This window comes from Deinococcus sp. AB2017081 (assembly GCF_034440735.1).
In the GTDB taxonomy this organism is placed as follows: domain Bacteria; phylum Deinococcota; class Deinococci; order Deinococcales; family Deinococcaceae; genus Deinococcus; species Deinococcus rufus.
This window is the reverse complement of record NZ_CP140098.1, coordinates 1,887,489-1,942,777: the sequence shown is the minus strand read 5'-3', so window position 1 is coordinate 1,942,777 and position 55,289 is coordinate 1,887,489. Positions and strand designations below refer to the sequence as shown.

Sequence of the window (55,289 nt, the reverse complement as noted above, 5' to 3'; positions counted from 1 at the left end):
GGTCGAGAGACGCACTCCGGCGACGTCGCCCGCGTACAGGTCTGGCCCGTCCTGGTAGGTGACATGGTGCGAGGCGTGGCCGGGCGTGTATGTCACCTGCACCGCACGCGAGCCCAGGGCCAGCGTCTCGCCGCCCGCCAGCACCGTCAGCCGGGCCGGATCGATGGGCCGCATCTCGCCCCACAGGCGCTCCATGTGCTCGCCGTAGATCTGCCGGGCGCTGGCGTACAGACGCTCCGGACTGGCCAGATGCGGTGCGCCGCGTTCGTGGACATACGCACGGGCCGCCGGCACCCGCGCCAGCAGCGTCCCGGCCGCCCCCGCGTGGTCGAAGTGGATGTGGGTCAGCAGGACATGCCGGACGTCGTCCACGCTGGCCCCCATACCACCCAGGCCGGTGTCGAGCGCTGCCAGGGTACTCGTCGGGCCGGGATCGACGACCGTGAGGCCATCCCCGGTGTCGAACACGTAGGACGCGATCACACCCGGTGTCTGCTCGAAGTGCAGATCGATCAGCTGCGGGCCGCCGCGGCCGGCACTCACGCCGCGCCCGTCAGACGGGCCCCGGCCAGGACGATGGCGCAGGCGTACTGGACGGCCGCCACGATCCGCAGCGGTCGGACACTCGGGGTCGCACGCAGCGGCCCCCGGGTGAGCAGCAGGATGGACGTCGCGCTGAGCACGATAAAACCGAAGAGCACCCACAGAGCCATGTGGGCAGGATACCGCCCCCGCTTCCCCGGTCAGCCGGCGGCGTTCAGATGGGTGGCCGGGCACTCACGGCGACCAGCGCGTCCCAGTCGTCGGGCTGCGCGGGGTCGTCCAGGGCAGCGCGGTTGCGGCCCACATGACCGCAGCGGGCGCAGCGGTGCACCAGCACCCAGCCCTTCTTGCCGCTCTGCTCGACCGCGACCGGCACCAGCAGCCCGTGGCACGTGCTGGCGCGGTCGCCGGGCAGCACATCCACGTGCAGGCTGTGCAGGCAGTGTGGGCAGTGGTTGCGGACACTGCCGTTGCGCAGGGGAGCGACCTCGGCGCCGCAGTGGGCACACGTGAAGGCACTGTTCGTGCCCTGCACCGTGAAGCGGCGGCCAGCAGTCACGACCGTCGACCCCGCCGCGCCGACCAGCGGCTGTCCAGAAATGCGCGGATCACGGGCGTGCCGACCAGGGCGGTGCCCAGGAGCAGGTACGACAGGCCCGCGCCGCTGACCACCCACCCGGCGGGGCCAGCCGTGGCGGCCAGCATCCCCACCACGAACACCAGCAGGCCCGCGACCATGCTGAGACCCACCGTGAAGCGCCATGCCCACACGTGCCCGCGCCACACCAGCCCCAGCAGCAGCGCCGAGGCGCACGCGGTCAGCACGCTGCTTCCCACGTTCGTGGCCTGCCCGCGCAGCAGGCTGCCCACGAAAGGCGTGATGCTCACGGCATACAGGGCGACCAGGACGGCCAGGGTGGGCCAGCGCCCGGCAGCGGCCGGAACACCCCAGCGGTCGTCCTCCGGGGTCGACGGTGCGTCGGGCGAGCGGGCAGCGTTCATGCCCCTATTTCAGCATGACCGGGACAACCGGGCCGGGGCGGACGTCACGGTGCCGGAGCAGCCCATGGGGCCGGCGGCGCGTCGGTCACGCGCAGCCAGTACGGCAGCACCACCGGCGCAGCGCGCGCCCACTCGAACCCGAACAGCGTCCGCGCCCGGGCGGTTGCGTCCGGGTCGCTGGTCGCGAGCGCGTACTCGCTCATGCCACCCGGCCCGAACGACGCGAACTGCAGGTTCGGGCTGCCCACCACCAGCATCTGGCCGTCGACCACGATCATCTTCGTGTGCTGCCCCTCGGCGGGGCCGAACCAGCGGGCCTGCACGTGATCCGCGAGGCCCAGCGGGGCCAGCCGGGCACGCAGGCCGCCCAGCAGCGCCAGGGTCTCCAGCTGCAGCACCGGATCGTGGTCGAGCACCATCCGCACGCGCACGCCGCGTTCCTGCACGGCCGTCAGGATCGCCTGCCACACCGGCAGCATGGCCTGCGGAGCGGGGCAGCCGCCGGGGGCCAGGGCGCTCAGGGTACACGCGGGGGTGCCGCTCACCTGCGACTGCAGCAGATCGATCTCGGAGGTGGCGGCCGAGAGCAGCCGCACCAGGGCTCCGTCGGCGTCCTCCTCACCGGGGCGGCGGTACAGGCCGAACACGCGGGCCGTGCCCGCGACCGGGGGCGGCCCGGCCCACAGCAGCGGAACCGGGGGTGTCGAGGCAGCCAGCGCGCAGTCGCGGACGGATGCGCCGGCCACGGACACATCCGGACAGGTCAGGAGCCGCGAGGCGTGCCACGCGTCCCGGAAGGCGGCGACCGCGTGGCGGGCGACCGGGCCACGCACCCGCAGCGCCAGATCGCGCAGGCCCAGCCCACCCGGCGTCCTCGCCGGCACGTGGAACCAGCTCACGTTGTTGCCGCCCGCGAGCACCTCCTGGCGATCCACGACCAGCAGTTTCATGTGGTTGTGCGGATACGTGTACCGGTAGTTCGCAAGTTCGAGGCGCCAGCCCGGCACGTCATCGCTGCCCAGCGGCACCCCCGCCGCGAGCAGATGCTGCGCCGCCGAGAACGCCGAGGCGGTCGGATCGGTCAGGCGATCCATGCGGATGGAATTGCCCAGCAGGAGCCGCACCGTGACCCCGTGCGGGTGCCGCTCCGGATGCTGCTGCAGGTCGCGGCGCAGGTCGGCGATCGCGCCCGCCAGCAGCGCGCCCGGCGAGCCCACGCCGTCATCCCAGATCATGGTGGCAAGCAGCACCTCGTCTCTCGCCGCGCGGATCGTCTCGGCCACGGCCTCGAATCCGCCCAGCGCCGAGGTCGGCTGCGGCGAGACCCCGGCCTCGTCCTGGGGGAAGCTGAGCAGGCCGGCGAACGAGTTGCCGCAGCTCAGGGCTGCGCCGCGACCGGCCAGGCTGTCGTACAGCACGCGGTCCAGTGGCGCAGTCGGCGGCGGGCACGGCACGGCCGAGCCCAGGCCGTCGAGTTCCAGCGCCGGCATCGGCGGCAGCGGCGAGCGCAGGAAGGTCAGTGCCCCGACCTCCAGCGTCCGCACGATCCCCGTCTCGGATGGCCCCGTGAGCGCCGGGGCCGGCTCCTCTCCCGGTGCCACGGATCCCGCCATGAGCAGGAGCAGCAGCAGGACGGAACGGAGCACCCACTGAGCCTAGTGACGCAGCCCGTCGGGCGTGTACGCCACTCTTTAGGCTTTCGCCACGTGGATGGCCTGCTAGCCTCGTGGCATGAACGGGTCACGTCCGGTGCGGGTTCACTCGGTGCTCGTCGCGCAATCAACCCCGCTTACGGTGGGCAGACGGATCATCACCACCGGCATCCGCAAGCAGCCGCAGCCAGGGCGCGTGACCGTCACGGCCGGCGGTCTGGACAACGACCACGTCCTGAACGTGAAACACCACGGCGGCCCCGATCAGGCGGTGTACGTGTACACCACGCCGGATCTGGACGCGTGGACGGAGGCCCTGGGTGAGCCTCCCGAACCCGGCGCCTTCGGGGAAAACGTGGTGCTGGACGGCCTGGAATCGGCGGCACTCGGGATCGGGGATCGCCTGGAGTTCCACGCGCCCGGCGGCGGAACCGGCCTCCTGCTGGAGGTCACGGCTCCGCGCATCCCCTGCGCGACCCTGGCGGCGAACATGGGCGATCCTCAGTTCGTGAAGCGCTTTGCCCGCATGCGGCGTCCGGGAGCGTACACCCGCGTGCTGCGCGGCGGCAGCATCGGAGCCGGCGACATGGTCACGTACCACCCGGCGGCCGGTGCTCCCACCGTGGGCGACACCTTCGACCTGTGGTACGACCGCGCCCCCTCCCGCGAGTTCCTGACCCTGCTGCTGGAACACCCGCTGGGCATCCGCCTGCGCCAGGAGGTCGAGGAGCGGCTCGCAGAGCTGAACTAGGCCTGCCGAACCAACGAAGAGGGACGCCCTACCGCGCCCCTCTCCTGTCCTGCACGGAGCCTATGCCCGCAGCTTGTCGCCGTAGTACTTGCGGAGCTTGGCGACCTTCGGCGCGATGACCGCCATGCAGTAGCCCTGGCCCGGATTGCGGGCGTAGTAGTCCTGATGGTAGGCCTCCGCGACATGGAAGGTCGTGGCCGGCTCGATGGACGTGACGATGGGCCGGTCGAACACGGTCTCCTTCTCCAGATCCGCGATGACCTCGCGGGTCTCGCGCTCCTGCTCGGCGCTCAGCGGGAAGACCGCGCTGCGGTACTGGGTACCGGTGTCGGCCCCCTGGCGGTTCAGGGTCGTGGGATCGTGGGTGGCGAAGAACAGCCCCAGCAGGTCACGGAAACTGACCTGCGCGGGGTCGAAGGTCACCCGCACCGCCTCGGCGTGGCCGGTGGTGCCGCTGCACACGCTGCGGTAGTCGGGCGTCTCGGTGTGGCCGCCGATGTAGCCGCTCTCCACGCGGGTCACGCCGCGCACGTCCTTCATCACGGCCTCGGTACACCAGAAGCAGCCCCCCGCCAGGATGGCCTGCTGCGTGCTGGAGGTGGTGGAATCGCTCGCCGGGCTGGTGGTCTGGGTCATGCCTCCATTGTCGGCGTTCGGCAGATGGGCGGCCAGGAACGGCGTGACTTTTGGAAAGGTTCATGCCCCTACGCCAGCAGCAGCCGCGCCGCGACGAGCACGACGATCCCGCCGTACATCCACTTCACGAAGGCGCTGCCGCGCAGCATCGCCATGCGGGCACCTACGGCGGCGCCCAGGGCGTTCGCCACGCCCATCGGGAGGCCGATCCACCACACCATCTGCCCGCCGATCAGGAAGAAGACGAAGGCGCCCAGGTTGGTGGCGAAGTTGATCGCGCGGGCGTTGCCACTGGCCCGCACGAGGTTGAAGCCCGCCAGCGCGAACAGGAACATCAGGAAGGTGCCCGTGCCCGGCCCCAGGAAGCCGTCGTACATCCCGATGACCAGCGCACCGGGCAGGGTCAGCGCGAGCACGCGCGCGGTCAGGCCGGGGTAGCGGTCGTCCAGCCCGAGGCGTTTGTTGAGCAGCACCAGGATACCCACGCCCAGGATCACCACGGCGACCAGCGTGCGGAACGAGTCCGGGTCGATGAAGTTCACCAGATACGCGCCCAGGGCGCTGCCCGCCAGCGCCAGCGGCACCAGCCGGCCGACCAGCGGCCACTCGATATGCCCCTTCCGGGCGTACTGCACCGTGGCACTGCCCGAGCCGAAGATCGCCAGCAGCTTGTTGGTAGCGACGACCTGGGGCGGGGTCAGGCCCATCAGGAACAGGGTGGGCAGCGTGATGGTGCCGCCGCCCCCCGCGACGGCATCAATGAATCCGGCCAGGAACGCGAGGGGCACACCGTACAGCAGGACGTCAGGGCCGGGCACGACAGGGACTCTAGCAGGGTGGGCCGCGCCGCCGTCCCGGCTGGCCGTGCCGGATGGACAGCCCCCGGGGAGCGGTTCGCGGCACGTGTCTGACCTGCGAGAAAGTGAGAAGAAATGCCGTGGTAGCCTCGCGGTCATGACCGCCGACGCCACCCCCGTGACGCCCGCCCCGCTGTTCGGAACCGCCGTGGTGGCCGGCGTGGGACTGATCGGCGGGAGCGTGGCGCTGGGCCTGCGCCAGCGCTTCCTGGCCCGGCGCGTGATCGGGCTGGACGCCAGCATGGACGTGCTGCGCGAGGCCGAGGCGCTGGGCGTGATCGACGAGGTGCGGGCCGCCCCCGGCGAGTGGCTGCGCGAGGTGGATCTGGTCATCCTGGCCGCGCCGATGCGGGCGCTCGCGCCGCTGGCCCGCGACCTCGCCCCGTTCCTGAACCCGGCCGCACTGGTCATGGACGTGGGCAGCGTGAAGAGCGGCATCGCGGCCGAGATGGAGCGGCTGGGCGTGCGGTCGTTCGTGGCCGGGCACCCCATGGCGGGCAGCGAGCGGGGCGGCGTGGCCCACGCCAGTGCGTCGCTGCTGGAAAATGCCGTGTGGGTGCTGACCCCCACCGAGTCCACGCCCCTGACCGCCCTGAGCCGCGCCCGGCTGTTGGTCGAGCACCTGGGGGCCGCGCCGGTCGTCATGCCGCCCGACGCGCACGACGCGCTGGTCGCCACGATCAGCCACCTGCCCTACCTGGCCAGTCTGGCCCTGACGCATCTGGTCGCGCGGGACGAGCGCCTGAGCCTGCTGGCCGCCGGGGGCTTCCGCGACCTGACCCGCGTGGCGAGCGGCGATCCGCGCATGAGCCGCGACATGGTCGTCGAGAACAGAGATGCCCTGAAGAGTGCCCTGACCCGCTTCCGCAAGCAGCTCGAGCGCCTGGAAGCCGATCTGGACGACCCCGAGGAACTGCTGGCCGCCGCGCACGAGGGCAAACGCACCCGCGACAGCCTGCCGGTCGTGCGGCGCAGCCTGCTGCCCGCCAAATACGATCTGGTCGTGGCGGTGCCGGACCGGCCCAACCAGATCGGCGCGGTCACGCAGCTGCTCGGCGCCGAGGGCGTGAACATCAAGGACATCGAGGTGCTCGCCATCCGCGAGGAGGGCGGGGCCCTGCGTCTGGGCCTGGAGAGCCCCGAGGAGGTGCAGCGGGCCGCTACCCTGCTGCGCGACCGGGGGTTCGAGGTCCGCGGGAGGGGCTGACGTGACGGTTCACCCACTGGGCCGCCCGCTGAGCGCTCCGACCCCCGAGCCGACCACGGTGCCGGCCCGTCCACCCCGCCGGAGGCCATCGGCGCGGGCCAGCGTGGACACTTTCCGGGGGATCACGATCCTCGAGGTCATCATCCACCACTCGACGGGGGTGGCGCTGCGGCACCTCGATCCCGGCAGCGGGCCGTATGTCGCTGCAGAGATCCTGAACCGCACGCTGCACTTCGCGGTGCCGGCCTTCGTGTTCCTGTCGGCACTGGTGTTGACCCGCAGCCTGCTGCGCCGCTACAACCTGCGGCGCTACGCCCTGCGCCGCACGATGCGGGCGGCGTGGCCCTATGTGCTGTGGACCGTGCTGTATGCGCTGTGGTACGTGTGGACGGAGCAGCGCAGTCCACAGTCCATCACGGATCCGGAACAGTGGCGGTCGTGGCTGCTGTACGGCAAGGCCAGTTTCCACCTGTACTTCCTGCTGATCGCGCTGGAGGTCTACGCGGTGTTGCCGCTGCTGGTGCTGGTCGCCCGGCGACGGCCCCGCATCGTGGATACGCTGATGGTCGGCATTCCCCTGCAGATCGGGATCTACTTCCTGAACCGGGAGGTGCTGCAGCTGCAGTACCCGACCAGCAGCGTCCTGTGGTACGTCCTGCCGCTGCTGCTGGGGGTGGCGGTGGGGGCGCGGCTGCGGGAATTCCCGCAGTGGTGGCGTGATCACCGCTGGGCGCTGATCGCCCTGATGCTCTCGGTGTTCGCCATCTATCTGCCCGAGGCCCTGAAATACCTGCGCACCGGCCGCGCGACCCCGGTGCTGTTCGACGCGCTGTCGTGGGCGTATACCACGCTGGTCGCCCTCAATCTGCTGGGGCTGGTATGGCGCATGCAACTGCGGCCCGGCCCGGGACAGCGGGCGCTCGCCAGCCTGGGGATCGTGAGCCTGCAGGTCTACCTGCTGCATCCGGCCGTGCTGCAGTTCCTGGAACGCTGGCAGCCGCCAAGCGGCTCCGACGCGCAGGTGATCGCCACCCTGCTCGCGTATCTGGTGGTGGCGATCGTCGTGCCGGCGCTGCTGGCCCACGCACTGCGGCGGACGCCGGTCAGTCTGCTGCTGTTCGGGAGGTGATGCGGTGCCCCACCGACCACTCCGGATCACGACGCCCCCTGGTGGGCAGACTTCACCACGCCCTGGTTCACTGCAGCGCCCATCCACAGCCGTGCGAGTCCGCCGATGCCGGGCGCGGTGGGCTGCGCTGCTGATCGGAAGCGTGTTCATGGGCAGCGTGGGCCCGGGGGATGCCGGCGCCGCACCGCTCACGGTCGACCGCTGGATCCGCCAGAACACGGCTGGGGGCGCCTCGTACCTGCGGGTGCCGGCAGCGTGTGCCGCGCGGCCGTGCCCGCTGGTCATCGTGTCGCACCCACGCGCCCAGACTGCCGAACGCCTGCGAGACAGCCCCCAGGTGAATGTCCTGCTCAGTGCCCTGCTGAATGCGAACTTCGCGGTGCTGCTGAGCGGCGACGGCGGCCCGAACAGCTGGGGCAGCGCCAGCGCCCTGTACACGTCGGCCGCCGCTCACCTCGCGGCCGTCCGCACGTATCCATGGAACGGCCGCACGTATGCCCTGGGCCTGAGCATGGGTGGCCTGCTGGCCCTGCGCAGTGCCCTGCCCGGAGCCCCCTACGAGGTGCGCGGCGTCGCGCTGATCGACGCGTGGGTGAGCCTGAGCGGCGCGTGGGCCTCCGCGCCGTCGCGCCGATCTGAGATCAGGGCGGCGTACAACGTCGATCACTCGCGGGTCGCCCAGTACGATCCGCTGCACCTGACCGCCCTGGTGCCGCCCCTGCCGCTGTTCATCGTGAGCAGCCCGGACGACAAGGTCGTGCCGGCCGCCATCAATGCCCAGCGCCTGAGCAGCTACGCCCAGCCCGGCGTGAGCGACGTGGTGACCCTCAGCGGAGCACACATGGGCGGCAACCGCTTCTCGCCGGCGGTGGCCAGCCGGCTGGTGGCCTTCCTGCAACGCCTCGAACGCCTCGCCGGGACGCGGAGTTCCTGAGCCTCGGCGGTGAGGCGCTCCCTTCTGACCCCTCCAGAGCGGCACCGGATGTTTCTCCATCCCGCGCGACACGGCTCCGCTACTCCTCGCTCCGCCCGGGCTGAACCGCTCCAATGTGAGCGGTTCAGCCGCACTCGATATCAGCTCAGCTTGGCCCGGAATTCCTCGTAGCCGAAGGTCTTCACGCGCTCGTACGCGCCGTCCGGATGCAGGATCCCGATGTCCGGGTGCTTCACGCCGTTGAAGAACGTCGTCTTGACCATCGTGTAATGGATCATGTCGTCAAAGACCACGCGGTCACCCACGTCCAGCGGGCGGTCGAACACGTATTCCCCCACGACGTCGCCTGCCAGGCAGGTGGTGCCGCCGATCAGGTACGGGTGGCCGCCCACGCCCGAGTCCGTCTCGCGGTGGTGATCCAGCTCCGGCGGATCGCCCGCCCCCAGGATGCGCGGCCGGTACGGCATCTCCAGCACGTCGGGCATGTGGGCCGAGACCGACACGTCGAGCAGCGCGGCGTCCTTGACGTTGTGCACCACGTCCAGCACGCTGCTGACCAGCCAGCCGGTCTGCCACCCGAAGGCGCTGCCGGGTTCCAGGATCACGTGTACCCCCCACTTCTCGCGGAAGGCCCTCACCACGCGGATCAGGCGCGGGAGGTCGTAGCCCTCTCGGGTCATCAGGTGCCCGCCGCCGAAGTTGACCCATTGCATGCGCGGCAGGAACTCTCCGAAGTTCCGCTCGAGCACCTCCAGCGTGCGCTCCAGCGTGTCGCTGTCCTTCTCGCACAGGGTGTGGAAGTGCAGGCCGTCCACACCGTCCAGAAGGTCGTCCCGGAACTCGCGGCGGGTCACGCCCAGGCGCGAATACGGCCCGGCCGGGTTGTACAGATCCGTCTCGACCTCGGCGTACTCGGGATTCACGCGGATGCCCACGTGGACGGTCTTCCCGGCGGCCCGCGCGGCCTCGACCTGCGGGCGGAAGCGGGCCCACTGCGAGAAGGAATTGAAGACCAGATGGTCGGCCAGTTCCAGGATGCGCGGGAAGTCCTCGGCGCTGTAGGCCGGCGCGTACACGTGCACCTCGCCCTGCATCTCCTCTTTTGCCAGGATCGCCTCGTTCAGGCTGCTGGCCGTCGCGCCCGTGATGCCATACTCGCGCAGCACCGGGAAGGCCGACCACATCGAGAAGCCCTTGAAGGCCACGATGATCTGGGCCCCGCTCTCGCGCTGCACGTGCTGGATCAGGGCCAGGTTGCGGCGCAGTCGCGACTCGTCCAGCACGAAGGCCGGACTGGGAATGGCCGCGAAGTCGATGGACTCGACGGGCGTGACTTCAGGCAGGACGAGGTCGGACACGGTCATACGGAACAGGGTAGCGGGTGCGGGGAGGTGCAAGGGTCAGCGCCGATGCGGTTCACAGACAGGCGGCCGCCCGGTTCCCCTCATCGCCCGGGTGATCCGGGCGACACCGGGCCGAAGATCCGCTCCGCGACCTCCTGATCGAGCGCCGGCGGTTGAGCGGATGCAGCCGGGGTCGCCATCTGGCTGCATCCCCTGAAGATGCCGAAGGCCAGCACGGCCAGGACGACCCAGGGAATACGGAGGTTCCGATCAGGCGGCGTGCTGACGGTCGACGAGCTGGCCGCCACCGGCTTCACTTTCGGACGCCGGGCCGTCCTGGCCTGCCAGTCCCGGTCGTTCATCCTGCCGATCAGGGCCCTGGCCGGCGTGTGGCCGCTCCCCGCCGCACGTTCGAGGAGGTGTTTCGCGTAGTCCAGGCTGTCCTGGAGCGGGGCGGTGTCGACGGGCCTCAGAACGCCGTCATCGCCCAGTTCGACGTGTCCCGCCCGGAGCTGCTGGGACAGTTCATAGCGGGCATCGTTCTCGCCGGCGTCTGCAGCCCGGTGCAGGTACAGGAACCGCTGGCGGGGCTCCAGGCTGAACTGCTGTTCGTAGTCAGCGAAGTGCCGGTAGACCTCCCAGCTCATCTGGGCGCTCAGCAGGTTCGCGGCCTTGAGGATGTCGTCGCGCTTCTGGGCGGTGTCCGATGCCGTCGGGTTGGGAATGAGGCCGCGAAGATGCACGATGGTCTCGGCGGCCTCGGTGTGGCCCCGGTCACGCGCCATCTTAAGCAGCGGCAGCGCGTCCGGTAGCCGCCAGTTGGCGTGAGTCACCTGCAGCCTTCCGAGCATCACAGCCGAGTCGGGATCGCCGGCGTTCGCGGCACGGGTCAGCAATGCCCCGATACGCGGCACCTCGCTCTGCGCCCAGTCGCCGCTGTAGTGCAGGGCCCACGCGAAATTGCCGTGTGGCGTGATGGCACGATCCTGTTCGGCGGCCGTCAGGTAGCGCCTGAGGGCGTCCAGTCGGTCGGACGTGGGAGCGTCTGCACCGGTCAGGGCGATGAACAGCTGCTCCGCCTCGGCCGGATCCAGGTCGGCGGCCATCCGGGCGCGTTCCACGGCCTTCGCCGGGTCGCCGGCAAAGTGCATCGCGTGGTGTGAGACGCGCGAGTGGAACTCGGCCCACAGCCGCTGGACATCCGTGTCGGACAGCAGCCGGGCGTCCTGCTGCTGGCGCACGAAGGTCAGCATGTGCTCCTCGCTGCCGCCCCACTCGGTGCGCAGGTGCAGGAGCATCAACCGCCGCAGGTGCAGGCTGGTCGGATTGGCCCCGGTTCCCTGCAGGAACCAGTCTGGATACGCCTGCCGCTGCACGTCGTCCAGCGTCAGCTGACAGCCCTGCGTGTTGCTGGCCTGCCCCACCACGCTCCACGCCGCCAGCGGATTGTCCGTCAGGGTGGTGGCGTGCCGGGCACAGCCGTCGGCCTGGGTCAGGAACTGCACCAGCGCCCGCCGGCCCTGGTCACTGACCAGATTCGACGTGGCCTGCCCCCGGGCCTCCCACCCACGGCCCAGGAACCACGCCGCCATCGACACATGGGCCGCGTAGTCGCCGGGAAACTCGTCCATCCACTGCCGGAAGCCCTCGGCCAGGGTGAGGTCAGAGGAGAAGAAGGGCTGGACGGCGGCCAGCAGATCACGTTCATGGAGCTGCCCGGCCTCGAACCGCGCCTGGACATCGGTCAGATGCTCGTGGACGGCGCGCACGTCACGGTTCCGCAACAGGCTCGGCAGGTCAGGCTGGGTGGCGTTCATCGCTTCTTCATGCTACCCACCACCGCTCGGCGCGGCGGCGCACATGCCGCCCTCCCCTACCGGGTGATCTTCAGGCTGGAGGCAAACGCGCGGGTCGTCTGGGCCATGGTGCCCTGCTGTCCCAGGACGGTCGTGCCGGTCACGATGTACGCCCGCGTGCCCTTGACCGCGTACACCGCAATGAAATACAGGCTGAACTCGCCCTGCCGCCCGGTGTAGACGACCTCGTTCGCGGGCCGGCCGCCCAGCGTGACCGCGCGGGACTGGATGACCTTGCCACCGGTGACGTACTTCCGGATCTGGGCGAGGCTGCTGGCGTGGAACTGCGCCTGCGTGAGTCCCGCCGGCACCGTCTGCACGATGACGTTGATGTTCGGGCCGAAGCCCGCCACGCGCCGGGGGCTCATGTACACGACGGCGGTGCCGGCGTACGGTACCTGCTCCCACCCGGCCGGGGCCGTGACGGTGAAGCCGTTCTTCGTGTCTGTGAACGTGGCGGCGTGGGCGCTGCCCGCGAGCAGCGTCAGGATGGCCAGACCGGTGCGGATCATGCCCCAGTGTAGGGAGCGGCCATGTGAGCCGGGGCTCAGCCCGCCAGGAAGCGCAGGGTTCCGGTGGGCACGTCGTCGCCGGGCACCAGGGTGGGCACCAGGGTGCTGGTGCTCAGGCCCGCCGCCGCCCGGACGTCCTCGCCCAGGCCCAGGCGGGCCAGGTGCTGGCCGTGACCGCTGCTGCCCAGCGCCTCCAGCGGATTGCCGCCGTTGCGCCGCACGGTCAGGGCGATGCGCGCGCCGTCGTCGATGCTGAATTCCCCCATGGCGAGGAGATACTCGGCCAGCACCCCGGCGGCATACACGTCCTCCAGACCCACACGCTCATCGGTGCCGGCACACACGATGGCGATCTCCTCGGTGGCGGTGGCACGGGCCCGGCGGGCGGCGGCATGTGCGTTCGTGAGGGCCGCCAGAAAGACGTGCTTGCCGGTCTGCGCGGCCGTGTGCGCGGCCCCGGTTCCGTTGGTGGTGTTCATCACGACCATACGCCCGGTGAAATTCTGTGCCGACGCCTCGACCGGGCTGTTGCCGAAGTCGAAGCCGGGGATGGGCAGGCCGCCCCGTTCCCCACCCAGGACATACCTGCCGCCGCCCTCCAGCCTGAGGTGCAGCGCCACGTCCGGGGTCGCGGTCAGCAGCAGCGCGTCCGCGCCACGTTCCAGATACGTGATCGCGGTCGTGGTGGCCCGCAGCACGTCGATGACCATGACGACGTCCGGGTACGTCCCGTGTGGGAGCAGATCGACGCGGAGTCTCAAGGGTGCCTCATTTCAGGGCCTCACGCAGGCGTTCCAGGCCCGCCGCCGCCCCGTCCGAGCCGAACACGGCGCTGCCGGCGACCAGGCAGGTGGCTCCGGCATTCACCACCGCGCGGGCATTCGTGGGGCTGACCCCACCGTCCACCTGAAGTTCTGCCGGGCTGCCCAGCTCGTCGAGCCAGCGGCGCAGCGTACGGATGCGGTCGAGGCTCTGTGGGATGAACTTCTGGCCGCCGAAGCCGGGGTTCACGCTCATGACCAGTACCAGATCGACGTCGGCCAGCACGGGACGCACGGCCTCCAGCGGCGTGCCAGGATTCAGAGTGACGCCTGCCTTCTTGCCCAGCTCGCGGATCTGCTGCACGGCGCGGTGGATGTGGGGCGTGGCCTCGACATGCACGGTCAGGCCGTCGGCCCCGGCATCTGCGAAGTCGCGCAGGTAGCGCTCGGGCCGGTCGATCATCAGGTGGACGTCCAGGAACAGGGTCGTGGCGCGCCGCGCCGCCGCCAGGATCGGGAGCCCGAAGGAGATGTTCGGCACGAACTGGCCGTCCATGACGTCCACATGCGCCCAGTCGGCGCTCTGGATGGTGCGGAGTTCCTCGCCCAGACGCGTGAAATCACACGACAGCAGGCTGGGCGCGAGGTGCACGCGGCGCGGCACGGTGGCATCGGCAGTCACGCCCGCCAGTCTAACATTGCTTACATTGATCGTGAACAGAACACATCACGGCCATTCTGCTGTGAACTTCATCACGCCACCACCGGAGCACATGACGGCGCGCCCCACGCCGAGGGAGGCATGGAGCGCGTCAGACCGGGGTCACCGCCGGACGGTGTCAGGGGGGCTCAGCGGCCGTAGTACGCCGTGATGCTGGTCTTGGCCAGCACCTGGCCATTCAGCATGAAGCCCAGCACGGCGGGGGTCGTGCCGGCCGGCAGTTCCAGGGTGCCGCTCAGGGCGTAGAGCGTGAACACGTAGCGGTGGGCCCGGTCGCCGACGGGCGGGCACGCGCCCACGAAGCCCGGCTGGCCGCCCTCGTTGTTCAGCTGCCGCGCGCCGGCCGGCAGGGTACCGCCGGGATTGCCGGCCCCCTGGGCGAGGCCCGTGGCGGTGGCGGGAATGTTGTACACGCTCCAGTGCCAGAACCCGCTGCCGGTGGGCGCGTCCGGGTCGTACGTGGTGAGCACCAGCGACTGGGTGCCGGCGGGCACGCCGGTCCAGTTCAGGGCGGGGCTGATGTTCGGGCCGCTGCAGCCGAAGCCGCTGGCGACCTGGGCGGCCGGGTACGCGCCGCCGTTGGCGAAGGTCGGGCTGGTCAGCGTGAGGCCCCGGGCGGTGGCGGCCGGGGCGGGCTGCGCGACGGTCAGGCGCTGCGCGGGGTTCAGGCCGGCGTTGCCGGGGTTCGCGCCGCCGATCATGGTGGACGCGCTGGGAGCGCAGGCGGCGAGGCTCGCACCGACGGCGAGAAGGCCAAGGGCGGTGAGGGAACGGGTCATGGGTGTACCTCCAGGGGTGGATCCCTGCACGGCACGCGGTCGACGGCGTGCCACACAGAATCGTTTCAACGTTAAACGGCGTGGGGCGGGCGTGGGTGGGGCCGGCTTCATGGAACCGAGACGCTCGGCGGGCAGGGCGTGTTCCTGCGGGTGTGACGGCGCGCGCCGCCCCAAACGCCCGTTTGGCCGCGCGTGGCATGATGCACTCACACGGAGGTTCCCATGACCGACCCCACCCCCGCCGACCTGACCGCGTGGACGACCCTGGCCCGCAAGGATCTCAGGGGAGCCGACCCGGCCACCCTGAACCGCGACACGCCCGAGGGCGTGACCGTCAAGGCCCTGTACACCGCCGCCGACGTGCAGGGCCTCGACACCGACAGCGTGCCGGGCCTGCCGCCGTTCACGCGCGGGCCCCGCGCCACCATGTACGCCGCGCGCCCGTGGACGATCCGGCAGTACGCCGGATTCTCGACCGCCGAGGCGAGCAACGCCTTCTACCGCCGCAACCTCGCCGCCGGACAGAAGGGCCTGTCGGTGGCCTTCGACCTCGCCACGCACCGCGGGTACGACTCCGACCACCCGCGCGTGGTCGGCGACGTGGGCAAGGCCGGGGTCGCCATCGACTCCGTCGAGGACATGAAGGTGCTGTTCGACGGCATCCCGCTCTCGGAGATGTCGGTGTCCATGACCATGAACGGTGCGGTGCTGCCGATCCTGGCGGGGTACATCGTGGCGGGCCTGGAGCAGGGGGCCACGCTGGAGCAGCTGTCCGGCACCATCCAGAACGACATCCTCAAAGAGTTCATGGTGCGCAACACGTACATCTACCCGCCCGCGCCCAGCATGCGGATCATCGCGGACATCATCGGGTACACGGCGCGGAACATGCCGCGCTTTAACTCCATTTCCATCTCCGGGTACCACATCCAGGAGGCGGGCGCGAACGCCGCGCTGGAACTCGCGTACACCCTGGCGGACGGCTTGGAGTACGTTCGGGCGGCGCTGGCGGCGGGGCTGGACATCGACGACTTCGCGCCGCGCCTGAGCTTCTTCTTCGGGATCGGCATGAACTTCTACACCGAGGTCGCCAAACTGCGCGCCGCCCGGCTGCTGTGGAGCGAGCTGATCGCCCCGTTCGGCCCGAAGAACCCCATGAGCCGCGCCCTGCGCACCCACTGCCAGACGAGCGGGTGGAGCCTGACCGAGCAGGATCCGTACAACAACGTCGTCCGCACGACCATCGAGGCGATGGCGGCCGTGTTCGGCGGCACGCAGAGCCTGCACACCAACGCCTTCGACGAGGCGATCGGCCTGCCCACCGAGTTCTCGGCCCGCATCGCGCGGAACACGCAGCTCGTCCTGCAGGAGGAGACCGGCATTCCCGACGTGATCGACCCGTGGGGCGGCAGCTACCTCATGGAACGCCTCACGCACGACCTCGCCGACCGGGCCCGCGAACTGATGCGCGAGGTGGAGGAGCTGGGCGGCATGGCGAAGGCCATCGAGAGCGGCGTGCCGAAACTGCGGATCGAGGAGTCCGCGGCGCGCAAGCAGGCGCGCATCGACCGCGGCGAGGACGTGATCGTGGGCGTGAACAAGTACCGCCCCGACGGCGCGACGAGCGTAGACGTGCTCGACATCGACAACGCCGCCGTGCGCGACTCGCAGATCGCCCGGCTGGAGCGCGTGCGCGCCTCGCGCGACGCGGCCGCCGTGACGGCCGCGCTGGAGGCCCTGGAGCACGCCGCCCGCTCCGGCGAGGGCAACCTGCTGGCCCTCTCCGTGACCGCCATGGCCGCCCGCTGCACCGTGGGCGAGGTCAGTGACGCCCTGGAGCGCGCGTGGGGCCGGCACTCGGCCGAGATCCGCACCCTGTCCGGCGTGTACGCCGCCGGCTACGACGGCGACCAGGGATTCGCGGCCCTGCAGGGCGAGATCGACGCCTTCGCGGAGGCCGAGGGCCGCCGCCCCCGGATTCTGGTGGTGAAGATGGGCCAGGACGGGCACGACCGCGGCGCGAAGGTCATCGCGACGGGCTTCGCCGACCTGGGCTTCGACGTGGACGTGGGCCCCCTGTTCCAGACACCGGAGGAAGCGGCGCGGCAGGCCGTGGAGAACGACGTGCACGTGGTCGGCGTGAGCTCGCAGGCGGCCGGGCACAAGACCCTGGTGCCGCAGCTGATCGCGGCGCTGCGCGAGCAGGGGGCCGGCGACATCCTGGTCGTCGTGGGCGGCGTGATCCCGCAACAGGACTACGCGGCGCTGCGCGCGGCGGGCGCGGCCGGCATCTTCGGGCCGGGCACGCCGATCCTCCAGTCCGCGCGCGAGGTGCTGCGCCTGCTGCGCGACCGCCCCGCGGAACCGGCGTAGGCGGGAGGACATCCCCGCAAACATGGCTGTCCGACTCGTCGCCCCCCTCCTGCTGACCGCGCTCGCGCTGGCCGGCGCGCAGGGCCTGCCGCCCGTGCCGTACCGGGACACGCCCGACCCGACCGCAGTGACCGCCGGCGGCCTGCGGTCGTGCCGTGCCGGCGAGACCACGTACGTGCTCGACGCGTCGGGGCGGGTGCGCGGCCTCGTGTACGCCCGGCTGATCCCGGACAACACCCTGCGCGTGCGCCAGAGCTACGACCGGGCCGGCACCCTCACGGGCGTGGCCGTGCAGTGGACGGGCTTCGCCGGCCGCCTCCTCGACGTGCGCGGGGCCTTCGACGCGCGGGGCCGGCTGGTGAAGGAGACCGGCTACCGGGCCCGGGGCATCACCGCCCCGCTGCGCGCGTACCTGCGGCCCGTGCCCCGGCGTGCCCCGTGCTGAGGGGCCCATGTTGAGGATCGCGCGATACTGCCCTCAGGAGGCCCACCCATGACCGAACCCGCCCCCGGACAGATCGAGACGGTGCAGCGTGAGCCAGACGGCCGCGCGGTGTACACCCACGGCCACCGCTACCCGGACAACGTGCAGGTCGTCGAGCAGCACCACGACGCCGACGGCACCCTCCGCAGCGCGCACGTCACGTGGTCGGGCCTCGCGGGGGCCGCGCTGGACGTGACCGCCACCTTCGACGCGCAGGGGAAGCTCGTGAAGGAGGAGGGCCACCGCGCCCCGGACATGACGACGCCCGTGGCCGAGCTGATCCGGCCGCTGCCGCCGGGCCGCACAACGCCGGCCCCGTCCGCCCCCCTTGCCGCCCGCCTGCGCGCCATCGTCACCGACGGGGGCGACGCCTGAGTCCGTCCCGGCCATGCAGGAGGCCAGTTCCGTGCCGCACCCGCTGACGGCTCCCCTGCTCGCGGGAAACCGGCGGGCGCTGGCGCGGGCGATCACGCTGGTGGAATCCACCCGCCCCGAACACGAGTTGGAGGCCCAGGCCCTGCTGGCCGAGGTGCTGCCCCACACCGGGCAGTCTGTCCGGGTGGGCCTGACCGGCGTGCCGGGGGTGGGCAAGAGCACGTTCGTCGAGGCGCTGGGCGTGCGGCTGGCCGACGCGGGGGGGCGGGTGGCGGTGCTGGCGGTCGATCCCACGTCGGCGCGCACGGGCGGGTCGATCATGGGCGACAAGACGCGCATGCCGCGCCTGACGGTGCACGAGCGGGCGTTCATCCGGCCCAGCCCCAGCGGCGGCACGCTGGGCGGCGTGGCGCGGCGCACCCGCGAGACCCTGCTGCTGTGCGAGGCGGCCGGGTACGACGTGCTGCTCGTGGAGACCGTGGGCGTGGGCCAGTCCGAGACGCAGGTGGCCGCCATGACCGACGTGTTCGTGCTGCTGACCCTCCCGAACGCCGGCGACGAACTCCAGGGCATCAAGCGCGGGATCATGGAGCTCGCCGACGTGTGCGTGGTGAACAAGGCCGACACCGCGCCCGCCGCAGCGATCCGCGCCCAGACGGAACTCCGCACGGCCCTGACGCTGCTCACCCCGCACGACGCCCCGTGGCGGCCCGTGGCCCTGCGCGCCTCCGCACAGACGGGCGAGGGGCTGGACGACGTGTGGGCCGCCGTGCAGCGCTGCGCCCACGACACCGACGTGCCCGCGAAACGCCGCGCCCAGGCCGCGCGCTGGTTCGACGACCTGCTGCGCGAGGCCGCGTGGCGGGCCTTCCGGACGGGACTGGACACGGCTCGGCTCAAGTCACTCCGGGCCGACGTGGAGGCGGGGAGGCTCACCGCCGTGCAGGGAGTGGCGGCGCTGCTGGACGACCGGGCAGGTGGACGATGATCCGCCGGTATCTGGAGCGGGTGCTGGAGTCGATCAACCAGGCGCTGGAGGCCGACCGCAAGGCGACCCAGCACGCGCAGCACATGGCCCTCCACGCCGAGCGGGCTCGGGCGGAATTCCTGGTCGAGCGTGAAGCGTGGATGACCCACCGTCGGTGGACGAACGCGGCTCCCATCCTGACCGCACCGGGCGGCACCGTCACGACGCCGCCGCTGCTCACCGACGGGGCGGATCAGGTGACCTTCATCCCGCCGGAATGGGTGCAGGGGCATGTGGGCGGGGTGTCGTTCGCGCACCTGACCGTGGAGGGCGACGAGGCGGCCAGACCCGTGCGGTGGCTTCCCCACGGGCAACTGGCCCTGCATGGTGTGGTCGTCACGCACGCCCATGGCTGGTCATCCACGATGCCGGCGCTGTTCGGGGTGCTGCCGGGCCGCATGCAGCCCCCGCTGCCGGTCATCCAGGAGGTCGAGGCCGCGCTGAACGCCGGTCTGGACGGCATGGATCCTCAGGTGATCACGCACCTGGGTGCCCTGCTGCCGCCCGGCCGGTATCTGGTGAGCCTGACATACCTCCGGCCTCGACCGGTGAGCTCCGGTGACCCCGGCGATTACCTCTCGCATGAACTCGTCACCGTATGTGGACTAAGACCGGGCGTGCACTCGACGGAACCGTACTACGCCGGTTCCAGCCGGGAGACGAGTTGGCCGGGCAGCGGCGGCGTCGTCTTCAGGTGGCTCGACCGAACCGTGATCCTTCCCACGCAGGCGGCCTCACGCCTGAATCCGGCGCGGCTGGAGCACTACCGGCAGGTGTTGCGGGCCGGGGGAAGGCCCACGGCGGTCACCCTGCTGACCACCCACACGCAGAACGGCATGGGCATCCCCGTCCAGACCCCGCCGCTGGGCGGAATCCATCTGGACATGCATCACCTGCTGGACGGTCATCACAAGATGCAGGCCGCCTCCGAGTGCGGCATGCCCCTGCAGACGCTGGTCTTCCTGCGCCTGGGTGGCATGTTCGTGGGCGGTGAGGAATGGGGTTGGAACGACATCCGGGGCCGTCAGAGGATGATCGCCAGCATGGACGAGCTGGCGCGGAACGAGGTGCCGGGCGACTCCACAGCCGGACGGCCGGGAGATTGACGGCCCACCCTCACTCCCCGGCCGGCGTGACCGAGGGCTTCCCCGCCGACACCCACGGGTTGCCGGTGATCAGGAACCGCCACGGCAGCTCCGCCCCGCGCTTCAGGCCCACGCGGGCGGTGGTGGTCACCCCGTCGTCCGGCACGGGGTCGCCGGGCACGATGTAGAACGCGGGGCCGTCAATGGGCGCGCCGCGGAACTCGGGGCCCAGGTGCAGGGCGGTGACGAGCTTGGCGGGGCCGTTGCTGAGCTCCACGCGGCGTTTCACGCTCCGGCGCTCGCGCATCCTGGCTTCGCCCTGCAAGGGTTCGGCGGCGCGGATCAGGATGGACGCCTGCACCCCCTCGGGGCGGCAGATGACGTTCAGGAGCGGCTGGTCGTACGCGACGTGGTAGTACACGCGGCCCGGCGGGCCGGCCATCATGGCGGCCGCGCCGGGCAGGCGGGCGATGACATGGCAGCTCGGGTCGCGCGGGCAGTCGTAGCCCTCGGTCTCGACGATGCGCGCGGCGAGCACGTCGCCATCCGCGAGCACGCGCACGAGCACGGCCCCCAGCAGGTCGCGGGCCACCCGCACCGGGTCGCCGGCGAAGGACGCGGGCGGCAGGGCGCGGTCGTGGCCAAGGTGCATGCGGCCTACGCTATGGGCGGCCCCGGCACGTGACCGCGTGAAGCCTTACAGCAGAGGTCAGAGCCATCGAGGGCACCCGTCCATGCCCCTGAAACGAGTGAAGTCGCAGAGCTACAGAGCAGAGCGAGTCCGTGACAGGACAGCGGTTGGAAGCGGAGCCCTGGGGCATCTCCTCAGCCCCCTGGGCGGAACTGAACACCGCTGTTACGACCCGGCGGGCATGGGGATGATCGCCAGCGTGCAGCGCGACGTGCACACGGCGCGGCCCTGTTCATCGGCGATATCGATCTGCCACACCTGCGTGGTGCGACCCTGGTGGATGGGCGTGGCGGTGGCGGTCACGGTGCCGGCGCGCACGCCGCGTAGGTGGTTGGCGTTGATCTCCAGGCCCACGGCGGTCAGGCCCTGGTCGGCCACGGACAGGTACGCGCCGATGCTGGCGACCGACTCGGCCAGGGCGACGCTGGCCCCGCCGTGCAGCAGGCCCATGGGCTGGTGCGTGCGCGCGTCGACGGGCATGGTGGCGACCACGCGGGTGCCGCTCGCCTCCACGATCTCGATGCCCAGGTGGGCGAGCAGGGTGTGTTCGGACGAGAGGCTGTCAGCGCGGTTCGTCATGGGCGGTTCCTCCAGGGAGTGGAGTCAGCGAGACGGCCGCATGGGTGCAGGTCACAGACGACTCCACGTCGCGGCACGGCAGGGCCGCGCTGCTGAGTATCATGGGATGCCACGGATGACCGATGTGCCGAAGTTCACACGCGACCTGCGTTTCGTAAGCGTCCGGTGAGGCCAGGACGGCGACACTCGGCACATCCAGGTCAGACCCTGGCGCGACCGCTCTGCCGCGTTCCACTGCCGGCGACGACCGCCGCCCCACCCGGTCATCGGGGCGACGCGAGCCACTGTCCAGACCCTCCGAGGTGCACCCATGAACCATGTTCTTCCCGCGACCCTGCTGGCCCTCACCCTTCCCCTGCTGGCCGGATGCGGCAGCATCGTCGGCGCGGCGATCCCACCCCAGACGCTCAGCAATCCCGCGAACCTGAACGGCGCGACCCTCACCAGCACCAGCCCGCTGGTTGTGCAGCGCGTGGGCACCTCCGTGCAGTACGACACCAGCGCCACCGTGCCCGCCGGCTCCTTCGACGACCTCGACCTGTCCGAGATTCCCCTGGGCATCCGTCCCTACGCCGCCGAGATCAAGGCTAGCCTGAAGTCCGTGATGGTTGCCGGCGCGTGCGTCATGCCCGAGTCGTTCACGCTGACCCTGGACACGCTGGCCATCTCCGTGTGGAACTCCGGTGACAAGGCCGGCGCGGCCACCCTGTCGGCCACGCCCAACGTGAACGTGGTCGCCACCCGCACCGGCGGGGGCGTCGGCACCGGCACGTACTCGCTCGCGGCGAACAGCGCCTCGGTCGGGAAGGGCGACGTGAACGTCCCCAAAGCCCTGAGCATCCTGACCAGCGGCGGCAAGAACGACGTCAGTGTCAGCGCGAAGATCAGTGCCGACAACGACGGTCTGGCCGGCTGCAACCTGACCTTCACGCTGGGCGACTCCAGCGTCACCCTGAGCAACTTCAAGTAACCCAAGGTTCCTGACGGTGCCGGCCCCCGTGGGCCGGCACCGTTCTACTCTTCCGCCAGCTCCAGCAGATCCAGGCTGGGCTGGGCGGGTGAGATCCACGGACTGCCGCGCAGCGTGAACCGCCACGGCAGGTGCCGGCCCTCCCTGATCCCGATCCGCGCGGTCACCGCCACCAGCCCGTCCGGAAGCGGCTCCGGAGGCGGCAGCACGTGCAGCGCGGGGCTGTCCACGGACGTGCCGGTCACGGCGGCCGGATCGAGGCCCAGGGCGGAGACCAGTTTGGCCGGGCCGTTGGTCAGGTCGCGTTCTCGCGTGACCGGACGGTGCGTGAGCATGTGGCCCACGCCCTCCAGCGGCTCGATGGCGCGGAGCAGCACACTGGCGGCCACACCCGCCGGGCGGCACGACACCTGGAGCAGCGGGTGGCCGTGGGCCATCCAGAACAGCCACCGGCCAGGGGGCACGGCCATGTCTGCGCTGCGGGCCGCGTGGAAGCGCCCGGCGGTGCAGGCGGGGTCGCGCGGGCAGTCGTAGGCCTCGACCTCCACGATCCGCCCGGTCAGCCGGGCACCGGAGGTCGTGACCCGGACGAGGGTGCTCCCCAGCAGGCCGCGCGCGGTGTGCACCGGATCACCGGCAAAGTGCGCAGGCCGCAGGGAACGCGTGTCCGGCATGCGTCAGGGTAGCGCACCGCCGGATCCTCGGCCCGGGGGCTCACCCCCGGCCGGGCGTGTTCCGGCTGGAGGTACCCCCGGAACAGGGTACGCTGGGCGGCACATCACCACAGGAGGCAGCAGCCATGATGGACATCTTCAACATGCTCGGCGGAATGGGACAGACGCAGCAGACCGTGGGACAGCAGCTCGGCACGACCCCGACCCAGACGGCATCGGCGCTGGAGGCGGCCCTGCCGCTGCTGCTGGGGGCCATGACCCGCAACGCCACGCAGCCCGGCGGCCTGGACGCCCTGGCGAACGCCGTGAACCAGCATGACGGGAGCGCCATCGACGCCTTCGGGCAGGGACAGGCTCCGGACATGCAGGACGGCCAGAAGATCCTGGGGCACGTGTTCGGCGGCCAGCAGTCCGCCGCCGCGAACGCCGTGAGCCAGCGTGCCGGGATCAGCCCGCAGCTCGCCATTCAGGTGCTGAGCATGCTGGCCCCGCTGGTCATGGCGTACCTGAGCCGTCAGAAGCAGGGCCAGGGGGGGGCGGCCGGCAGCATGGGCGGCGGCATGGGCGACCTGGGGAGCATCCTGGGCAGCGTCCTCGGCGGCGGCGCGGCGGCCGGAGGCCTGGGATCGGTGCTGGGCGGCCTGCTCGGCGGCGGGCAGCAGCCCCAGGCCCAGTACCAGCAGGCGCCGTACCAGCAGCCCCAGGGCAGCGTCCTGGGCGGCGGACAGGTCATCCCCGGTTTCCCATCGCAGGGTGGCAGCGCCGGCGGCGACCTGGGCGGCCTGATGGGCACGCTGAACTCGGCGCTGGACAGCAACGGGAACGGCAACGCGCTCGACGACCTGATCGGCATGTTCGGCGGCGCACGGCGCGGCTGAGCGCGGCAGGACGAAGGAGGCGGCCCGGACTGGGCCGCCTCCTGTCGTCTCTGTTGCCGGTTCAATTCGGCAGTCTGGGTGCCGGGCGGGGCCGCACGTTCTCGGTGTACGTGGCGATGAAGGCCCCCAGCCCCGCGCCCAGCACCGGCCCGACCCAATAGATCCAGTGGTTCGCCCACTGTCCGGAGACCACAGCGGATCCCAGGGCGCGGGCGGGGTTCAGCGCAGCGCCCGTCTCGGGGCCGACGGCGAGCACACCGACCACCACGGTCAGGCCCACGACGAGGCCGCCCAGGACGCTGCGCTGGTAGATCGCCACCTTGACCACGACCAGCACCAGAAACGCGGTGGCGATGATCTCGGCCAGCAGCCCGGCTCCGGCCCCGACGCCACTGGCCAGCGCCGGATTGGCGTAGCCGACCGTACTCAGCGCACCCTGTCCGGCAACCACCAGTGCCGCCGCCGCCCCCAGCACCGCGCCGACCAGCTGCGCGGGGATGTACGCGGCGGTCGTGCGCCAGTCCTGATGCCCGGTCAGGCTCAGGCCGATGCTCACGGCCGGGTTGAACTGGCCGCCACTGACGGTGCCCAGCGCCATGGCCATGACCGCGATGGCCAGCCCGTGCGCGAAGGCGATCCCCAGCAGCGAGGCGTCGTTCGTGATGGCGAGCATGCCGGCGAACAGCAGGGCAAAGGTGCCGATGGCCTCGGCCAGTAAGGTTCTGGGTTCCATGCTCCGAGTGTAATCTTTGTCACACCGGAGCCGACGCACCGATCAGGGAGTAGACACCAGCTTCTCGCGGGAGTATGGGCGGTAGCCGGCAGGCGTGGCCGGCTCGTCCGAGAACAGGGTCGTGGTCAGGTAGCGCGCCCCCGTGTCGCAGGCGATGGTCGCCACGCGCTTGCCGCTGCCCAGGCGGCGGGCGACCTCCAGCGCGGCCCACGCCATGGCCCCGCTGCTCATGCCGACGAAGATCCCCTCCTCCTGTGCGAGGCGGCGGGCCAGCGGGTAGGCGTCTTCCTCCCACACGTCGATCACGTCGTCGATGACCGAGCGGTCGAGGTTCGCGGGGATGAAGCCCGGCCCCATGCCCTGGAAGCCGTGCGTGCCCATCTCGCCGCCGGTCAGCACGTTGCTGCGGGCCGGTTCGCAGGCGATGACCTGCACCTGCGGGTTCATGCGCTTGAGGTAGCGCCCCACCCCGCTGATCGTGCCGCCCGTGCCGCTGCCGTACACGAAGGCATCGATGCGGCCGTCCATCTGCTCCCACAGTTCGGGGCCGGTCGTGGCCTCGTGCACCGCCGGGTTGGCGGGATTCGTGAACTGGCCCATCATGACCGCGCCACGTTCCTGCGCGATCTTCTCGGCCTCCTCGATGGCCGCGAGCATCCGGCGCCCGGGGTCGGTCAGCACCAGTTCTGCGCCGTAGGCGACCAGGGTGCGCTTGCGCTCCTCGCTCATGCTGGCGGGCATGCACAGGATCAGCCGGTAGCCCTTGGCCGCCGCGACCTGAGCCAGCCCGATGCCGGTGTTGCCGCTGGTGGGTTCCACGATGGTGCCGCCCGGCTTCAGCACGCCCCGGCGCTCGGCGTCCTCGATCAGGCCCAGCGCAGTGCGGTCTTTGATGCTCCCACCGGGGTTCTGGCCCTCCAGTTTCACGAAGACGTCGGCCATGCCGGGTTCGGTGACGCGCATGAGCTGCACGAGGGGCGTGTGGCCGATCAGGGACGAGATCATCCGCCCAGCATAGGCGGCCCCGCGCGGCAGACTGTGGCGCTGGATAGGGGTCGCGGTAGGAGCCGCGCGGCCTGGCTCAGCGGATGAACCAGATCACCAGTCGGGCGTCCTGACCGCTGGCCTCCAGGGCCACGGCGAAGGCGTGCCACGCCTGCAGGCGCAGCTGCGTGGCGTCGTCCACGTGGGGCAGCAGCGCCGGGATCTCGGGCGGGTGCACGATGGTCTGCCCGGTGATATCGCCGTCCTCGAACAGGATGTCGGTACTGACCTGCACGCCAAGATCCGTGGGATGGCCCCGGTCCGCCAGGCCGGCGGCCTCCAGTCCCTCGGCAAAGGCCGTGGGCGTGGGCAGCAGGAAGCGGGCCTCGGCCTCCCACTCGCCCGCAGGATCACGGGGGCGGCGTTCGCACAGGATGTACGCCAGGGCCAGCATGGTCGTCCGCGACGCGCCGCTGTCCAGGCCCTTATCCGGAAGCACCGACGGCACGCTCACGCTCCGGGTTCGAGTCACTCTGGCGAAGGGCCGCGCTGGCATCAGGCCAGTCGATGATCTCGAAGCGGCTGTTGCGGATGGCGGGCCGGAACCCGGCGTCCACGGCGATGCGGATCAGTTCGCGCACGGTGGCGTGGTGCCGCCCGTGCCCCCCGGCCGCCGAGACGACGTTTTCCTCCAGCATGGTGCTTCCCAGGTCGTTCGCGCCGTAGTACAGCGCGGCCTGCGCGACCTTGAATCCCTGCGCCGGCCACGATGCCTGGATGTTGGCGATGTTGTCGAGCGCGATCCGGGCGATGGCGAGCTGCTGCAGGTACTCGTGCGCGGTCGCGCCAGGCGCCTTGCCGTGCAGACGGGTGTGCTCGGTCTGGAGCGTCCACATGGCGAAGCCGGAGAAGCCGTTGCCGCCGTACTCGCGGTTCGCCCGATCCTGCTGGTCGCGGATCTTGACGAGATGCGCGGCCCGCTGGGCATACGTCTCCCCGAAGCCGATGACCATCGTGGCGATCGTGTACAGCCCCTTGCGCTGAGCGGCGTCGATGATCCGGAACCAGTCGTCGCTGCGGATGCGGGCTGGAGCCGCCTTGGCCCGGACGTCGTCTTCCAGGATCTCGCCCCCCGCGCCGGGCAGTCCGTCCAGACCGGCCTCGATCAGGGTATCGAGCAGGGCGTCCAGGGTCAGTCCGAAGGTCTTCTCCATGAACAGCACCTCTTCCGGGGAAAAGGCGTCGATCCGGATGGTGGGGTGGTTCGCCTTGACGTGCCGCAGCAGACCCGTGTAGTACTCCAGGCCCAGCTCCGGGTTCACGCCGCCCTGCAGCAGGATGCGCGTGCCGTTCACGGCCTCGAGTTCACGGATCTTGGCACTGATCTGCTCGTAGTCCAGCGTGTAAATGTCCTTCTGGCGCTTCGTGCGGTAGAACGCACAGAAGTTGCAGCCGACGTTGCAGACGTTGGTGTAGTTGATGTTGCGGTCGATCAGGAAGGTCACGACGTCCGGGTCGCGGCGCTCCGCCCGCAGGGCGGTGGCGACCGACGCGACGTCCGGGAGGGGCAGGGTGTACAGGGCCTCGATCTCACCGGGGCTCAGCCGCGCACCGGTCGCGGCCCGGTCGAGCGGGCCGGCATTCAGGGCAGGGGCGGGGACGCTCATGGGATCACGGTAGCACCTGCCTACACCTGCATTGGTCCTGTTGGACACGTCCCTGAACCGCCATCCTTACGATTCCTTCAGCTGCGTTGCCGTGGCGGTATCGGTGACCGCGCGTATCATGCCGACGAGGGCGGGTGACTGCTGGAAGCGGTACCGAACGCCAGGAGGAGAGGACATGAAGATCGGCATGATCGGCCTGGGCAAGATGGGCGGGAATATGGTGCTGCGGCTGCAGCAGGGCAACCATCACGTGGTCGGCTACGACCGCAGCGAGGACGCCCTGAGGAACATCGAGGCGCACGGGGCCCAGGGCGCCCGCAGCATGGACGAGTTCATCGCCGCGCTGGGGGAGCCCGGCCACCGCGCCGTGTGGGTCATGGTGCCCGCCGGCAAGATCACCCAGGCCGTGATCGACGACCTCGCCGCCCGGCTGAGTCCTGGCGACATCATCATCGACGGCGGGAACAGCAATTTCCACGACACGCAGCGCCGGGGCGAGGCGCTGGCGGCCCAGGGTCTGCACTTCGTGGACGTCGGGACGTCCGGCGGCGTGTGGGGCCTGGCCGAGGGCTACGCCATGATGATCGGCGGACCCGAGGAAGCCGTGGAGCGCCTGCGCCCGGTGTTCGAGACGCTGGCCCCCGCCGCCGACCGGGGCTGGGGCCGCATGGGGCCGTCGGGCAGCGGCCACTACGTCAAGATGGTTCACAACGGCATCGAGTACGGCATGATGCAGTCCTACGCCGAGGGCTTCGAGCTGATGAAGGCCCACCGTGACTTCGATCTGGACATGGCGCAGATCGCGGAGCTGTGGCGGCACGGCTCGGTCGTGCGCTCGTGGCTGCTCGACCTGACCGCCGAGGCCCTGAAGAACTCTGCCGACTTCGATGCCCTGTCGGACTACGTGGCCGACAGTGGCGAGGGCCGCTGGACGATCATCGACTCGATCGAGCTGGGCGTGCCCACGCCGGTGATCACGCTGGCGACCCAGATGCGTTTCCGCAGCCAGCAGGAGGTCAGCTACGCCGGGCAGATGCTCTCGGCGATGCGCCGGGCCTTCGGCGGTCACGCCGTCAAGACGCTGGAATCGCCCAAGCAGGAGGGCATGGTGCCCGAGGTCAAGGCCGGAGATCACCCCAAGGTGGCCGCGCCGGAGAACATCCCGGCGGCCACGTCCGGCGGCACCGGCTCCCAGGCCGAACAGCTCGGTGAGACCGGCAACCAGCGCACACAGGACTCCGAATGACGAAGAAGGCGACATCCGGTGCGGCGAAGCGTGGGGCGGCCACACCCAGTACGAAGAAGGCCGCTCCTGCAGCCACGACTCCTGCCAGGAAGACGGCGGGCACCGAGAAACCCGCCAGCGCACGCTCCGTGCGCGCCGCCGTGGATCAGAAGGAGGCCGCCCAGGACGTCGGCGTGGCCCAGCCGGGCGCGGGCACCCGCAAGTCCCGCAAGCGCGTGCCGCCGGCCGTGCCCGGTGGCGACGGCCACAACCCCTTCCGGGCGCACATGCGCCGCAACCGTGCGCCGGAGCCCGCCACGCTCGTGATCTTCGGCGCGACCGGCGATCTGGCGCGGCGCAAGCTGCTGCCGGCCGTGTTCGGGCTGTGGCAGGACGGGCTGCTGGGGAGTGCCTTCAACATCGTCGGCGTGGGCCGCCAGGCCATGACCGACGAGGAATTCAAGGACTACGCCCTGACCGCCCTGAAGGAGAGCAAGGAGACCGACGCCATCCTGCCGGGCAACCTGGAGAAGTTCCGCGAGCTGCTGTACTACGAGTACGGGGATTTCTCCGGGGACGAGGTGTACGACCTGGTCGGCCGGGAACTCGACCGCGCCGAGGAGGCGCACGGCGGACGCAAGAACGCCCTGTTCTACCTGTCCACGCCCCCCAGCCTGTTCGAGCCGATCTCGAGCGGCCTGGGCCGCCTGGGACTGGCCGACGAGTCCGAGGGCTGGCGGCGGCTCGTGATCGAGAAGCCCTTCGGGCGGGATCTCGCGTCGGCCCGCGCGTTGAACGACGCCATCCATACCGTCTGGGATGAGTCGCAGGTGTACCGCATCGACCACTACCTGGGTAAGGAGACGGTGCAGAACCTCATGGCGATCCGGTTTGGCAACGCCATCTTCGAGCCGCTGTGGAACCGGGGCTACGTGGATCACGTGCAGATCACCGCGTCGGAGGATCTGGGCCTGGAAGGCCGCGCCGGGTACTACGAGGAGGCCGGGGTGGTGCGCGACATGCTGCAGAACCACCTGATGCAGCTCTTCGCCCTGACCGCCATGGAGGCCCCGGCAGCCTTCGACGCCGACGCGATCCGCGACGAGAAGGTCAAGGTGCTGCGGGCGGTCAAGGAGATCCCGCGCGGGCGGGTGAAGTCGGTCGCCGTGCGCGGCCAGTACGGCCCCGGCACCATGGACGGCGAGAAGGTGCCGGGCTACCGGCAGGAACCCAACGTCAAGCCGAACAGTCCCACGCCGACCTACGTGGCCGTCAAGCTGGAAGTCGACAACTGGCGCTGGCAGGGCGTGCCCTTCTTCCTGCGCACCGGCAAGCGGCTGCCCAAGAAGGTCACGGAGATCGCTGTGGTGTTCAAGCGCCCGCCGCTGGGCATCTTCCCCGGCGGCCTGGAGCGCAACGTGCTCGCGTTCCGCATCCAGCCGGACGAGGGCGTGAGCCTGAAGTTCAGCTCCAAGACCCCGGGGCAGGAGATGGTGCTGCGCGAGGTCGTCATGGACTTCCGCTACGACGCCTTCGGGGCGCAGCTCGAAAGCCCGTACTCGCGCCTGCTGCTCGACGCCATGCTGGGCGACGCGACCCTGTTCCCCCGCGAGGACGAGGTCGACCACGCGTGGCAGCTCGTGAGCGGCATCCTGGAGGCCTGGGACGGCGTGAACGCGCCCGAGTTCCCGAACTACACCTCCGGCACGTGGGGCCCCGAGGCCGCCGACGAGCTCATCGGCCCGGATCGGCGCTGGAGACGGCTGTGACTGCGGTGCGTGCAGCGGGCCACGCGCCCACCGCCAGGAGCACGTCATGACGTACGCTGCTGACCTGAAACGCCTGGGGCCGGTGGACACCAGTGTCCGCAAGGCGCAGGCGACGCTGGACGAACTGTGGGCCCAGACGGCCGTGGAGACGCGGGCGTACACCGGGAACATCGTGGCCCTGACCGTCCACGCCCACGTGAAGCGGGTCGAGGAAGCGCTCGCCGGACTGGAGGGGCGCTTCGCGGGCCGGCAGATCATCGGCGTGATGGACGGCAGCGACGACCTGAAGGTGCATGCCAGTCTGGTGCCGCAGGCGGGCGGGCTGTACGTGGAACGCCTGACCCTGGACGCCAACTCGCAGCAGCTCCAGGGCGCCATCCTGCCGCTGCTGCGCCCGGCGACCGTGAACCACGTGTGGTGGGGCGCCGACACCCGCCCCGGCGGCGTCCTGATGCACGAGCTGACCGACGTGGCCGACCAGATCATCTGCGACTCGCTGACGCTGGACATCCCCCCGGCGCGGCACTATGCGCTGGCCGACCTGGGCTGGAGCCGCAGCGCTCCGTGGCGCGAGGCGCTGGCACAGGTGTTCGATTCGCCCGACGCCGCGCGGCAGCTCCCGCGCATCACGCACCTGACCGTGCGGTACTCGGGCCGCAAGGACCTGCCGGCCCGCCTGTTCGCAGGCTTCGTGGCCGACACCCTGAAGTGGCCGGATCTGCGCCATGTGACCTTCAAGTCTGCCCGCTGCGGCCGCGAGAACGGCGATCTGTGCGGCATGGAGCTCTCGGGTGACGGTGTGCGCTTCACCCTGTCTGCGCAGGGCGGCGACACTGCCACTTGCGAGGCCGTGTGGGAGGGCGTGAGCCGCACCACCGAGGTGAACGTGCCCTCCATGACCCTGGCCGAGGGCCTGGGCCGCGTGATGGCCCGCCCGGAACGCGGCGAGAGCTTCGAACACGCGTGGACGCTCGCCAAGGCCAGCCTGTAGAGAAGCTGGAGGATGGGTGATGGAGGATGGAACGGCCCCGGCCACCATCCTCCATTCGTCTTGCCGCCATACTCCGGTGCGTGGATGCCCGTGAGACGCTGGCCGACCTCGCCCAGAACCTGGGGGCGGACGCGGTCGGGTGGGCTCCGGCGGCGGTGCCTGCGCCGGCCGTGGAGGACTACGCCCGCTGGCTGGAGGCCGGCCGTCACGCCGGGATGGACTACCTGGTGCGGCAGTTCCCGGCCCGCCGTGATCCCTCCACCCGGCTGGAGGGCGTGGGCAGCGTGCTCGTGCTGGGCGTGTCGCACGCCTTCCCGGAGCCGCCGAAGCCGCTGGGCGGCATCCGGGTCGGTCGCGTGGCCCGCTATGCCTGGACCTCCGACTACCACGACCAGCTCCAGCCCCTCCTGACGCGCCTGGAAACGGAGGCGGCCGCGCTGGGCGTCCGGGCACGCGGATACGTGGATCACGGCCCGGTCATGGAGCGCCTGTATGCGGCTGGAGGCTTCCTGGGCTGGCGCGGAAAGTCGGGCATGACGGTCAGCACGCGCCTCGGGGCCTTCGTCACGCTGGCAGTGCTGCTGACCGACCTGCCCTTCGAGGGCGAGGCCGCCCCACACCCCGACCGCTGTGGGCGCTGCTTCCGCTGCGTCGCGGCGTGTCCCACGAATGCCATCGGGGACGACCGGGCCATTGATGCCCGGCGGTGCGTGTCGTACCTGACCATCGAGCACCGGGGCCCGGTGCCCCACGGGCTGCGCCCCGGCATGGGCGAGTGGCTGTTCGGCTGCGACGTGTGCAGCGAGGTCTGCCCGTGGAGCACGCACGCCGGACCGCTCGCCCGGCTGCTGCGGCCCGATCCGGAGCTCGCGTTCCCCGACCTCTCGCGCTTCTTCGGCGTGAGTGAACGGGCGTTCGAGCGGGATTTTGCCGGCACCGCCTTCCTGCGCCCGCGCCGCAAGGGTATGGCCCGCAATGCCCTGACGGTGCTGGGCAACACCCGCGACCCTGCCGGCTGGCCTGTGCTGCAGGCGGGCACGACCGACCCCGCGTGGGAGGTGCGCGAGGCCGCCGCGTGGGCGCTCGGCCGCTGGCAGGAACACGAGCCTCTGACCCCGCTGCTCACCGATCCTCACGAGACCGTCCGGATCACGGCCCACGCGGCGCTCATGTCCTGAAGCTGACCTTCACGCGGGGCAGACGAGTCAGACCTCCGGTCGCTGCGACCTCTACCATGAGGGTGTGCGCGTCCATCCTGCCTCTGCCCTGACCGCGCTGCTGGCGGCGTCTGCCGCCGTGGCCCAGACGGTACCTCCCCCGGCGTCCGTGCCCGTGCTCACCCCCACCGTCGTGGCCCGCTATCCGCACGACCGCGCCGCCTTCACCCAGGGCCTCCAGTACGTGGGCGACGGGGTCTATGTCGAGAGCACCGGCCAGGTCGGTGAATCCGGCGTCCGGCGGGTGACGCTCAGGACAGGCAGGGTGACGGGCAGTGTGCCGACACCGCTGGCCACGGCCTTCGGGGAGGGGGTCGCGGTGCTCGCCGGCGTGGCGTATCACCTGACGTGGCAGGACGGCGTGGCCTTCACCTTCGACGCGGCCACCCTGAAGGAGACCGGGCAGTACCGCTACACCGGTGAGGGCTGGGGCCTGACCACCAACGGCAAACAGCTGATCATGAGCAGCGGCAGCGCCACCCTGGTGTGGCGGGATCCCAAGACCTTCCGGGTCACGCGGTCGCTGGCGGTCACAGCCGACGGACAGCCCCTCAGGAACCTGAACGAGCTGGAATACGTACAGGGCAGCGTCTATGCCAACATATGGCTCAGCGACCGGATTGCCCGGATCGACCCACAGACCGGGAAGGTGACGGCGTGGATCGACGTGTCCGATCTGACCCGGCAGGCCAGTATGCAGGCCATCCAGAGCGGCCGCCCGCTGACCTTCGACGACGTGCCCAACGGCATCGCCTATGTTCCCGAACGCGGCACCCTGCTGATCACCGGCAAGCGCTGGGGCACGATGTTCGAGGTCAAGGTGCCCGGCGTGAAGGTCGAGAGTGGCGTGACCGGGCAGGGGCGCGTCAGGCGGTAGTCGCCAGCCGCGCGTGCACGGCCGCCCAGATGGCCGCGTGGATGGTTTCCTGATCCTGCGTGGCGTCCAGCACGAGAAACCGCCCCGGCGTCCGGTGGGCCAGTTCCAGAAAACCCTGCCGCACGCGGCGGTGGAAGATCAGATCCGCCTGTTCCAGCCGGTCGGGCTGTCCACGCCGTGCCGCCCGCTCCAGGCCCACCACCGGGTCGAGATCGAGCAGCACGGTCAGATCCGGGGTCAGGCCGCCCGTCGCGGCGCGCGTGATGGTGTCCAGCAGCGCGGCCTCCAGGCCCCGCCCGGCCCCCTGGTACGCGAGGCTGGAATCCGCGTAGCGGTCGCACACCACGACCTCTCCCCTGCCCAGCGCCGGCCGGATGACGTTCGCCACGAGCTGTGCGCGGCTCGCGGAGTACAGCAGGAACTCCGGGAGCGGGTCGATGGTGAGCTGCGGGTCGAGCAGCACGTCCCGCACACGGGTGCCCAGTTCCGTACCGCCGGGTTCGCGCGTGACCGTGTGCGCCACCCCATCCGCGGTGAGCCGCTGCACCAGCCGCGCGAGTTGCGTGCTCTTGCCCGCGCCCTCCGGCCCCTCGAAGGTGATGAACACCCCCGTCACAGACCGGTCGGGTGGTGCAGGAACTGCCACGGCAGGCCGAAGTGGTCTTCCAGCTTCGCCGCCAGGGCGCGCACGCCGAAGACCTCGGTCTCGTAATGCCCGGCGAACACCACGTTGATGCCGTACTCGAAGGCGTCGTTGAAGTGCTTGTGCGCCGGCTCACCGGTGAGCAGCGTGTCCAGGCCCAGGGCCGCCGCCTCGGCCACCCGGTCGGAGCCCTCGCCGGAGCAGATGCCCACGCGCCGCACGGTGGGGCCGCCGCCGCTGTGCACCAGACAGATCTCGCCCGTGAGTTTCTGGATGCGGTCGGCGAAGTCCTGCAGGGACAGCTCGAAAGGCAGTTCACCGGCCACGCCGATCTGCTTCCCCGCGACCTCTGCGAAGGGCATGGTGCCCGTCAGGCTCAGGGCCCGGGCCATCATCGCGTTGTTCCCGACCTCCGCGTGGGCATCGAGCGGCAGGTGCGAGGCGTACAGATTCAGGTCAGCCTGGATCGCCGTCCGCACGCGCTGGTAGTGCGGCCCGGTAATCGGCAACGGCCTCCCCCAGAACAGCCCGTGGTGCACGAGCAGGATGTCCGCGCCGCTGTCCGCCGCGTGCTGGAGCGTCTTCACGCTGGTATCCACGCTGGCCGCCACCCGCCGGATGATGTCCGTGCCCTCGATCTGGAGGCCGTTCAGGCTGACATCCTTGAATGTGCTGACCTGCAGGTAGTCATTGAGCCACGCCACGAGGTCATCGCGGCGCACCTCGCCCGGTCTGTTCATGGAAACGTCCGACATGAGGGGCATTGTAGACGTGCCCCTCGTGTCGGACAGTTCCCGCTTCTCTCCTGGGTTACAGCACCTCGAACAGTCCCGCCGCCCCCATGCCCCCGCCCACGCACATGGTCACGACGACGTGCTTCGCGCCCCGGCGTTTGCCTTCCAGCAGGATGTGCCCGGTCAGCCGCGCCCCGCTCATGCCGTAGGGATGTCCGACGCTGATGCTCCCGCCGTTCACGTTGTACTTCTCCGGGTCGATGCCCAGCGTGTCCCGGCAGTACAGGGCCTGCACGGCGAAGGCCTCGTTGAGTTCCCACAGGTCGATGTCGTCCACGCTCAGGCCGTGGCGCTTCAGGAGCTTCGGCACGGCCAGCACGGGGCCGATTCCCATCTCGTCGGGTTCCAGGCCCGCCACCGCGAAGCCCTTGAACAGTCCCAGCGGTTGCAGGCCGCGTTCGCGCGCCACGTCGGCGTTCATGACGACCACGGCCGCCGCTCCGTCGGACAGTTGCGAGGCGTTCCCGGCGGTGATCACGCCGCCCTCGATGACGGGCTTGAGCTTCTGCAACCCATCCAGCGTCGTGTCCGGGCGGTTGCCCTCGTCGAGCTTCAGCGTGACCTCGCGGTCGCTGATCTCCCCCGTCGCCTTGTCCTGCACCTTCATGGTGGCCGTCATGGGCACGATCTCGTCGTCGAACTTCCCGGCCTGCTGCGCCGCCGCCGTCCGCTGCTGGCTCATCAGCGCGTACTCGTCCTGGGCCTCACGCGACACGCCGTACCGCTGCGCCACGACCTCCGCCGTCTGGAGCATGGGCATGTAGATGTCGGGCTTGTGCTCCATCAGCCACTCGCCGCGCAGGCGGTACTTGTTCGCATGGTCGTTCTGCGTCAGGGAGATGCTCTCCAGGCCGCCCGCCACGAAGATGTCTCCCTGCCCCGCCATGACGTGGTTGGCGGCCAGCGCGATGGTGTTCAGGCCGCTGGAGCAGAAGCGGTTCACGGTCACGCCCGACACGCTCACCGGGAACCCGGCCCGCAGCGCGATCTGCCGCGCGATGTTACTGCCGGTGGCCCCTTCCGGGTTGCCGGCCCCCATGATCACGTCCTCGATCTCGGACGGATCGACCCCCGCCCGCTGTACCGCGTGCGTGACGGCGTGCGCGCCGATATCAGAGCCGTGCGTGTCGTTCAGGAAGCCCCGGTAGGCCTTGCCAATGGGGGTGCGGGCGGTGGAGACGATGACAGCTTCGGGCATATGGATGGCTCCTTCGTTGGCTTATGGTGATCGGGCAATTCCCGACTGAGGACTAGCATGTCGGACATGTCGGACGGAATTGAGGAGATGGGCTGGTCAGAATTGCAGAGTAGATGGCACTCGTTAGGGCGCTACCCTCCTTGCCCATCCAGCGTGAGACACATCGACTTAGTACTTCTAGATGCGAATATTGCGGGTTATCTAACTAGGTATTTCAAATCTGAGGGGAAATTGCCGGTTTACGAGAAATACCGGCTGGGACTACTTCACTCGGAACTCGAGAAGGTGATTCCAGACCTTACCGACGACTGCCTTGAGCGGTTCGCAGAATTGGAAGGAATAGTGAAAACGGTTCTGCGGTGACCGCTCACCCCCTTCCCCTCTCCGCGTCGTAATCCGCGAAGGTCTTGCCCTCGTCAGCGAGCCGCTTCAGCAGCGGCGCGGGGGTCTGGCCGTACTTCTCTAGGTCGGCCACGACGCTGCTCAGGCCCTGTTCGCTGGCGTACTGCATGGGGCCGCCGCGGTACGCGGGGAAGCCGTAGCCGTAGATGTAGATCACGTCAATGTCCCCGGCGCGCTGGGCGATGCCCTCTTCGAGGATCTTCGCGCCCTCGTTCACCAGCGAGTAGGCGAGGCGCTTCGTGCTCTCCTCGGGCGTGATCTCGCGGGGTGTAATGCCCTTCTCGGCGCGGTAGTCCTCGATGAGCTGCTGCATCTCGGCATTGGGCTTTGGCCGGCGGGTCTCATCGTAGTCGTAGATGCCGGCCTGGGTTTTCTGGCCCTTGCGCCCACGCTCCACGATGCGGTCGAGCCAGCCGTCCGGCTTGAGCTTGCCCGCCACCTTCGCCTGGTGCTGACGAATAGCGTAGCCGATGTCCAAGCCCGCCATGTCGCTCATCTGGAAGGGGCCCATGGGGAGGCCCAGGGCGTTCATGCTGGCGTCCACGTCCTCGGGCCGCGCGCCCTCCTCGACGATCTTTCGCGCCTCGTCGCCGTAGCGGTGCACCATGCGGTTGCCGACGAAGCCGTCGCACACGCCGACGACCACGCCCACCTTCCTGATCTTCTTGGCGAGGGCCATGCTGGTCGCCAGGACGCTGTCGCTGGTCTTGTCGGCGCGCACGATCTCCAGCAGCTTCATGACGTTCGCGGGACTGAAGAAATGCAGGCCGATCACACTCTCGGGGCGCGTCGTGACGCTGGCGATCTCGTTCACGTCGAGGGTGCTGGTGTTGCTCGCCAGGATCGCGCCGGGCTTGGCGATGGCGTCCAGTTTCGTGAAGATGTCCTTCTTCACGTCCATGTTCTCGTAGACGGCCTCGATGATGATGTCGGCGTCCTTCAGGGCGGTCATGTCGACGGTGGGCGTGAGCAGGCCCATGCGCGTCTCAACGTCGTCCATGGTCATGCGGCCCTTCTTCGCGGTGTTCTCGTAATTGCGACGGATCACGGCCAGGCCGCGGTCGAGGGCGTCCTGTGCGGTTTCCACGATGGTCACGGGGATGCCCGCGTTCAGGAAGTTCATGGCGATGCCGCCACCCATGGTGCCCGCCCCGATGATCCCGGCCGACTTGATCTCGGTGGTGGGCGTGTCCTTCGTGATTCCGGGAATCCTGGCGCTCTCGCGCTCCGCGAAGAAGATGTGGCGCAGGCCGCGCGACTGCGGGGAGTCCTTGGCCTCCATGAACTTCCCGGCCTCGGCGTCCCAGCCCTGCTGGAAGGGGACGGTGGCGGCCATCTCCGCGAGGTCGATGATCAGCGACGGTGAGAGCTGGCCGCGGTGGCTCTTCTTGATGCCCTCGCGGGCCGCAGCGAAGACCTCGGGACTCGCGCCCTCCACGGGGCGGTCGCTGATGCGCGGCAGGGGCCGGGCGTCGGCCATCTCACGCGCGAACTCGACAGCCCCGGCGAGCAGGTCACCGTCGACGATCCGGTCGATCAGGCCGAGTTGATGCGCCTCGGTGGCCCGGATCGGATTGCCGGAGAGCATCATCTCCAGCGCCTTCTGCGCGCCGACCACGCGGGGCAGCCGCTGCGTGCCGCCGGCACCGGGCAGGACGCCGAGTTTCACCTCGGGCAGGCCGACCTGGGCGTCCTTGACGGCCACGCGGTACGTGCAACCCATCGCGAGTTCCAGGCCGCCGCCGAGCGCGGTGCCGTGAATCGCGGCCACGGTGGGCTTGGCAAATCCGTCGAGCTTCTGGATGGTGCCGCGCAGATCCGGCGACTGCTCGCGGGGCAGGTTGAAGGTCCTGATGTCCGCCCCGGCGACGAAGGTGCGCCCCCCGCCGATGATGACCACGGCCCGGACAGTGTCGTCGGCCGCGGCGGCGTCCAGGCCCGCTTTCAGGCCCTCGGGTACGCCGGGCGAGAAGGCGTTGACGGGCGGGTTGTTGATGGTCAGGACGAGGACATCATCCTGGCGGGTCTGGTCGACGATGCTCATGTGTGGGCCTCCTTCGGCGGGTGGCGGGAACTGGATTGCGGTGGCGGCCCACAGCTTTCCACGATTTCTGAACCCGGTCAAACACGTCAGCGTTCAAGGTGTACGCGGACGTTCACTTCGCGGGAACTGGCAGGTATGCTGACCGGTATGACCGACACGATGAAGGCGATGGTGGTGGAGCGGCTCGGCCCGCCCGACGTGATGGAACTCCGTGACGTGCCCGTGCCCACTCCCGGCCCCGGCGAGGTCAGGATCGAGGTCGAGGCCGTGGGCATCAACTTCGCCGATGTGCTGGCGGTGGCCGGCGAGTACCTGACCCGCACCAAGGTGCCCTATACGCCCGGCATGGAGTTTGCCGGCATCGTCGAGTCGCTGGGCGACGGCGTGACGGGGGTACAGGTCGGACAGCGAGTTGCCGCGCTGGGCGGCAGCGGCGCGCTCGCCCGGTACTCGGTCGTGAACGCCGCCGGGCTGATCCCGGTGCCGCAGAGCCTGTCGGGCGCGCAGGCGGCGGCCTTCCCGGTGTCGTACTTCACGGCATACCACGGCCTGAAGACCCTGGGGCGCGGCGTGGCGGGCGAGTGGGTTCTGGTGCAGGCGGCGGCCGGGGCGCTGGGCACCGCGAGCATCCAGCTTGCGAAGGCTCTGGATATGAAGGTCATCGCCATGGCGAGTACAGAGGAGAAGCTGAGCATCGCCCGTGACCTGGGCGCCGACGTCACACTCCTGCAGGACGACGAGGAGCGGGTGCAGAAGGTGCGCGACGCGGCGGGCGGACAGGGCGTGCCGCTGATCCTGGAAGTCGTGGGGGGCAAGCGCTTCCAGGAGAGCCTGGACATGGCGGCGGGCCAGGGGCGGATTATCGTGATCGGGAACGCCAGCCGCGAACAGGCGAACCTGCGCCCCGTGGAACTGATGAAGCGCAACCTGAGCGTGACCGGCCTGTGGCTGACCAGCCTGATGTCCGACCGGGCGGCGACCGCCGAGGCCGCGCAGATCCTCTCGCAGCTGGTGGGCAGCGGGCAGGTCACGCCGCAGGTCGGGCCGACCTATGCGCTGGCCGACAGTGCGCGCGCCTTCCAGGACATCCTGAACCGCAAGACCACGGGCAAGGTGATCATCGAACCCCAGCGCTAAGCGTGGCCGACAGGCGGTGTCAGGCGCACGGTGCCCGATGCCGCCTGTCCCGTGTCAGTGCTGTGCCCGGAGGTACCGCAGGAGCGCCACGCCGCCGTGGAGGGCCTGCTGTTCCACGAGCGTCAGGGGCACGGACGCCACGCCCGAGAACAGGGGGATGCCCGATCCCAGCACGACCGGATTGAGCTTCACGATCAGTTCGTCCAGCTCTGGCAGCAGTTGGGCCGCCAGGTGACCGCCGCCACACAGCCACAGATCCAGGGGGCCGGGCCGCGCCTTGAGGCCGCGCACGGTGGCCACAGGATCGTCAGCGACGATGTGGAGGTTCTGCTCTGCCGTCGGCGCGAGGCGACGGCTGAAGACGTACTGCTCCAGATGGGGATACGGACTGGTGATGCCGGACTGGAGGGCCGGTTCGTAGGTATGGCGGCCCATTAGCACGGTGTCGAACTGGCGGTTCGGGCCGCCGATGCCCAGGGGCGTGCGGACATGGGCAGGAAAGGTATCGGGGAAGCGGTCGGCGAGTTCGGCGAGGTACTCCGGTGATTGCGCAAAGGCGTCGGTTTTGCCCTCCGAGTCGGCGATGAAGCCGTCCACGCTGCTGGCGATGTAGTACACGAGTCGGCGCATGGGTGTCCTCCTTGACCACAACAGGTGTCGTACCAGAGTACAACAGCTGTCGTGGTCACTGCTACACTCACACCGTGCCGTCCAATCCCACCCGCCGCGAGACGCTGACCGACGCCGGGCTGCGCGTGCTGGCCGCCCACGGTGCCCGCCACCTGACCCACCGCGCCACCGACCGCGAGGCGGGCGTGCCGCTGGGCACCACCGTCAACTACTTCTCCACCCGGACCGCGCTGCTCGCGGGGCTGGGCCACCGGATCTTCGAGCGGCTGGCTCCGGCCCCGGCGGAGGTGCCGCCACCCGGCACCGCACCGGCTGCCGCGTACATCCACGCCATCGTTCGGCGCACCACCGAGCAGCCGGATCTGACGCTGGCGCTGTTCGAACTGCGGCTGGAGGCGGCCCGGCACCCGGAACTCGCCCGTGCCCTGACCTCCACTCTGGAGCGCAGCTACGCGCAGGACGTGACTTTCCACTCGCAGGCAGGGCTCCCGGGTGGAGCGCGCGAGGTGGCGCTCCTGCACTACGCCGTCGACGGACTGCTGCTCGACCTGCTCACCGTGTCCATCAACGGCCGCCACGACACCGCAGAGATGGTGGAGCTGCTCGTGCGGCGACTGCTGCCCCCGACCTGACCACGCTGCTCATGGCCGTGACCGCTCCAGTCACGCTGCGATCATGGTCACCGGCGCACACTGCCGGCATGACCAGGGAAGGGACAGCGGCAGCACCGACGTACCGGGCTCGGCACCCGGTCGCGTATCTCACGTACCCCGGTGCCGACGCGGCGCACGGCCTGGGGCGACCGCCAGGGCCGCTGGGGTGGCTACCACAGCACGCGCTGGGCCACCTGCCCCTGCGCCCGTCCGTGACCGCCACCCTGCGCTCCGAGGACAACCCGGAGCGCCCGGCCGGCTGGGTGATCACGCTGCCCCTGACCGAGGCCGAGCTGCGGGCCGGTTCCGCCCGCGCGACCCGGACGATCCTGCGGGCGGTCGGCCGCGCCCAGGCCCTCGGTGCCCGCACGGTGGGCCTGGGGGGCCGGATGGCGCAGGCCACCGCGTACGGCAGGGCACTGTGCGGCATGGAGGACGTGGGGGTCACGACCGGTGGTGCCTACACGGCTGCGCTGACATTCATGCTGATCCAGCGCGTCCTGAGGCACTGCGCGGCGCAGACCCGGATCGCGGTGGTCGGGGCGGGCACAGGGATCGGTCAGGGCGTGGCGACGCTGCTCGCCCGCCACACGGCACACCCGCTGCTGCTGGTCGACCCCCACGAGCGTCCGCCACGCGAGCTGCAGGCCACCGTGGCGACGGGCCGGGCGCAGACCACGGCCGAGCTGCTCCATGTGCACACATGCGGCCTGGTGGTCGTGCTGGGTCCGGCGGCGTCCGGGCTGCGCGCGGCCCACCTGGGGCCAGACGCCACCGTGCTCGACGCCGCCAGTCCCCGCGTGTTCTGGCCGCAGCTGCTGCTCGACCGACCGGACATCCGGATCGTGGATGCCCCTCAGGCAGGTGTGCCCGGCATCCGCCATCCCGGCCGCGACACGACCCTGCCCACGTGTCTGGCCGAGACGCTGCTGCTGGGCCTGTCGGGACACGAGGGTCATTTCGCGCTGGGCGACCCGACCCCGGGACAGGCCCAGACCATGCTGAACCTCGCTGCGCGCTTTTCCCGGCTGGGCTTCGCTCCAGCCGCGCCGCAGTCCTTCGGCACACCGGTCACCCTGAACCGGCGCTTCGAGCAGGACACGCCGGCAGGGGCCGATCGGCGAGAACAGACCCGGCGGGGCACCGGCACCTGGCCCGCCCTGCCGCTGGCGAGCACTACACCGTGAACAGGCGCACCAGGGGTCGCCACCACGGGATCAGCAGCAGCACCAGCAGCAGGGTTACCGCCGTCCACGTCGTCGCCACGCGGAACTTGCCCTGATCCGTAGGCGTGCGGCGGCTCAGGGCCGACCCCACGGTGGCCGTGATCGCCGCCAGAACCCCGAGACCCAGGTGCTGCCACTGGAACCCCACATTGGAAGCACCGGCAAAGACGGGCGCTCCCTGCATGCCCAGGAAGGCGTACAGCAGGAGGCCCAGGATCAGCTGCAGGTGCACCGTGCCGGTGAACGCGGTCAGCGGACGCCGGTCAGCCGGCGTGAACGGTGAGCGGCGGCGGATGCCCGGCACGGCGCGGATCAGCGTCCACACGCCGGTCACCAGCACCAGCCAGCGGTTGATGTTGTGCAGGGTCAGCAGCACTGCGTACACGGTCGCCATGAGAACAGTGTAGCGGGTCTCATCCTCACGTCGGAGCCCGCAGCAGGCCGGCCACCAGCCGCTGCAGGGCGCTCAGCACCGCCCGGCTGCGCAGGCACGCCACCAGGCAGCGGGTCGCGTGGTGCTCGTCCCCGGTCAGTCCGTCCTGCAGGTGGGCGTGCACCGTCGGCTCCAGGCGGCCCCGGACATACAGCAGGTCGCGCACCACATCGTCGGCGGGCAGGACTCGCCCGACCACGCCGTCAGCGGTCACGATCTGCAGCACCGGGCGGCCCCGCTCGTCCACGACCAGCGGCGCGTGCAGGGGCCGCCCGGCCCGCCGGCTGATGACCTCCAGCGTCTCCTGAACGGCCGGGATCAGGTTCACGACCAGTGAACGGCCCAACAGGATCACACGCTCCTGCCCCCCGAGCGTGACATGCAGCGTCTGGGCCAGTTCGCGCGACAGGCGGTCTCCCTCGGTCAGGAGAGCCGCGCGCTCCGGGGTCTCGGCGGATCCGGAGGTGCTGCTCAGAACACGACCGTCTTGTTGCCATGCACGAGCACGCGATCGTCCACATGGGCCTTCACGGCACGGGCCAGCACCTGCCGTTCGACATCACGTCCCATCCGCATCAGCGAGTCCGGCGTCTCGCGGTGCGTGACCGGGATGACGTCCTGCGCGATGATCGGCCCGGCATCCAGTTCCTCGGTGACGTAGTGGCTGGTCGCACCGATCAGCTTGACGCCCCGGTTGAAGGCGGCGCGGTACGGATTGGCCCCCACGAAGGCCGGCAGGAACGAGTGGTGGATGTTGATCACCGGCCGCCCGAAGCCCCGCAGGAAATCCCCGGACAGGATCTGCATGTACCGCGCCAGCACGGCGAAGTCCGCGCCCGCCCCGTGCAGCAGCCGCACCTGTTCGGCCTCGGCCTCGGCCTTGTTCTCCTTCGTGACCGGCACGACATGGAAGGGAATGCCGAACATCTCGGCGTCGCGGCGCAGATCCTCGTGGTTGGAGATGATCAGCGGAATCTCGACGTGCAGTTCACCCCGCCGCTTGCGCCACAGCAGGTCCAGGAAGCAGTGGTCATACCGGCTGACCAGGATCGCCATGCGCCGGGGCTGCGACCGGTAGGTGAGCGTCCAGTCCATGCCGAAGGGCTCAGCCACCACCTCGCCGAAGGCCTTCTCGAAGGGCTCGCGCGCCAGATCGAGGCCGTCGAGATGAAACTCCATGCGCATGAAGAAGGTGCCGCCGACCGGATCGGTGCTGTGCTGGTCACTGTGGATGATGTTCGCGCCGTGGTTGTGCAGGAACACCGACACGGCCGCCACGATGCCCTTGCGATCCGGGCACGCGATCGTCAGCGTGGCCGTGTTGAGCGGATCGAGAGGCAGGGCATCGGGCGCGGAGATGGGGGCGGATCCGGTCATCCCCAGAGGATACGCAGCAACGTGGCCCGGTACGGCGTCTCGGCGGCGGGACGGTGCCGCGGCCCCAGTGGCCATGCCCGGCCCGCGAGATCAGGGGGCGCGGGGATCAGCGGCGGGCGGTGTCCTGGGCGGCCAGCCGGTCGATCACCGCTCGCATGGCCAGTTCGAAGTCGGCGGCATACGGATCCGGGCCGGGCGCGGCCACGGCGTCCGTGGCCGATGTCGTGAACTCCTCGGCCAGGTGCTGCCAGCCGATCGCCAGGGCGTAGAGGTGCCGCAGGATCTTCAGGCTCATGGTGTCGCTGAAGGGCAGGTGAGAGATCAGCATCTGGACGCGTGCGGTCACGTCACGGCGGAAGTCGCGGGTCAGCTCCGGCCGGACATTGCGCTCCAGCACGGTGCCCAGCAGCAGCATCAGGCGCCGCAGGGGCACGACATCCGAGCTGGCGTCCAGCAGGGCGTCCGCCACGGCAGCGGGCGTGACCGGCCGGCGCTCCTGAAGCAGACGGATGGTGTCGTTGATCCAGGTCTGGAGGTGCTCACTGACCAGCGCTAGAAACAGTTCTTCCTTGGTATCGAAATACAGGTACAGGGTGCCCTTGGCCAGCTGGGCCTCGCGGGCCACGTGGTTCATGCTCAGATCGGTGTAGGTGGACGTATTCCACAGGCGCTCGGCGGCCCGGAGGATGTCGTCCCGGCGTTGGGTCTTTTCGGCGGCGCTGCGGGCGCGGGCGGGGCGGTTGGGGGCACTGACCATCAGTTCAGACGATAGCTGGGCGCACACGTCGGCGCTGTGAATGTCTTCACGCCACCAGCCTCGCCGGGACGCACCGGACACGCCAGGCCCTCCCAGGCACACCCAGGTGCTCAGGCTTCAAAGTCACCGCTCATGCGGGGCGCATAGCATGCCGTGATATGGCCCTTCCTGTCTCCGCCACCCACCGCTCCCTGCTGATCACCCTGGCCCTGAGTTCCCTGGCGCTGGGCGGGCCGCACGCGGCCGCCCAGGGAACTCCCGCACCGGCCTCCACGGCGCTGGCGCCGGCCACACCGCCGACCACTCCGGCACGGGTGGCGGGCACGACCACGCAGGCAGTCAGCGCCGTGGCGGTGGACATCAGTGCGGCCGCCCGGGGACAGATCGTGACGTGCCCGGCCGCCCTGAAGCTCAGTGCCAGCGCCGTGTGTCTGTACGTGAAGAGCGGCGCGTCCACGCTGCGGCCCCTGATCCGGGGCCGGCTGGCCGGACGGGCGGCCGGTGAGTGGAAGACGACCGGGAAGGCCAGCACGCTGCTGGTGACCGCGAAGGTCGGGCAGCCGGTGAACGCCTTCGTCCTGCTGAGCGCCCTGGCCGACCACGAATCGCTGGTCGTGGTGGACGCCGTGCAGGTGCGGGCCGCAGCACCCGCACCCGGGGTGCCCGCCGGCGTGACGCGCGGCCAGCCGTACGTGCTGGGCAGTGACCTGGCCGGGGTCGTGAAGGTCACGCCCCTGGGCAGCGGCCGCTTCCGCCTGAGTGTGGTCGACCAGCCGGCGCTGACCGTGACGGTCGGGCAACGCAAGGCCCAGACCGACCAGGGCAGCGTGGAACTGCCGCTCGCGCCTGCGACCGACGGCCGCAACCTGATCTTCCCCGTGTCGGGACTGCGGGCACTGGGCTGCACCGTCACGCCGGCCGGCAAGGACATGACCGTCGCGTGTGGCACCGAGAGTGTCGGCCTCAAGCCAATCGTCTTCTGACCCGGATCTCGGCGGATGCCAGACCACCCGGCACTGTCCTGGCTGGTCTGGCATCCGCCACGTGGTCTGATCTGTGCGCCCGGATGATGTCCAGGCAGGGCCCTGGATGAAGCTGGTGCCGGGACGATCCTGCAACCCAGGCCAGCACGGGCGCGTAGTGTGGACAGCAGGAACTGCGGCCCATCCCCGGCACGGTGGGCCGGCCGCAGCCGCCGCGCCACTTCTCAGGAGGAACCACCATGAGCATCCTTGACCGACTGTCCCGACTGCTGCGCGCCAACGTGAACGACCTGATCTCCAGGGCCGAGGATCCGGGCCTGATCATCGAGCAGGCGCTGCGGGACATGCGCGGTGCGTACGGTGAGGCCCGCGCCGAGGTGGCCGAGGCCATGGCACAGGCCGCGAAGCTGGAGCGCGAGGCCACCACCAACCGCCGCATGAGCGACGAGTACGCCAAGAAAGCCGAGGAAGCCCTGCGCGGCGGCAACGAGGAGCTGGCCCGCGAGGCCCTGCGCCGCTCACAGAACACCAAGGATCTGGCGGCCGGCTTCGAGGAGCAGCGCACGATCCAGACCACGACGATCGACCAGCTCAAGACCCAGCTGCGGGCCCTGGAAGCCAAGATCGACGAGATGGAATCGAAGAAGTCGCTGCTGGCGGCCCGGCAGAAGACCGCGCAGGCTGGCGCGACCCTCGACCGGGTGTCGGGTTTCGACAAGGCCGGCGGCGCGATGGACGCCTTCGAGGAGATGGAGCAGAAGGTTGCGGGCATGGAAGACCGCAACCGCGCGTCACAGGAACTGCGCAAGGAGGGGGACATCGATGCGCAGCTCAAGGATCTGGGCCGCGAACAGGCCCTGGAGGACGCCATGGCGGCGCTGAAGGCCAAGGTGCAGGGGCCGGCGAACGACCGCTGAGAACGGTGGTGGGCGGTGCGCGCACCCGGCGCTCTGTCAGGGCAACTTCATGTTTCCTGACAGAATGAGGCGAATGCGGCCCGTTAAGCTACCTTCCATGTCCGGCTCTCCCCTGTTTCTGCGCGCGGCGCTGCTCGCTCCACTGCTGTGGGCGTGTACGCCGCGCACGGCTGTGCCGCCCACGGTGCAGAGTTCCACCCCGGTGACCGGCGTGTCGTTCTACCCACACCAGACGGGCCTGTCCTGGACGTACCAGCCCGAGGGCGAGGCGAGCGGCGGCGTGCCGTACACGCTCACTACCCAGGGGGCAACGGTGTACGGCGCGCAGCCGGTGCAGGCCACGCAACTCACGGGACGCGGGGCCGCACAGACGTGGTACCGCACCTACGACGCGGACGGCGTTCACCTGCACGGACTAGTCAAGCCTGGTGTGAACGTGCAGCTCACGCCGCCGTGGCTGGAGTATCCGTCCGAATCGGCGTGGCGGGTCGGCCTGACGTGGGAGGGCCAGAGCGAGGTGACGATCCGCGCCGACGACGGCACCGTACAGGGTCAGGGCACCCTGACGTACCGCTATCTGGTGCAGGATCGCCGATCCGTCCAGGTGCCAGGCGGCACCTTCACGGTATGGGTCGTGACCCGCCAGATCCGCGACACCCTGGGCGGCCTGTTTCCCGCCACGCAGCAGCTCTGGTTCACGCCCTTCGTGGGCGAGATCCGCACCCCCGAGGGTCTGCTGCTCACGGCACGGAACTTCGCGGCCCGTCCCGGAGGACAACCATGACATCCAGCGACCTCGTCCCCGTTCCGCAGCGCCTGCTCGACGCGGTGAACTCGCCGGACGACCTCAAGACCCTGAAACGCGAGCAGCTGCCACAGCTGGCGCAGGAGCTCCGCGATGAGATCGTGCGGGTGTGCTCGGTGGGCGGTCTGCACCTGGCGTCCTCGCTGGGGGCAACCGATGTGATCGTGGCGCTGCATTACGTCTTGCAGTCGCCACGTGACCGCATCCTGTTCGACGTGGGGCACCAGGCCTACGCGCACAAAATGCTCACCGGGCGCCGCGAGCAGATGGCCACGGTGAAAAAAGAGGGCGGCCTCTCGGGGTTCACCAAGGTCAGCGAGTCCCCACACGATGCGATCACGGTGGGGCACGCCAGCACCAGCCTGGCGAACGCCCTGGGCATGGCGATGGCCCGGGACGCCCTGGGGCAGGACTACCACGTGGCCGCCGTGATCGGCGACGGCAGCCTGACCGGCGGCATGGCGCTGGCCGCCCTGAACACCATCGGCGACACGCAGCGCAAGATGCTGATCATCCTGAACGACAACGAGATGAGCATCTCGGAGAACGTAGGGGCCATGAACAAGTTCATGCGTGGCCTGCAGGTGCAGAAGTGGTTCCAGGAGGGCGAGGGGGCAGGCAAGAAGGCCATGCAGGCGGTGAGCCGCCCGCTCGCCAACTTCATGAGCCGCGCCAAGAGCAGCACCCGGCACTTCTTCGACCCGGCCAGCGTGAATCCCTTTGCCACCATGGGCGTGCGCTACGTTGGGCCGGTCGACGGGCACAACGTGCAGGAACTCGTGTGGCTGCTCGAACGGCTGGTGGAGCTCGACGGGCCGACGATCCTGCATGTGGTCACCAAGAAGGGCAAGGGCCTGAGCTACGCCGAGGCCGATCCGATCTACTGGCACGGCCCGGGCAAGTTCGACCCGGAGACCGGGGACTTCGTGCCCAGCAATGCGTACTCGTGGAGCAACGCCTTCGGGGATGCGGTCACGGAACTGGCGAAACTCGACCCGCGCACCTTCGTGATCACGCCCGCCATGCGTGAGGGCAGCGGGCTGGTCGGCTACAGCAAGGCCCACCCGCACCGCTATCTGGATGTCGGCATCGCCGAGGAGGTCGCCGTGACGGCCGCCGCCGGGATGGCCCTCCAGGGCCTGCGGCCCGTCGTGGCGATCTATTCCACCTTCCTGCAGCGCGCCTACGACCAGGTGCTGCACGACGTCGCCATCGAGCACCTGAACGTGACGTTCGCCATCGACCGGGCCGGTATCGTCGGGGCCGATGGAGCCACCCACAACGGCGTGTTCGACCTCAGCTTCCTGCGGTCGATTCCCGGCGTGCGGATCGGCCTGCCGAAGGACGCCACAGAACTGCGCGGCATGCTGAAGTACGCCCAGGAGCACTCCGGCCCCTTCGCCATCCGTTACCCGCGCGGCACCACCGAACGCGTCCCGGAGGGCACCTGGCCCACCCTGGCGTGGGGCACGTGGGAGCGCGTGAAGTCCGGCGACGACGTGGTCATCCTGGCGGGTGGCAAGGGCCTGGAATACGCCCAGAAGGCCGCCGCCGACCTGCCCGGCGTGGGGGTCGTGAACGCCCGTTTCGTCAAGCCGCTCGACGACGCCATGCTGCGCGAGATCGCTGGCAGCGCCCGCGCCATCGTCACCGTCGAGGACAACACCGTCGTCGGGGGATTTGGCAGCGCCGTGCTGGAGGCCCTGAACGCCTGGGGCCTGACCGTGCCCGTCCGCGTGCTGGGCATCCCGGACGAGTTTCAGGAACACGCCACCGTGGACAGCGTGCACGCCCGCGCCGGCATCGACGCGCCCGCCATCCGCACGGTGCTGGCTGAACTCGGGGTAGACGTGCCGCTGGGCGTGTAACCCAGGACGCAGAGGATGGAGGATGGGTCTACCACCTATCCTCCATCCTCTATCTCCTATCCCCTGACCTGCCCGTTCCCCACCACGACCCACTTCGTCGTGGTCAGCTCGCGCAGGGCCATCGGGCCACGGGCGTGCAGCTTCTGGGTGCTGATCGCCACCTCGGCCCCCAGGCCCAGCTGACCGCCATCGTTGAAGCGGGGGCTGGCGTTCACGACCACGGCCGCGCTGTCCACGTCCTGCACGAAGCGCTCGGTCTGGGCGGGGTCGCGACTCAGGATCACGTCGGTGTGGTTGCCATGCGCGGCGATGAAGTCCAGGGCCTCGTCGAGGTCAGCAACGACCTTGATGCTGGCGGTCAGGGCGAGGAATTCCGTGCCGAAATCGGCGTCCTGCGCAGGCTGGGCGGGAAGGCCGGCGGCATCCAGCACCGCCTGCGACTCGGCATCGGCCCGCAGCGTGACGCCGTGCGCGGCGAGGTCGCGGGCGATCTCCGGCAGGCTGTCCAGGGCGGCCCGGTCGATCAGCAGGGTGTCCAGGGCATTGCACGCGCTGGGCTTCTGCACCTTGGCGTTGCGGATGATCTGTACGGCGGTCTGCACGTCCTCGGCGGTGTGGGTGAACGAGTGATCGAGGTAGAGGTGCACCACGCCGATCCCGCCGACGATGACCGGCACGGTGGCGTTCTCGACGCAGAAGCGGTGCAGGCCCGCCCCGCCACGCGGGATGATCGCATCGACCAGATCATCGAGTTTCAGCAGCTCCAGCACGCGCTCGCGGGCCGGGTCGCGGATCACCTGCACGGCCGTGGGCGGCAGACCCACCGAGGCGAGGGCCGCCGCCACCACGTCGCCCAGTGCGGCGTTCGAGTGGATCGTCTCCTTGCCGCCGCGCAGGATCACGGCGTTGCCGCTCATGACGCCCAGCGCGGCCACATCCACCGTGACGTTCGGGCGCGACTCGTAGATGACGCCCAGCACGCCCAGCGGCACGCGCCGGGTCGACACGCGGATCCCGCTGGGCTGCGTGGCCTCGGGCGTGGTCTCCCCCACCGGATCGGGCAGGCGCGACACGGCCAGGACATCGGCCGCGATGGTCTCCAGGGCACGCGCATCGAGCTTCAGGCGGGCGACCATGGCCTCGGGCAGACCGCTGGCGACCGCCGCCTCGACATCCCGCGCGTTGGCGGTCAGGATCTCGGCGTGGTGGTCGCGCAGGCCGGCAGCGATGGCGTGCAGTGCGGCGACCTTGCGCTCCGTGGGCAGCGACCGCAGCACCCGGCCGGCAGCGCGGGCACGGACACCGAGATCGCGGATGCTGGTCTGCGGGGCACGTTCGTCCAGGGCCGTCATGCCCAGAGCGTAGCAGCGGCGCAGGCCGCGCAGCGTGCGGCGGCGTAGGCAGGCGTCAGGTGGGGCGACTCGGCAGGCCCATCAGGGCCTGGGCCAGGGCCTCGGGGTCGTGGCGGGCCTGACCGGGTTGCAGCAGGGGCAGCTGGGTCACGCGTCCGCGCAGATCGTGGCTGGCGCCGTGCAGATCGAGCAGGTGGGCCCCGGCCTCGGCATAGCGCTGCATGACCTCGTCCGGGGGGCTGGCCGTGTTCACGAGCACCCGGTCCGGGGTACGGCCCAGGTGCGCGGTGATCGCCATGACGTGCTCCTCCAGGGTCAGGTTGTCGGTCTCGCCGGGTTCAGTCATCAGGCTGGCGACATACACCAGCGGCGCGGGCGACTGTCTTATGGCCCGGGCGATCTGCGGCACCAGCAGCGCCGGGATGATCGAGGTAAAGAGGCTCCCCGGCCCCAGCACGATCTGTCCGGCCTCGTGGATCGCCTCGAGCACGTCCGGCAGGGCCGGCAGCTCCGGCGGGTCGAGCCGCACACGGGTGATCCGGGCCGCGCCGACCTGCGCCGCGAACCGGCTCTCGCCCCGGATCTCGCGGCCGTCGTCCAGCGTGGCGACCAGCGTGGTGGGGTGGGTGGATGCCGGGTACACCCGACCCCGGATGCGCAGCACCTCGTGGATGTCCTTCATGGCCTCGCCCAGGCCGCCCTGTTCCTCGGAGAGGGTGGCGAGCATCAGGTTCCCGAAGGTGTGGCCCTCGATGCCGTCGCCGCGCTGGAAGCGGTGGAGCAGCAGGCGGGCCATGACCGGACTGTCGCTCAGGGCGGCGTAGCAGTCGGTCAGGTCGCCGGGGGCGATCATCTGGAGCGACTCGCGCAGGCGACCGCTGGAGCCGCCGTCATCCGAGACCGCCACGACCGCCGTGATGTTGCTGGAGTACCCGCGCAGGCCACTGAGCAGGTTCGACAGCCCCGTGCCGCCCCCCACCGCGACGATGCGCGGGCCCCGCGACAGGTTGCGCTGTTCCAGGATCATGTCCACCGCGAGGCCGGGGCCACTGCCCGCCCCGACCAGCATGGTGCGGTTGAGCATGAAGATGCTCCACAGCGCCCCGATCAGCGCCAGGGCCGTCACCGCGACGCCCACCACGTACAGCGGCAGCACTTCCGGCGAGATCAGCGCGTTGAGCCACAGGATCCACCGGGTGGCGATGAAGTGCAGCGGCCCGGTCCACGTGAAATGCAGGAAGCCGACCGCACCGACGGCCGTACACACGATGAACAGCGCCAGCCAGCGCTTGACGCCGATCCCGGGGGCCATCCACACGCGGGCGCGGCGGCGGACATGTTCACCGCGGGCCAGGGCCTCGGTGCGCCGTGTCCCGGTCCGGGGCAGCGGCGGATCACTCACCCCAGATCCTCACGCATATCGCGGTGATCGGTCACCTGGGGGTTCAGGTCGGCCAGGTCATTGACCAGCCGGGCGGTCACCGCCACACTGCGGTGCTGCCCGCCGGTGCAGCCGATGCCCACCGTGTAGCCGTGGCGACCAGCCGCGCGGGCCCGCTCGGCCGCCGATCGCACGAAGTCGCGCAGATCCCGGTAGAAGGCCTCGGAGTCCTCGCCCTGGAAGGCGTAGGCCGCCACGGCCGGGTCGAGACCGGTCTTCGGACGCAGTTCTGGGTCGTAGTACGGATTGGGGAGGGTGCGCACGTCCAGCACCAGATCCACGTCGCGGGGGGGGCTGTGCTTGAAGCCGAAGGACATCAGCCGCAGGCGGAAGTCGTGATCCAGCCGCAGCAGCTTCAGCACCCGCTCGGACAGGTCACGGGCACTGAGGGTGGTCGTGTCGATCACCGTGTCGGCCAGGGCCCGCAGCGGCGCGAGCAGGTCGCGTTCGCGGGCGAAATCCACCAGCAGCGTGTCGCCCAGCGGATGCTCGCGGCGCGTGAAGTTGTAGCGGTTGATCAGGACGTCGGCGTCGGCCTCCAGGAACAGGACGCGCAGGTGCTCCTCTCGGCGCGACAGCCGGACGTAGCTGTCTTCCAGCGCGCCCAGGAACTCGCGGGTGCGGGCGTCAGTCGTGACGGCAATCCGCGACAGCCCACGTGCCCGCGCCAGATCGTGCAGGGTGCCCCACAGCTCGGGCGGGAGGTTGTCGGTCGTGAAGAAACCGGCGTCCTCCAGGGTGCGCAGCACGGTGCTCTTGCCGCTGCCCGACAGTCCGGACACCACCACGAATGGCATGGGGCCAGTGTACGCCCCGGCGCGGCCTGATGGCGGCGTGGTCACCGCACCTTGGTGCCGCTGGGCAGATCCAGGCCCAGACCGACCAGATCCAGGTTCCCGGCGTCGTCCTCGGCGGCTAGGATCATGCCCTGCGACTCGATACCGCGCAGCTTGGCGGGCTTCAGGTTGGCGACCAGGATGACCTTGCGGCCGACCAGCGCCTCCGGCTCGAACCACTTGCGGATGCCGCTCACCACGGTGCGCGTCTCGTCGCCGAGCTTCACGGTCAGCTTCAGGAGCTTGTCGGCCTTCTCGACGGCCTCGGCGGCGACGACCTCCACGACGCGCAGGTCGATGCGGGCGAAGTCGTCGATGGAGATCAGGGCCTCGCCGGCGGCGGGCGTGGCGCTCGCAACCGGGGCGGCAGGGGGGGGAGCACTCTGGGTCATGACAGGTTTGTCCTTGCGGGGAGCGGCGGGAGCGGCAGCGGTCGGCGTGCCCTCGGTCTCGGGTTTGGGGAAGAGGATCGCGCCGCCCAGCACCTTCGTCCCGGCGGGCGTGAGGCCCCAGGCCCCGTGCAGGGCATAACTCTGTCCGCCCAGACCGAGCTGGGCGCGCAGTTCACGGGCCTTGACCGGAATCACGGCCTCCAGCGCGACCGAGGCCACGCGCAGGCCCTCGGCGGCGGTGTACAGCACGGTGTCCAGGCGGCGCTGGGTGTCGTCACTCTTGGCGAGGTTCCACGGCGCACTCTCGGCGATGTAGCGGTTCAGGTCGCGCACGAAGTTCATGGCCGCCTCAATCGCCATGTTGATCTTCAGGTCGTCGACCAGCGCCAGGATCTGACCGGGCAGGGCCAGGGCCGCCGCCTCGATCTCGCGCTCGCGCTCGGTCAGCTCGTGCGCGGCGGGAATCACGCCGCCCCGGTACTTCTGGATCATGCTGACCGTGCGCGACAGCAGGTTGCCCAGGTCGTTGGCAAGGTCGCTGTTCAGGCGGGCGACCAGAATGCCCTCGCCGTAGGGGCTGTCGGCGCTCAGGGACGCTTCCCGCAGGATCGTGTAGCGCACGGCATCGACCGGGTAGCTGCGCACCAGCTGCTCGGGATCGATGGCGTTGCCGAGCGACTTGCCCATCTTGCGTCCGTCCTCGGCCAGGATGTGGCTGTGGACGACCAGGCGGCGGTACACCGGCAGCCCGGCGGCGTGCAGCATGGTCGGCCAGAAGACCGCATGCGGCTTGAGGATGTCCTTGCCGATCACGTGCCACGCCTGCCCGCTGACGGTGGCCGGGTCGATCCCCTGGCTGACCAGCGGCGTGAGGTAGCTCAGCAGTGCGTCGAACCACACGTAGGTCACGTGGTCGGCGTCCCACGGCAGCTCGATGCCCCACGGCACGCGGCTCTTGGGGCGGCTGATGCTCAGCGGCCCGATCGGCTCCTTGAGCATCTCCAGCACCTCATTGCGGTAGCCGGCGGGCTGGATCAGCTCCGGGTGATCGGTCAGGTACTGCTGCAGCCAGCCCTGGTACTTGTCCATGCGGAAGAAGTAGTTCGCCTCGCGTCGGAATTCCGGGGCGTCCTTGTCGCCGGGGTAGCGGCGCACGCCGTCCGGCCCCTCCACGAGTTCCTTCTCGGTCACGTAGCGCTCGGCCCCGACCGAGTACAGACCCTCGTACTCGTCGAAGTAGATGTCGCCGGCGTCGTACACCCGCTGGAGGATCTGCTGCACGAACTTCTTGTGGCGCGGATCGGTCGTGCGGATGAAGTGATCCTGGCTGACCTCGAGCCGCTTCCACAGCCCCTGGAAGGCGCGTTCCGAGAGGTCGTCCACGAGTTCCTGTGGCGTCACGCCGGCCTTGGCGGCGGCCTTGCTGATCTTCTCGCCGTGCTCGTCGGTGCCCATCACGAAGGTCACGTCGCGACCCGCGAGGCGCTGGTAGCGGGCGATCGCGTCACCGAGGATCTTCTCGTACACGTGCCCGATATGCGGAGCACCGTTGGCGTAGTCGATGGCGGTCGTGAGGAAGAATCGGGAATCACTGCTGGTCTGGTCGCTCATGGCTTCGTCCTTTCCGGCCCTTGCCCTGATGGGAGGCACGCCGGCAACCTCTACAGGATACGCACTGGAGATCACGTGGCGTCAGGTGGCAAGGCGGGCAGCGGGGCGCACCCCTGGTGGAAGTGCGCCCCGCCGCCCGCCTGCTGGTGTCAGGCGTGCCGGGGCATTCGCATGGGGCGGCGCGGCAGGCGGATCATGGCCGCACTCTAGGCGACAGCACGTCCGGCTAGGCGACAACGCTTATCGGGACATGTGCTTTGAGACCTGTTCCACTTGACATTTCAAAGCTACTCTGGCGGCCATGACCCCTCCCGCCACCACCCTCGCGCCCAACGTGTCCGCGGCTGCGCCGACCAGGGCGCTGCCCGACCGGGTCACCCAGGCGACCATCCTGCTGCTGTCGGCCCTGACGATCATGTCCGGCGCGACCATCGCCCCGGCCCTGCCGGCCATGCAGGCCTACTTCGCCGCCAGCCCCAATGCCGCGCTGCTGGTCAAGCTGTCGCTG

At 70.1% G+C, this 55,289-nt stretch carries 57 protein-coding genes (2 of these 57 cut by a window edge); 24 read left to right on the top strand and 33 right to left on the bottom strand.

The annotated features are described in order from the left end of the window. The 5 genes in view from U2P90_RS09395 to U2P90_RS09375 are tightly spaced (at most 44 nt apart) and all read right to left on the bottom strand, a layout consistent with a single transcriptional unit that may run on beyond the window. Positions 1-543 carry the 5' portion of an MBL fold metallo-hydrolase gene (locus tag U2P90_RS09395; protein WP_322471894.1) on the bottom strand. It extends 384 nt beyond the left edge of the window, so 543 of the gene's 927 nt are visible here — the first part of the coding sequence; its start codon is at positions 541-543; the stop codon falls past the left edge of the window. Then, positions 540-713, bottom strand: a complete 174-nt coding sequence (locus U2P90_RS09390) for a hypothetical protein (protein ID WP_295821014.1) — start codon at positions 711-713, stop codon at positions 540-542. The genes U2P90_RS09395 and U2P90_RS09390 overlap by 4 nt, the downstream gene beginning before the upstream one ends. 44 nt (positions 714-757) lie before the next feature. Next, positions 758-1,102 (bottom strand): RNHCP domain-containing protein, encoded by a 345-nt coding sequence (locus U2P90_RS09385; protein ID WP_295821013.1) that lies wholly within the window; start codon positions 1,100-1,102, stop codon positions 758-760. Further along, positions 1,099-1,545 carry a hypothetical protein gene (locus tag U2P90_RS09380; RefSeq protein WP_322471893.1) on the bottom strand — a complete coding sequence of 149 codons (447 nt, stop codon included), beginning with the start codon at positions 1,543-1,545 and terminating at the stop codon, positions 1,099-1,101. Before U2P90_RS09380 ends, U2P90_RS09385 begins: the two co-directional genes overlap by 4 nt. Positions 1,546-1,589: 44 nt before the next feature. Beyond that, on the bottom strand, positions 1,590-3,191 hold the full coding sequence (locus U2P90_RS09375) for a phospholipase D-like domain-containing protein (RefSeq protein WP_322471892.1): 1,602 nt from the start codon (positions 3,189-3,191) through the stop codon (positions 1,590-1,592). 85 nt (positions 3,192-3,276) lie between these two features. On the opposite strand from U2P90_RS09375, the gene U2P90_RS09370 reads away from it, so the two are divergent. Further along, a complete protein-coding gene (locus U2P90_RS09370) occupies positions 3,277-3,948 on the top strand; it encodes an MOSC domain-containing protein (protein WP_322471891.1) in 672 nt (223 codons plus the stop codon). Positions 3,949-4,008: 60 nt separating this feature from the next. On the opposite strand, the gene msrA is transcribed toward U2P90_RS09370, so the two are convergent. Together msrA and U2P90_RS09360 are read right to left on the bottom strand one after the other, a co-directional pair. Beyond that, the gene (msrA, locus tag U2P90_RS09365) at positions 4,009-4,584 is read right to left on the bottom strand and encodes a peptide-methionine (S)-S-oxide reductase MsrA (RefSeq protein WP_322471890.1); all 576 of its coding nucleotides are present in this window, start codon (positions 4,582-4,584) and stop codon (positions 4,009-4,011) included. 68 nt (positions 4,585-4,652) lie between these two features. Then, complete coding sequence (locus U2P90_RS09360) at positions 4,653-5,402, bottom strand: TSUP family transporter (protein WP_322471889.1); 750 nt, start codon at positions 5,400-5,402, stop codon at positions 4,653-4,655. A gap of 136 nt (positions 5,403-5,538) precedes the next feature. Between U2P90_RS09360 and U2P90_RS09355 the strand changes: the two genes are divergently transcribed. From U2P90_RS09355 to U2P90_RS09345, 3 genes are all read left to right on the top strand, one after another. After that, positions 5,539-6,648: a prephenate dehydrogenase gene (locus tag U2P90_RS09355; protein ID WP_322471888.1), complete on the top strand. Its 1,110-nt coding sequence runs from the start codon at positions 5,539-5,541 to the stop codon at positions 6,646-6,648. Position 6,649: 1 nt separating this feature from the next. Continuing rightward, positions 6,650-7,777: an acyltransferase gene (locus tag U2P90_RS09350; RefSeq protein WP_322471887.1), complete on the top strand. Its 1,128-nt coding sequence runs from the start codon at positions 6,650-6,652 to the stop codon at positions 7,775-7,777. Positions 7,778-7,925: 148 nt separating this feature from the next. After that, positions 7,926-8,711 carry an alpha/beta hydrolase family protein gene (locus U2P90_RS09345; RefSeq protein WP_322471886.1) on the top strand — a complete coding sequence of 262 codons (786 nt, stop codon included), beginning with the start codon at positions 7,926-7,928 and terminating at the stop codon, positions 8,709-8,711. Positions 8,712-8,851: 140 nt separating this feature from the next. On the opposite strand, the gene nspC is transcribed toward U2P90_RS09345, so the two are convergent. The 6 genes from nspC to U2P90_RS09315 all read right to left on the bottom strand — a co-directional run bounded on the left by nspC (position 8,852) and on the right by U2P90_RS09315 (position 14,683). Then, positions 8,852-10,075, bottom strand: coding sequence for a carboxynorspermidine decarboxylase (gene nspC / locus U2P90_RS09340; RefSeq protein ID WP_295823507.1), 1,224 nt, complete (start codon positions 10,073-10,075; stop codon positions 8,852-8,854). Positions 10,076-10,155: 80 nt separating this feature from the next. Continuing rightward, a complete protein-coding gene (locus tag U2P90_RS09335; RefSeq protein ID WP_322471885.1) occupies positions 10,156-11,871 on the bottom strand; it encodes a hypothetical protein in 1,716 nt (571 codons plus the stop codon). Between the two features lie 56 nt (positions 11,872-11,927). Then, entirely contained in the window at positions 11,928-12,422 is a 495-nt protein-coding gene (locus tag U2P90_RS09330; RefSeq protein ID WP_295823358.1) for a PsbP-related protein, read from the bottom strand. Between the two features lie 35 nt (positions 12,423-12,457). Continuing rightward, positions 12,458-13,183, bottom strand: coding sequence for a 2-phosphosulfolactate phosphatase (locus U2P90_RS09325; protein WP_322471884.1), 726 nt, complete (start codon positions 13,181-13,183; stop codon positions 12,458-12,460). A gap of 7 nt (positions 13,184-13,190) precedes the next feature. Then, positions 13,191-13,865: a ribulose-phosphate 3-epimerase gene (gene rpe, locus U2P90_RS09320; protein ID WP_380103422.1), complete on the bottom strand. Its 675-nt coding sequence runs from the start codon at positions 13,863-13,865 to the stop codon at positions 13,191-13,193. Between the two features lie 167 nt (positions 13,866-14,032). Next, complete coding sequence (locus U2P90_RS09315) at positions 14,033-14,683, bottom strand: YbhB/YbcL family Raf kinase inhibitor-like protein (RefSeq protein ID WP_295823362.1); 651 nt, start codon at positions 14,681-14,683, stop codon at positions 14,033-14,035. Between the two features lie 222 nt (positions 14,684-14,905). On the opposite strand from U2P90_RS09315, the gene scpA reads away from it, so the two are divergent. From scpA to U2P90_RS09290, 5 genes are read left to right on the top strand one after another with little or no spacing between them, the layout of a single operon-like run. Further along, entirely contained in the window at positions 14,906-17,056 is a 2,151-nt protein-coding gene (gene scpA / locus U2P90_RS09310; protein ID WP_322471883.1) for a methylmalonyl-CoA mutase, read from the top strand. Positions 17,057-17,078: 22 nt separating this feature from the next. Continuing rightward, entirely contained in the window at positions 17,079-17,501 is a 423-nt protein-coding gene (locus U2P90_RS09305; RefSeq protein WP_322471882.1) for a hypothetical protein, read from the top strand. Positions 17,502-17,549: 48 nt separating this feature from the next. Further along, entirely contained in the window at positions 17,550-17,915 is a 366-nt protein-coding gene (locus U2P90_RS09300) for a hypothetical protein (protein WP_322471881.1), read from the top strand. A 13-nt stretch (positions 17,916-17,928) separates the two neighbouring features. Next, positions 17,929-18,903 (top strand): methylmalonyl Co-A mutase-associated GTPase MeaB, encoded by a 975-nt coding sequence (meaB, locus tag U2P90_RS09295; RefSeq protein WP_322471880.1) that lies wholly within the window; start codon positions 17,929-17,931, stop codon positions 18,901-18,903. Beyond that, positions 18,900-20,048 carry a hypothetical protein gene (locus U2P90_RS09290; RefSeq protein ID WP_322471879.1) on the top strand — a complete coding sequence of 383 codons (1,149 nt, stop codon included), beginning with the start codon at positions 18,900-18,902 and terminating at the stop codon, positions 20,046-20,048. The genes meaB and U2P90_RS09290 overlap by 4 nt, the downstream gene beginning before the upstream one ends. A gap of 10 nt (positions 20,049-20,058) precedes the next feature. On the opposite strand, the gene U2P90_RS09285 is transcribed toward U2P90_RS09290, so the two are convergent. Both U2P90_RS09285 and U2P90_RS09280 read right to left on the bottom strand, forming a co-directional pair. Beyond that, the gene (locus U2P90_RS09285) at positions 20,059-20,679 is read right to left on the bottom strand and encodes a DNA-3-methyladenine glycosylase (RefSeq protein ID WP_322471878.1); all 621 of its coding nucleotides are present in this window, start codon (positions 20,677-20,679) and stop codon (positions 20,059-20,061) included. A 204-nt stretch (positions 20,680-20,883) separates the two neighbouring features. Beyond that, positions 20,884-21,297, bottom strand: a complete 414-nt coding sequence (locus U2P90_RS09280) for a hotdog fold thioesterase (protein ID WP_322471877.1) — start codon at positions 21,295-21,297, stop codon at positions 20,884-20,886. A 310-nt stretch (positions 21,298-21,607) separates the two neighbouring features. Here U2P90_RS09280 and U2P90_RS09275 point away from each other — a divergent pair, with 310 nt between their 5' ends. After that, entirely contained in the window at positions 21,608-22,267 is a 660-nt protein-coding gene (locus tag U2P90_RS09275; protein WP_322471876.1) for a hypothetical protein, read from the top strand. A gap of 44 nt (positions 22,268-22,311) precedes the next feature. On the opposite strand, the gene U2P90_RS09270 is transcribed toward U2P90_RS09275, so the two are convergent. Then, a complete protein-coding gene (locus tag U2P90_RS09270) occupies positions 22,312-22,941 on the bottom strand; it encodes a DNA-3-methyladenine glycosylase (protein WP_322471875.1) in 630 nt (209 codons plus the stop codon). 125 nt (positions 22,942-23,066) lie between these two features. Here U2P90_RS09270 and U2P90_RS09265 point away from each other — a divergent pair, with 125 nt between their 5' ends. Then, positions 23,067-23,819: a DUF937 domain-containing protein gene (locus tag U2P90_RS09265; RefSeq protein ID WP_322471874.1), complete on the top strand. Its 753-nt coding sequence runs from the start codon at positions 23,067-23,069 to the stop codon at positions 23,817-23,819. Between the two features lie 61 nt (positions 23,820-23,880). On the opposite strand, the gene U2P90_RS09260 is transcribed toward U2P90_RS09265, so the two are convergent. The 4 genes from U2P90_RS09260 to mqnC all read right to left on the bottom strand — a co-directional run bounded on the left by U2P90_RS09260 (position 23,881) and on the right by mqnC (position 27,203). Continuing rightward, positions 23,881-24,552, bottom strand: a complete 672-nt coding sequence (locus tag U2P90_RS09260; protein ID WP_322471873.1) for an aquaporin — start codon at positions 24,550-24,552, stop codon at positions 23,881-23,883. A 42-nt stretch (positions 24,553-24,594) separates the two neighbouring features. Beyond that, positions 24,595-25,557: a cysteine synthase A gene (gene cysK / locus U2P90_RS09255; RefSeq protein WP_322471872.1), complete on the bottom strand. Its 963-nt coding sequence runs from the start codon at positions 25,555-25,557 to the stop codon at positions 24,595-24,597. A 76-nt stretch (positions 25,558-25,633) separates the two neighbouring features. Continuing rightward, complete coding sequence (locus tag U2P90_RS09250; RefSeq protein WP_322471871.1) at positions 25,634-26,044, bottom strand: hypothetical protein; 411 nt, start codon at positions 26,042-26,044, stop codon at positions 25,634-25,636. Next, on the bottom strand, positions 26,022-27,203 hold the full coding sequence (mqnC, locus tag U2P90_RS09245) for a cyclic dehypoxanthinyl futalosine synthase (protein ID WP_322471870.1): 1,182 nt from the start codon (positions 27,201-27,203) through the stop codon (positions 26,022-26,024). The genes U2P90_RS09250 and mqnC overlap by 23 nt, the downstream gene beginning before the upstream one ends. Before the next feature lie 118 nt (positions 27,204-27,321). Here mqnC and gnd point away from each other — a divergent pair, with 118 nt between their 5' ends. The 5 genes from gnd (at position 27,322) to U2P90_RS09220 (ending at position 33,282) form a co-directional block, all read left to right on the top strand. Then, the gene (gene gnd / locus U2P90_RS09240) at positions 27,322-28,449 is read left to right on the top strand and encodes a phosphogluconate dehydrogenase (NAD(+)-dependent, decarboxylating) (RefSeq protein ID WP_322474685.1); all 1,128 of its coding nucleotides are present in this window, start codon (positions 27,322-27,324) and stop codon (positions 28,447-28,449) included. Beyond that, complete coding sequence (gene zwf, locus U2P90_RS09235; protein ID WP_322471869.1) at positions 28,446-30,197, top strand: glucose-6-phosphate dehydrogenase; 1,752 nt, start codon at positions 28,446-28,448, stop codon at positions 30,195-30,197. Before gnd ends, zwf begins: the two co-directional genes overlap by 4 nt. A 46-nt stretch (positions 30,198-30,243) precedes the next feature. Continuing rightward, positions 30,244-31,188 carry a glucose-6-phosphate dehydrogenase assembly protein OpcA gene (locus U2P90_RS09230; RefSeq protein WP_295823584.1) on the top strand — a complete coding sequence of 315 codons (945 nt, stop codon included), beginning with the start codon at positions 30,244-30,246 and terminating at the stop codon, positions 31,186-31,188. An 80-nt stretch (positions 31,189-31,268) separates the two neighbouring features. Continuing rightward, a complete protein-coding gene (gene queG / locus U2P90_RS09225; RefSeq protein WP_322471868.1) occupies positions 31,269-32,366 on the top strand; it encodes a tRNA epoxyqueuosine(34) reductase QueG in 1,098 nt (365 codons plus the stop codon). Positions 32,367-32,430: 64 nt separating this feature from the next. Then, entirely contained in the window at positions 32,431-33,282 is an 852-nt protein-coding gene (locus U2P90_RS09220; RefSeq protein ID WP_380103431.1) for a glutaminyl-peptide cyclotransferase, read from the top strand. On the opposite strand, the gene tmk is transcribed toward U2P90_RS09220, so the two are convergent. The 4 genes from tmk to U2P90_RS09200 form a co-directional block, all read right to left on the bottom strand. Then, entirely contained in the window at positions 33,272-33,898 is a 627-nt protein-coding gene (gene tmk, locus U2P90_RS09215) for a dTMP kinase (protein WP_322471867.1), read from the bottom strand. The two genes, U2P90_RS09220 and tmk, sit on opposite strands and share 11 nt — an antisense overlap. Further along, positions 33,895-34,680, bottom strand: coding sequence for a Nif3-like dinuclear metal center hexameric protein (locus U2P90_RS09210; RefSeq protein WP_295822637.1), 786 nt, complete (start codon positions 34,678-34,680; stop codon positions 33,895-33,897). Before U2P90_RS09210 ends, tmk begins: the two co-directional genes overlap by 4 nt. Before the next feature lie 55 nt (positions 34,681-34,735). Continuing rightward, positions 34,736-35,917, bottom strand: coding sequence for an acetyl-CoA C-acyltransferase (locus tag U2P90_RS09205; protein WP_322471866.1), 1,182 nt, complete (start codon positions 35,915-35,917; stop codon positions 34,736-34,738). Positions 35,918-36,284: 367 nt separating this feature from the next. Next, positions 36,285-38,363, bottom strand: a complete 2,079-nt coding sequence (locus U2P90_RS09200; RefSeq protein ID WP_322471865.1) for a 3-hydroxyacyl-CoA dehydrogenase NAD-binding domain-containing protein — start codon at positions 38,361-38,363, stop codon at positions 36,285-36,287. A 147-nt stretch (positions 38,364-38,510) separates the two neighbouring features. On the opposite strand from U2P90_RS09200, the gene U2P90_RS09195 reads away from it, so the two are divergent. Further along, positions 38,511-39,500, top strand: coding sequence for an NADPH:quinone oxidoreductase family protein (locus U2P90_RS09195; RefSeq protein ID WP_322471864.1), 990 nt, complete (start codon positions 38,511-38,513; stop codon positions 39,498-39,500). A 54-nt stretch (positions 39,501-39,554) separates the two neighbouring features. Here the strand turns inward: U2P90_RS09195 and U2P90_RS09190 are convergent, their stop codons facing one another. Next, positions 39,555-40,130, bottom strand: coding sequence for a dihydrofolate reductase family protein (locus tag U2P90_RS09190; RefSeq protein WP_322471863.1), 576 nt, complete (start codon positions 40,128-40,130; stop codon positions 39,555-39,557). A 74-nt stretch (positions 40,131-40,204) separates the two neighbouring features. Here U2P90_RS09190 and U2P90_RS09185 point away from each other — a divergent pair, with 74 nt between their 5' ends. Continuing rightward, positions 40,205-40,762 (top strand): TetR/AcrR family transcriptional regulator, encoded by a 558-nt coding sequence (locus U2P90_RS09185; protein ID WP_322471862.1) that lies wholly within the window; start codon positions 40,205-40,207, stop codon positions 40,760-40,762. Positions 40,763-40,830: 68 nt separating this feature from the next. Next, positions 40,831-41,970: a semialdehyde dehydrogenase gene (locus U2P90_RS09180; RefSeq protein WP_322471861.1), complete on the top strand. Its 1,140-nt coding sequence runs from the start codon at positions 40,831-40,833 to the stop codon at positions 41,968-41,970. Here the strand turns inward: U2P90_RS09180 and U2P90_RS09175 are convergent. The 4 genes from U2P90_RS09175 to U2P90_RS09160 all read right to left on the bottom strand — a co-directional run bounded on the left by U2P90_RS09175 (position 41,960) and on the right by U2P90_RS09160 (position 44,576). After that, complete coding sequence (locus tag U2P90_RS09175) at positions 41,960-42,403, bottom strand: hypothetical protein (RefSeq protein ID WP_322471860.1); 444 nt, start codon at positions 42,401-42,403, stop codon at positions 41,960-41,962. The genes U2P90_RS09180 and U2P90_RS09175 overlap by 11 nt on opposite strands. 25 nt (positions 42,404-42,428) lie before the next feature. After that, the gene (locus U2P90_RS09170; protein ID WP_322471859.1) at positions 42,429-42,788 is read right to left on the bottom strand and encodes a hypothetical protein; all 360 of its coding nucleotides are present in this window, start codon (positions 42,786-42,788) and stop codon (positions 42,429-42,431) included. Positions 42,789-42,913: 125 nt separating this feature from the next. After that, positions 42,914-43,819, bottom strand: a complete 906-nt coding sequence (gene purU / locus U2P90_RS09165; protein WP_295819966.1) for a formyltetrahydrofolate deformylase — start codon at positions 43,817-43,819, stop codon at positions 42,914-42,916. Between the two features lie 106 nt (positions 43,820-43,925). Beyond that, positions 43,926-44,576 carry a TetR/AcrR family transcriptional regulator gene (locus U2P90_RS09160; RefSeq protein WP_295819969.1) on the bottom strand — a complete coding sequence of 217 codons (651 nt, stop codon included), beginning with the start codon at positions 44,574-44,576 and terminating at the stop codon, positions 43,926-43,928. Between the two features lie 158 nt (positions 44,577-44,734). On the opposite strand from U2P90_RS09160, the gene U2P90_RS09155 reads away from it, so the two are divergent. The 4 genes from U2P90_RS09155 to dxs all read left to right on the top strand — a co-directional run bounded on the left by U2P90_RS09155 (position 44,735) and on the right by dxs (position 49,149). Then, positions 44,735-45,559 (top strand): hypothetical protein, encoded by an 825-nt coding sequence (locus U2P90_RS09155; RefSeq protein WP_322471858.1) that lies wholly within the window; start codon positions 44,735-44,737, stop codon positions 45,557-45,559. A 239-nt stretch (positions 45,560-45,798) separates the two neighbouring features. Beyond that, positions 45,799-46,476 carry a PspA/IM30 family protein gene (locus U2P90_RS09150; RefSeq protein ID WP_295819975.1) on the top strand — a complete coding sequence of 226 codons (678 nt, stop codon included), beginning with the start codon at positions 45,799-45,801 and terminating at the stop codon, positions 46,474-46,476. Positions 46,477-46,573: 97 nt separating this feature from the next. Next, on the top strand, positions 46,574-47,260 hold the full coding sequence (locus U2P90_RS09145) for a hypothetical protein (protein ID WP_322471857.1): 687 nt from the start codon (positions 46,574-46,576) through the stop codon (positions 47,258-47,260). Next, positions 47,257-49,149 (top strand): 1-deoxy-D-xylulose-5-phosphate synthase, encoded by a 1,893-nt coding sequence (dxs, locus tag U2P90_RS09140; RefSeq protein ID WP_322471856.1) that lies wholly within the window; start codon positions 47,257-47,259, stop codon positions 49,147-49,149. The genes U2P90_RS09145 and dxs overlap by 4 nt, the downstream gene beginning before the upstream one ends. 56 nt (positions 49,150-49,205) lie before the next feature. Here dxs and U2P90_RS09135 read toward each other — a convergent pair whose 3' ends face one another. The 4 genes from U2P90_RS09135 to metG are packed head-to-tail and all read right to left on the bottom strand — an operon-like array spanning position 49,206 to position 54,781. Then, positions 49,206-50,501: a glutamate-5-semialdehyde dehydrogenase gene (locus U2P90_RS09135; RefSeq protein ID WP_322471855.1), complete on the bottom strand. Its 1,296-nt coding sequence runs from the start codon at positions 50,499-50,501 to the stop codon at positions 49,206-49,208. Positions 50,502-50,556: 55 nt separating this feature from the next. Beyond that, positions 50,557-51,903, bottom strand: coding sequence for a gluconeogenesis factor YvcK family protein (locus U2P90_RS09130; protein WP_322471854.1), 1,347 nt, complete (start codon positions 51,901-51,903; stop codon positions 50,557-50,559). Further along, a complete protein-coding gene (gene rapZ / locus U2P90_RS09125) occupies positions 51,900-52,739 on the bottom strand; it encodes an RNase adapter RapZ (RefSeq protein ID WP_322471853.1) in 840 nt (279 codons plus the stop codon). The genes U2P90_RS09130 and rapZ overlap by 4 nt, the downstream gene beginning before the upstream one ends. 41 nt (positions 52,740-52,780) lie before the next feature. Then, complete coding sequence (gene metG, locus U2P90_RS09120; protein WP_322471852.1) at positions 52,781-54,781, bottom strand: methionine--tRNA ligase; 2,001 nt, start codon at positions 54,779-54,781, stop codon at positions 52,781-52,783. 301 nt (positions 54,782-55,082) lie between these two features. Here metG and U2P90_RS09115 point away from each other — a divergent pair, with 301 nt between their 5' ends. Further along, on the top strand, positions 55,083-55,289 hold the 5' end (the start) of the coding sequence (locus U2P90_RS09115; protein WP_322471851.1) for an MFS transporter. Its footprint extends 1,011 nt past the window's final position; 207 of the gene's 1,218 nt are visible here — the first part of the coding sequence; it begins with the start codon at positions 55,083-55,085; its stop codon lies off the right edge, out of view.

Coding starts and splice junctions, on each gene's coding strand:
- U2P90_RS09280 (WP_322471877.1), bottom strand. CDS start 21,297: ATGACGAACCGCGCTGACAGCCTCTCGTCCGAACACACCCTGCTCGCC.
- U2P90_RS09390 (WP_295821014.1), bottom strand. CDS start 713: ATGGCTCTGTGGGTGCTCTTCGGTTTTATCGTGCTCAGCGCGACGTCC.
- U2P90_RS09265 (WP_322471874.1), top strand. CDS start 23,067: ATGATGGACATCTTCAACATGCTCGGCGGAATGGGACAGACGCAGCAG.
- U2P90_RS09200 (WP_322471865.1), bottom strand. CDS start 38,363: ATGAGCATCGTCGACCAGACCCGCCAGGATGATGTCCTCGTCCTGACC.
- U2P90_RS09135 (WP_322471855.1), bottom strand. CDS start 50,501: ATGACGGCCCTGGACGAACGTGCCCCGCAGACCAGCATCCGCGATCTC.
- U2P90_RS09195 (WP_322471864.1), top strand. CDS start 38,511: ATGACCGACACGATGAAGGCGATGGTGGTGGAGCGGCTCGGCCCGCCC.
- U2P90_RS09300 (WP_322471881.1), top strand. CDS start 17,550: ATGACCGAACCCGCCCCCGGACAGATCGAGACGGTGCAGCGTGAGCCA.
- cysK (WP_322471872.1), bottom strand. CDS start 25,557: ATGATCTCGTCCCTGATCGGCCACACGCCCCTCGTGCAGCTCATGCGC.
- U2P90_RS09345 (WP_322471886.1), top strand. CDS start 7,926: ATGGGCAGCGTGGGCCCGGGGGATGCCGGCGCCGCACCGCTCACGGTC.
- gnd (WP_322474685.1), top strand. CDS start 27,322: ATGCCGACGAGGGCGGGTGACTGCTGGAAGCGGTACCGAACGCCAGGA.
- dxs (WP_322471856.1), top strand. CDS start 47,257: ATGACATCCAGCGACCTCGTCCCCGTTCCGCAGCGCCTGCTCGACGCG.
- U2P90_RS09230 (WP_295823584.1), top strand. CDS start 30,244: ATGACGTACGCTGCTGACCTGAAACGCCTGGGGCCGGTGGACACCAGT.
- U2P90_RS09285 (WP_322471878.1), bottom strand. CDS start 20,679: ATGCACCTTGGCCACGACCGCGCCCTGCCGCCCGCGTCCTTCGCCGGC.
- U2P90_RS09270 (WP_322471875.1), bottom strand. CDS start 22,941: ATGCCGGACACGCGTTCCCTGCGGCCTGCGCACTTTGCCGGTGATCCG.
- U2P90_RS09205 (WP_322471866.1), bottom strand. CDS start 35,917: ATGCCCGAAGCTGTCATCGTCTCCACCGCCCGCACCCCCATTGGCAAG.
- rapZ (WP_322471853.1), bottom strand. CDS start 52,739: ATGCCATTCGTGGTGGTGTCCGGACTGTCGGGCAGCGGCAAGAGCACC.
- mqnC (WP_322471870.1), bottom strand. CDS start 27,203: ATGAGCGTCCCCGCCCCTGCCCTGAATGCCGGCCCGCTCGACCGGGCC.
- U2P90_RS09160 (WP_295819969.1), bottom strand. CDS start 44,576: ATGGTCAGTGCCCCCAACCGCCCCGCCCGCGCCCGCAGCGCCGCCGAA.
- U2P90_RS09210 (WP_295822637.1), bottom strand. CDS start 34,680: ATGTCGGACGTTTCCATGAACAGACCGGGCGAGGTGCGCCGCGATGAC.
- U2P90_RS09150 (WP_295819975.1), top strand. CDS start 45,799: ATGAGCATCCTTGACCGACTGTCCCGACTGCTGCGCGCCAACGTGAAC.
- scpA (WP_322471883.1), top strand. CDS start 14,906: ATGACCGACCCCACCCCCGCCGACCTGACCGCGTGGACGACCCTGGCC.
- nspC (WP_295823507.1), bottom strand. CDS start 10,075: ATGACCGTGTCCGACCTCGTCCTGCCTGAAGTCACGCCCGTCGAGTCC.
- metG (WP_322471852.1), bottom strand. CDS start 54,781: ATGAGCGACCAGACCAGCAGTGATTCCCGATTCTTCCTCACGACCGCC.
- U2P90_RS09180 (WP_322471861.1), top strand. CDS start 40,831: ATGACCAGGGAAGGGACAGCGGCAGCACCGACGTACCGGGCTCGGCAC.
- U2P90_RS09370 (WP_322471891.1), top strand. CDS start 3,277: ATGAACGGGTCACGTCCGGTGCGGGTTCACTCGGTGCTCGTCGCGCAA.
- U2P90_RS09175 (WP_322471860.1), bottom strand. CDS start 42,403: ATGGCGACCGTGTACGCAGTGCTGCTGACCCTGCACAACATCAACCGC.
- zwf (WP_322471869.1), top strand. CDS start 28,446: ATGACGAAGAAGGCGACATCCGGTGCGGCGAAGCGTGGGGCGGCCACA.
- msrA (WP_322471890.1), bottom strand. CDS start 4,584: ATGACCCAGACCACCAGCCCGGCGAGCGATTCCACCACCTCCAGCACG.
- U2P90_RS09330 (WP_295823358.1), bottom strand. CDS start 12,422: ATGATCCGCACCGGTCTGGCCATCCTGACGCTGCTCGCGGGCAGCGCC.
- U2P90_RS09290 (WP_322471879.1), top strand. CDS start 18,900: ATGATCCGCCGGTATCTGGAGCGGGTGCTGGAGTCGATCAACCAGGCG.
- U2P90_RS09355 (WP_322471888.1), top strand. CDS start 5,539: ATGACCGCCGACGCCACCCCCGTGACGCCCGCCCCGCTGTTCGGAACC.
- U2P90_RS09190 (WP_322471863.1), bottom strand. CDS start 40,130: ATGCGCCGACTCGTGTACTACATCGCCAGCAGCGTGGACGGCTTCATC.
- meaB (WP_322471880.1), top strand. CDS start 17,929: ATGCAGGAGGCCAGTTCCGTGCCGCACCCGCTGACGGCTCCCCTGCTC.
- U2P90_RS09315 (WP_295823362.1), bottom strand. CDS start 14,683: ATGACCCGTTCCCTCACCGCCCTTGGCCTTCTCGCCGTCGGTGCGAGC.
- U2P90_RS09305 (WP_322471882.1), top strand. CDS start 17,079: ATGGCTGTCCGACTCGTCGCCCCCCTCCTGCTGACCGCGCTCGCGCTG.
- U2P90_RS09275 (WP_322471876.1), top strand. CDS start 21,608: ATGAACCATGTTCTTCCCGCGACCCTGCTGGCCCTCACCCTTCCCCTG.
- U2P90_RS09260 (WP_322471873.1), bottom strand. CDS start 24,552: ATGGAACCCAGAACCTTACTGGCCGAGGCCATCGGCACCTTTGCCCTG.
- U2P90_RS09145 (WP_322471857.1), top strand. CDS start 46,574: ATGTCCGGCTCTCCCCTGTTTCTGCGCGCGGCGCTGCTCGCTCCACTG.
- U2P90_RS09380 (WP_322471893.1), bottom strand. CDS start 1,545: ATGAACGCTGCCCGCTCGCCCGACGCACCGTCGACCCCGGAGGACGAC.
- U2P90_RS09155 (WP_322471858.1), top strand. CDS start 44,735: ATGGCCCTTCCTGTCTCCGCCACCCACCGCTCCCTGCTGATCACCCTG.
- U2P90_RS09335 (WP_322471885.1), bottom strand. CDS start 11,871: ATGAACGCCACCCAGCCTGACCTGCCGAGCCTGTTGCGGAACCGTGAC.
- purU (WP_295819966.1), bottom strand. CDS start 43,819: ATGACCGGATCCGCCCCCATCTCCGCGCCCGATGCCCTGCCTCTCGAT.